38 protein-coding genes and 1 tRNA gene are annotated in these 43,001 nt (G+C 41.3%); 22 read left to right on the top strand and 17 right to left on the bottom strand.

What is annotated here, in order from left to right; all coding sequences use genetic code 11:
• Positions 1 to 494: 494 nt before the first annotated feature.
• The 4 genes from O3603_RS09660 to O3603_RS09645 all read right to left on the bottom strand — a co-directional run bounded on the left by O3603_RS09660 (position 495) and on the right by O3603_RS09645 (position 7,895).
• A complete protein-coding gene (locus O3603_RS09660; RefSeq protein ID WP_371522497.1) occupies positions 495 to 1,676 on the bottom strand; it encodes a MalY/PatB family protein in 1,182 nt (393 codons plus the stop codon).
• Positions 1,673 to 2,848: a PLP-dependent aspartate aminotransferase family protein gene (locus tag O3603_RS09655; RefSeq protein ID WP_371522495.1), complete on the bottom strand. Its 1,176-nt coding sequence runs from the start codon at positions 2,846 to 2,848 to the stop codon at positions 1,673 to 1,675. The genes O3603_RS09660 and O3603_RS09655 overlap by 4 nt, the downstream gene beginning before the upstream one ends.
• Positions 2,849 to 2,923: 75 nt before the next feature.
• Positions 2,924 to 5,767, bottom strand: coding sequence for a putative LPS assembly protein LptD (locus O3603_RS09650; protein ID WP_371522494.1), 2,844 nt, complete (start codon positions 5,765 to 5,767; stop codon positions 2,924 to 2,926).
• Positions 5,768 to 6,080: 313 nt separating this feature from the next.
• Entirely contained in the window at positions 6,081 to 7,895 is a 1,815-nt protein-coding gene (locus tag O3603_RS09645; RefSeq protein ID WP_371522492.1) for a DNA polymerase III subunit gamma/tau, read from the bottom strand.
• 157 nt (positions 7,896 to 8,052) lie between these two features.
• Here O3603_RS09645 and O3603_RS09640 point away from each other — a divergent pair, with 157 nt between their 5' ends.
• The 9 genes from O3603_RS09640 to O3603_RS09600 all read left to right on the top strand — a co-directional run bounded on the left by O3603_RS09640 (position 8,053) and on the right by O3603_RS09600 (position 16,291).
• A complete protein-coding gene (locus tag O3603_RS09640) occupies positions 8,053 to 8,394 on the top strand; it encodes a septum formation initiator family protein (RefSeq protein ID WP_371522490.1) in 342 nt (113 codons plus the stop codon).
• Positions 8,378 to 8,800 (top strand): hypothetical protein, encoded by a 423-nt coding sequence (locus tag O3603_RS09635; RefSeq protein WP_371522488.1) that lies wholly within the window; start codon positions 8,378 to 8,380, stop codon positions 8,798 to 8,800. The genes O3603_RS09640 and O3603_RS09635 overlap by 17 nt, the downstream gene beginning before the upstream one ends.
• 116 nt (positions 8,801 to 8,916) lie before the next feature.
• Positions 8,917 to 9,771: a DUF4369 domain-containing protein gene (locus tag O3603_RS09630; protein WP_314572696.1), complete on the top strand. Its 855-nt coding sequence runs from the start codon at positions 8,917 to 8,919 to the stop codon at positions 9,769 to 9,771.
• A 217-nt stretch (positions 9,772 to 9,988) separates the two neighbouring features.
• A complete protein-coding gene (locus O3603_RS09625) occupies positions 9,989 to 11,338 on the top strand; it encodes a dihydroorotase (RefSeq protein WP_371522486.1) in 1,350 nt (449 codons plus the stop codon).
• 8 nt (positions 11,339 to 11,346) lie between these two features.
• On the top strand, positions 11,347 to 12,186 hold the full coding sequence (locus O3603_RS09620) for a vitamin B12 dependent-methionine synthase activation domain-containing protein (protein ID WP_371522484.1): 840 nt from the start codon (positions 11,347 to 11,349) through the stop codon (positions 12,184 to 12,186).
• Positions 12,183 to 13,352: a metallophosphoesterase gene (locus O3603_RS09615; protein WP_371522482.1), complete on the top strand. Its 1,170-nt coding sequence runs from the start codon at positions 12,183 to 12,185 to the stop codon at positions 13,350 to 13,352. Before O3603_RS09620 ends, O3603_RS09615 begins: the two co-directional genes overlap by 4 nt.
• A 44-nt stretch (positions 13,353 to 13,396) precedes the next feature.
• Positions 13,397 to 14,224 carry a lysophospholipid acyltransferase family protein gene (locus O3603_RS09610; RefSeq protein ID WP_314867158.1) on the top strand — a complete coding sequence of 276 codons (828 nt, stop codon included), beginning with the start codon at positions 13,397 to 13,399 and terminating at the stop codon, positions 14,222 to 14,224.
• A 76-nt stretch (positions 14,225 to 14,300) separates the two neighbouring features.
• Positions 14,301 to 15,041: a polyprenol monophosphomannose synthase gene (locus O3603_RS09605; RefSeq protein WP_009434859.1), complete on the top strand. Its 741-nt coding sequence runs from the start codon at positions 14,301 to 14,303 to the stop codon at positions 15,039 to 15,041.
• A 296-nt stretch (positions 15,042 to 15,337) separates the two neighbouring features.
• The gene (locus O3603_RS09600; RefSeq protein WP_371522480.1) at positions 15,338 to 16,291 is read left to right on the top strand and encodes a hypothetical protein; all 954 of its coding nucleotides are present in this window, start codon (positions 15,338 to 15,340) and stop codon (positions 16,289 to 16,291) included.
• A 518-nt stretch (positions 16,292 to 16,809) separates the two neighbouring features.
• Here the strand turns inward: O3603_RS09600 and O3603_RS09595 are convergent.
• The 3 genes from O3603_RS09595 to O3603_RS09585 all read right to left on the bottom strand — a co-directional run bounded on the left by O3603_RS09595 (position 16,810) and on the right by O3603_RS09585 (position 19,141).
• A tRNA-Arg gene (locus O3603_RS09595) sits at positions 16,810 to 16,883 on the bottom strand.
• Positions 16,884 to 17,058: 175 nt separating this feature from the next.
• Positions 17,059 to 17,943 carry a carbon-nitrogen hydrolase gene (locus tag O3603_RS09590; RefSeq protein WP_009434924.1) on the bottom strand — a complete coding sequence of 295 codons (885 nt, stop codon included), beginning with the start codon at positions 17,941 to 17,943 and terminating at the stop codon, positions 17,059 to 17,061.
• Positions 17,944 to 18,067: 124 nt separating this feature from the next.
• Entirely contained in the window at positions 18,068 to 19,141 is a 1,074-nt protein-coding gene (locus tag O3603_RS09585; protein WP_371522478.1) for an agmatine deiminase family protein, read from the bottom strand.
• Between the two features lie 1,011 nt (positions 19,142 to 20,152).
• Here O3603_RS09585 and O3603_RS09580 point away from each other — a divergent pair.
• The 6 genes from O3603_RS09580 (at position 20,153) to O3603_RS09555 (ending at position 24,261) form a co-directional block, all read left to right on the top strand.
• On the top strand, positions 20,153 to 21,046 hold the full coding sequence (locus O3603_RS09580) for a hypothetical protein (protein WP_371522476.1): 894 nt from the start codon (positions 20,153 to 20,155) through the stop codon (positions 21,044 to 21,046).
• A gap of 124 nt (positions 21,047 to 21,170) precedes the next feature.
• On the top strand, positions 21,171 to 21,986 hold the full coding sequence (locus tag O3603_RS09575) for a Nif3-like dinuclear metal center hexameric protein (RefSeq protein WP_371522474.1): 816 nt from the start codon (positions 21,171 to 21,173) through the stop codon (positions 21,984 to 21,986).
• 87 nt (positions 21,987 to 22,073) lie between these two features.
• On the top strand, positions 22,074 to 22,898 hold the full coding sequence (locus O3603_RS09570; RefSeq protein ID WP_371522472.1) for a zinc ribbon domain-containing protein: 825 nt from the start codon (positions 22,074 to 22,076) through the stop codon (positions 22,896 to 22,898).
• A 296-nt stretch (positions 22,899 to 23,194) separates the two neighbouring features.
• Positions 23,195 to 23,467, top strand: coding sequence for a CD225/dispanin family protein (locus tag O3603_RS09565; protein ID WP_009434837.1), 273 nt, complete (start codon positions 23,195 to 23,197; stop codon positions 23,465 to 23,467).
• Between the two features lie 24 nt (positions 23,468 to 23,491).
• Positions 23,492 to 23,851, top strand: coding sequence for a DUF2752 domain-containing protein (locus tag O3603_RS09560; protein WP_371522500.1), 360 nt, complete (start codon positions 23,492 to 23,494; stop codon positions 23,849 to 23,851).
• A 68-nt stretch (positions 23,852 to 23,919) separates the two neighbouring features.
• Positions 23,920 to 24,261, top strand: coding sequence for a TM2 domain-containing protein (locus O3603_RS09555; RefSeq protein WP_371522470.1), 342 nt, complete (start codon positions 23,920 to 23,922; stop codon positions 24,259 to 24,261).
• Positions 24,262 to 24,376: 115 nt separating this feature from the next.
• On the opposite strand, the gene O3603_RS09550 is transcribed toward O3603_RS09555, so the two are convergent.
• The 3 genes from O3603_RS09550 to O3603_RS09540 all read right to left on the bottom strand — a co-directional run bounded on the left by O3603_RS09550 (position 24,377) and on the right by O3603_RS09540 (position 26,739).
• On the bottom strand, positions 24,377 to 25,123 hold the full coding sequence (locus O3603_RS09550; protein WP_371522468.1) for a peptidylprolyl isomerase: 747 nt from the start codon (positions 25,121 to 25,123) through the stop codon (positions 24,377 to 24,379).
• A gap of 100 nt (positions 25,124 to 25,223) precedes the next feature.
• Complete coding sequence (locus tag O3603_RS09545) at positions 25,224 to 26,090, bottom strand: TerB family tellurite resistance protein (RefSeq protein ID WP_371522466.1); 867 nt, start codon at positions 26,088 to 26,090, stop codon at positions 25,224 to 25,226.
• 199 nt (positions 26,091 to 26,289) lie between these two features.
• The gene (locus tag O3603_RS09540) at positions 26,290 to 26,739 is read right to left on the bottom strand and encodes a type I restriction enzyme HsdR N-terminal domain-containing protein (protein ID WP_371522464.1); all 450 of its coding nucleotides are present in this window, start codon (positions 26,737 to 26,739) and stop codon (positions 26,290 to 26,292) included.
• A 203-nt stretch (positions 26,740 to 26,942) separates the two neighbouring features.
• Between O3603_RS09540 and holA the strand changes: the two genes are divergently transcribed.
• The 5 genes from holA (at position 26,943) to O3603_RS09515 (ending at position 32,180) form a co-directional block, all read left to right on the top strand.
• Positions 26,943 to 27,968, top strand: a complete 1,026-nt coding sequence (gene holA, locus O3603_RS09535) for a DNA polymerase III subunit delta (RefSeq protein WP_371522462.1) — start codon at positions 26,943 to 26,945, stop codon at positions 27,966 to 27,968.
• Between the two features lie 820 nt (positions 27,969 to 28,788).
• Positions 28,789 to 29,259: a helix-turn-helix transcriptional regulator gene (locus O3603_RS09530; RefSeq protein WP_273540169.1), complete on the top strand. Its 471-nt coding sequence runs from the start codon at positions 28,789 to 28,791 to the stop codon at positions 29,257 to 29,259.
• 534 nt (positions 29,260 to 29,793) lie between these two features.
• Positions 29,794 to 30,564: a dihydroorotate dehydrogenase electron transfer subunit gene (locus O3603_RS09525; protein WP_371522460.1), complete on the top strand. Its 771-nt coding sequence runs from the start codon at positions 29,794 to 29,796 to the stop codon at positions 30,562 to 30,564.
• 117 nt (positions 30,565 to 30,681) lie between these two features.
• Positions 30,682 to 31,590, top strand: a complete 909-nt coding sequence (locus O3603_RS09520) for a dihydroorotate dehydrogenase (RefSeq protein WP_371522458.1) — start codon at positions 30,682 to 30,684, stop codon at positions 31,588 to 31,590.
• Positions 31,591 to 31,625: 35 nt separating this feature from the next.
• Positions 31,626 to 32,180: an isochorismatase family protein gene (locus tag O3603_RS09515; RefSeq protein WP_371522456.1), complete on the top strand. Its 555-nt coding sequence runs from the start codon at positions 31,626 to 31,628 to the stop codon at positions 32,178 to 32,180.
• 312 nt (positions 32,181 to 32,492) lie between these two features.
• Here O3603_RS09515 and aroC read toward each other — a convergent pair whose 3' ends face one another.
• Entirely contained in the window at positions 32,493 to 33,581 is a 1,089-nt protein-coding gene (gene aroC / locus O3603_RS09510; RefSeq protein ID WP_371522454.1) for a chorismate synthase, read from the bottom strand.
• A gap of 2 nt (positions 33,582 to 33,583) precedes the next feature.
• Entirely contained in the window at positions 33,584 to 34,168 is a 585-nt protein-coding gene (locus tag O3603_RS09505) for a peptidylprolyl isomerase (protein WP_371522452.1), read from the bottom strand.
• Positions 34,169 to 34,504: 336 nt separating this feature from the next.
• Here O3603_RS09505 and O3603_RS09500 point away from each other — a divergent pair, with 336 nt between their 5' ends.
• On the top strand, positions 34,505 to 34,873 hold the full coding sequence (locus O3603_RS09500; RefSeq protein ID WP_009434823.1) for a hypothetical protein: 369 nt from the start codon (positions 34,505 to 34,507) through the stop codon (positions 34,871 to 34,873).
• Between the two features lie 761 nt (positions 34,874 to 35,634).
• Here the strand turns inward: O3603_RS09500 and O3603_RS09495 are convergent.
• The 5 genes from O3603_RS09495 to O3603_RS09475 form a co-directional block, all read right to left on the bottom strand.
• The gene (locus tag O3603_RS09495; RefSeq protein WP_371522450.1) at positions 35,635 to 36,720 is read right to left on the bottom strand and encodes an ABC transporter permease; all 1,086 of its coding nucleotides are present in this window, start codon (positions 36,718 to 36,720) and stop codon (positions 35,635 to 35,637) included.
• A 7-nt stretch (positions 36,721 to 36,727) separates the two neighbouring features.
• Entirely contained in the window at positions 36,728 to 37,786 is a 1,059-nt protein-coding gene (locus tag O3603_RS09490) for an ABC transporter permease (protein ID WP_371522448.1), read from the bottom strand.
• 199 nt (positions 37,787 to 37,985) lie between these two features.
• The gene (locus O3603_RS09485) at positions 37,986 to 39,461 is read right to left on the bottom strand and encodes an ATP-binding cassette domain-containing protein (RefSeq protein ID WP_371522498.1); all 1,476 of its coding nucleotides are present in this window, start codon (positions 39,459 to 39,461) and stop codon (positions 37,986 to 37,988) included.
• Positions 39,462 to 39,469: 8 nt separating this feature from the next.
• Positions 39,470 to 40,486, bottom strand: a complete 1,017-nt coding sequence (locus tag O3603_RS09480) for an HlyD family secretion protein (RefSeq protein WP_004382557.1) — start codon at positions 40,484 to 40,486, stop codon at positions 39,470 to 39,472.
• 13 nt (positions 40,487 to 40,499) lie between these two features.
• Positions 40,500 to 41,771, bottom strand: a complete 1,272-nt coding sequence (locus O3603_RS09475; RefSeq protein WP_371522446.1) for a TolC family protein — start codon at positions 41,769 to 41,771, stop codon at positions 40,500 to 40,502.
• Between the two features lie 187 nt (positions 41,772 to 41,958).
• Between O3603_RS09475 and O3603_RS09470 the strand changes: the two genes are divergently transcribed.
• Positions 41,959 to 42,822 carry a helix-turn-helix domain-containing protein gene (locus tag O3603_RS09470; RefSeq protein ID WP_371522444.1) on the top strand — a complete coding sequence of 288 codons (864 nt, stop codon included), beginning with the start codon at positions 41,959 to 41,961 and terminating at the stop codon, positions 42,820 to 42,822.
• Positions 42,823 to 43,001 lie beyond the last annotated feature (179 nt).

Here is a 43,001-nt window from a genome sequence, read left to right as displayed (position 1 = left end):
CTTTTAGGAGGCTTTCTTTTTTACCACGGGAGCATTTATTAGGTTGATTCAGGGTATCAATCGTTCTGTAATAAGACAATCGATTATATTAATTGTGAAATTAATGTCTTTCAAAACTAGTGTATTAATTTGGTTCTCTCGCTTCCGTGGTACGGCCTCACCCCCAGCCCCTCTCCTACAGAGAGGGGGGCGCCTAACGGGGTGAGGCTTTTGTGTGAGACAGAAGAACATGGGATTTAGAGACAAAATGACAGAAGAACATATTATTTAATGACATAGGGTTTGAAGACATGGTAACATACGAACACAAGGGGGTAGTAACATAGGGTTTAGATATGATGCCATAGATACATATTTTTTAATGACATATTTTGTTGCTACAACAATTTGTTGTTATATGTTACTATGTCTTTAAAATATGTTTGTTGTGTCTTCAAAATATTATCCGGATAGGACGGAATAAGGGAAACATCCCTCTTTGAGAGGGGGCTTCCCTATAGTCCTCTTACAGCATCAGCCAACTGGCTCAATGCTTGACGCAGTATGGAGCGAGGGGTTCCGATGTTTAAACGCATGAAACCTTTGCCTCCAGGACCGAACATCTCACCATCATTCAATGCCAGATGAGCCTTGTCAATGAAGAGATCGAGGAGTTGTTCATGGTTGAGACCTAGTTCGTTGCAGTCTAACCACATCAAGAAACTTGCTTGAGGGCGTAATGGATGTATGCCTGGAATGTACTCTTTGCAATATTCCTCCACGAATTTCACATTCTCTTCCACGTATGCTAACATCTGCTTACGCCACTCTTCACCCTTACGGAAAGCGGCAATCGTGGCAATAGGAGCAAAAAGCGTAGGTTCGTCAAGTTCGTTTGCTTTTAGCCAACCAAAGAACTTCTCACGTAATTCTGCATTAGGAACAATGGCGTAAGAACTAACAATTCCAGCCATGTTAAACGTCTTGGTTGGTGCGCCGAAAGTAATACTAATGTCTGCGGCATGCTGGGAAACACTAGCGAAGGGGACGTGTTGATTACCGAAAAGTGCCATGTCACTGTGTATCTCATCACTGATTACAAGGATGTGATGTTGATAACAGAAATCAGCCAAACGAACCAATGTGTCCTTCGACCAACATAGTCCAGCTGGGTTATGAGGATTGCATAGAATGAGCACACGACACTTCTCATCACAAACCTGCTCAAGGTTTTCAAAGTCCATATCGTAGTATCCATCTTCACGACGAAGTAGTGGATTAAATACCACCTCCCTATGATTTCCCTCTGGAGTTAGGCGGAAAGGATGATAGACAGGAGGCTGAATAATCACCTTCTCATCAGGCTTTGTGAATACGTTTACGACAAGACCTATCCCCTTAACAATACCAGGAATGAAACTTAACCATTCTGATTTAACTTCCCAATGATGGTGTGTACGAATCCAATCGATGATAGCAGGACGATAATCGGATGGGTCAACGGTATAGCCAAAGATAGGATGATTCAATCGCTCTTTGAGTGCATCTACCACGAAATCGGGCGTGGCGAAATCCATATCAGCCACCCATAAAGGTAAGAGGTCATTACGTCCCCAACGTGGGAGGAGGGCTTCATGCTTTAAATCACCACTCCCCGAACGATCAATCAAAGTATCGAAATCATACGTCTTCATCATACGTCCAATGCTTGTTTAATATCATCAAACAGATCATCAACGCTCTCCAATCCAATACTGAGGCGTATGGTCGTATCAAATATGTCCATAGCAGTGCGTTCCTCGGGTGTAAAGAGTCCGAAAATAGTACTTGAAGGGTGTATTGCAAGTGTGCGGTTATCGAAGAGGTTTGTGGCTCTATGAATGAGTTTTAGGTTGTTGAGGAACCTGAAACAAGCCTCTTGATTTTCTAAATCAATGGTTACCATTGCACCAGCAGTCTCTCCATATTGGCGAACAGACAGCTCGTGATAAGGGTTATCAGCCAGTCCAACATAGTTTACTTTACGAATAGGTGCAAGTGTGCGCAGTCTCTTTGCTAATTCTAAGGCATTACTTGACTGTATGCGGTAACGTGCCTCAAGCGTCTCCAAGCCCAATGTCTGCATGTAAGCAACCTGTGGTGTCATGTATGCACCGAGGTTAAATAGCATCTCATTCATCAATCGGTCAGTGATAGCTGAGTATGCTCCATAGTCGATGATAAGTCCGCCCAATGATGTAGCCCCTCCACTGATATACTTCGTACTAGATACCACCTCAATATCAATTCCCAACTCCTTGCCAGAGAACTGAGTGAAAGGAATAATCGTTGTATCGGCAACAACAGGAATACCATGTCTATGTGCTATATCAGCCAAAGCCTTTACGTCGGCTACCTCCAACTGAGGGTTTGTCATAATCTCAAGGAACAAACAGCATGTATTCTCATCTATTTGAGCCTCTACGGAAGCAACATCTGTAAGGTCACAAAGCTTTTCCTCTATTCCAAGTCGTTTGAGAGTTGATGTCAAAAGAGAGTAGGAGTTGCCAAAGAGATGGCGTGATGTAATTACATTTTTACCTTGTTCAACGATGGCAAACATTGTATTACTGATGGCAGCCATACCCGAGTTAAGAGCCGTTACACGCTCTGCACCTGTCAAAGCTTTGATTCTCAACTCCAGATTTGTTACTGTTGGATTCTCAACACGAGAGTAGTCTGGGGCGTCAATACGTCCACAGAAAGCATCAGCCATTACTTGGGCATTGTCGAACTCGTAGGCAACTGCATTATATACAGGCATACTTAAAGCATCATAAGCATCCCGACGCTTGTAAGACAGGTGGATAGCCTGTGTTTGTTTCTTCATATTTCTTTATTGTTTGAGTTGTGTATTTGAATAAGAAGGAGCTTGTCTCTTCATTTATTTATATTCTGTGAGAACTTAGTACCATTGTATTGTTCTGGTGATACCACTACGTTTATCATACTTCAAGGCATCCGTTAGTGTTGATGCATTACAACGGAAAGTAAAGTTGTAAGAGGTGTAAGGTGCCAATACAACTGACGCACTCATATTAAAGCAGTGAAGGTCGCGAGACAGGCTAGCTGTTGTCATACTCATGGCGTGATTCTCGAAGTCATAGCCACTAGAGAAGTTGATGTTCCATCCGTCACTGATACGAATATTCCCTGAGACATTCAATGTCTGTGTGAACTTATAAGGGTAACGCATGGTCTTTGTATTGAACTTTCCACCTGTATTCTCACGCATTGTGATACCATAACCGATGGTTAATGACCATGGCATATTAAATCTCATGTAACCGTTCTCATCTGTTTCTGCGATGTTACCACGCTTCTTTTTGGCTGCATATTTACCTTTTTCGAGGTCGTCATCCATGTTCGATTCGATGTTGGTATCTGGTCCATCGCTTCCTTCTGAAACCTTGTTGTCGTCCTTATCATCCTTATGTCCGAACCACTTACGCAACTTCTCTGGGTTAAGAGTGAATGAGAAGTTCTGCGACATACCCTGGAATCGAGGTAAGCGACCATATCCCCATTCTGTGTGGTTACCAACGTATGGTTTGCCACTAGCGTCTAACTCGTATGCATAAGTAGCGAATTGGGCATTCATAGAGAATGTGTAATTCTTCCACCACTTTAATCGGAGTCGTACACTTAGGTCACTCCAGCGATGGAAATTGGTTGCTGCATTGTAAGACATCGTCGCTCCCAACTCGTCAATGAGACTAATCTTCTTAAATCCAGTAGAGTCCTTGTCACTCTTGATCTTCATCTCCAGATTGTTGCTAACATCCCATGAAATCATCTCCGTTTTCGTCTTTCCTGGTACGCTATAAAGCTCCTCTTGGTAAGGAGAATACTCAACGAGTTTCACGTTACCGCTTGCGTCCGTGTATTGGTAACTATCGTAGTAACCATAATGACGAGAGCCGAAGTTAGGGGAATAAGAGAATGAGATTTGAGGGGTGATGACGTGTCGGATCGCTTGGATCTTATCGCCAAACAGCTTACGATTAGGCTTCCAGAAACCATATAACTTCGTACTTGCTCCAACGCTCATACTCCAATTATAAATATTGTGGAAACCGTATGTTGTATCTTTCACCTCCGTCTGATGGATTGCATCCCACGAGCGATTCACCTTCTTTGAATACATTCGGTCAACGAAATTGAACGATGGTGTGACGTTGATATAATTAAATAAGGTGAAGTTAGCCTGTACTGGAATCGTGTGTTGGAAGCCGTTCCGCCAGTCCTTAAAGAGGTTCGAGTGCAATAGTTTATCCTCGTTAGTTGTGATCGAGTTAGATAACTGTCCAGTATAGCTCATAGATACTTTCTCATACCAACGCTCCTTACCCACAGCATGCTTCCGCTTGAATGGATAGAAGCGACTTAGGCTGATATTCAAGTCGGGGAGGGTCATTTGTATGGTATTATCACGCATGTTCTGCGATAGGTTTGTGGTAGCACTTAGTGACAAGCCTATGCTTGAGAAATTCGTACTCCAGCTAACAGAAGAAGTACGAGTAGACTGTGTTAAGGTCTGTGGGTTGTATAAGCTATTGAGGTTGTTACGCTCATAACTTGACGTAGCAAAGTTCACGCTGGCAGCAAGAGAGCTGTATGGATTCGCTTTCGGATCCTGTCTATGGTTCCATTGAATCTTAAAGCTCTCCTGTTCGGAGTAGTCTGGTAAGCCCTTATCACCCGTCTTTGAATCTTGATAACTAAACAGGAACGAACCTGAATAACGATAACGTTTGCGGTAGTTGCTGGCTGCTGATAGTCCCCAAGAGCCTTTGGTGTAAATTTCCCCCAACAGTTTTAAGTCCCACTTATCGCTTATTGCGAAGTAATAACCACCATCGCGGAGATAGAAACCACGGTTACTTTCATCACCATAATTAGGCATGATGAATCCACTGGAGTATTTCTTTGAGAAGGGGAAGAAGCCATAAGGGATGGCTAAAGGCAATGGAATGTCAGCTACCACTAGATAGGCAGGACCAAAGACAACGTCTTTTCCTGGTCGAACCTTGGCTCTTGAGAGTGCAATATAGAAGTCGGGATGAGGGTCGTCACACGTTGTATAGCGTCCATGTTGTAAGTATATGACCCCAGTAGAGTCTCTTTTGCCCACCTCACCACTAAGGAAACCATCCTGTTGTGCGGTGTAGACACCCTTAATCAGGCCTTTCTTTGATTTGAAGTTGAATGCCATTGTGTCACTCTTGTACTCATCTTTGCCCATAGTAAAGAGTGGCTTCCCTTTGATTCCACCCTCTTCTGTTGAATCGGGAGTACCCGTTGCACGCACCAAACTGCTGTCGAGGTTCATAAACACCTTATCGCTCGCCAGCTTCATATTCTCATAATCGACCTTAGAACCGCCGTATAAGTAGGCAGTTCCCGTGCTGGCATCATAGACCAAAGAGTCCTGTGCAGAATAAGTAACTGGAGAGTTGATTCCATTTGAGCGTGATTTCATAATGCTATCAGCCCTAATCGAATCATCAATAGCCTTGTTATGGTGATAGATAGCCAACTGAAGAGAGTCCATCTTCGTGGTATCTTGTGCGTTTCCTTCAACCTTTTTCTCATCGTTCCCAGCATTGCCTTTTAGCAAGCTGTCCACTGCAATGACATTACCCTTAACCTTCTTTGCTTTCTTAGGTTGCGGTACTGGCATACGAACACTTGCCATCGCACACACGATGACGAACGATAGTAGGAGTATAATGCTCTTATTTCTCATTGCCTAAAACCATGCAAAAGTACAGAAATAATGGTGAATTCAAATATCATTACGCTATTTTAACGTTTCTATTTAGCAGTCTTGTGAGATGTTACCCATGCTGACTAATTATGCTACTTTTGTCAGTCTCTAAACCTGTTGATTGTTAGTATGAATTGAAGAAGTACTTTCCTTTATTTAAGGAAGGCGTTTCTTTGCTATGAAGAAAGCCTCTCTTTAATGATAAGAAAGGCTCTTCTTCTTTTCAGTCTTTTATTATCTCTTGCACTAGTAAGAGTGTTGCACTATTGAGCGGAATGTCAACTAAACTATTCTAAGCCAAATCCAACGATAGAGCCTCAATGAGTCTCAATACGGGTTGATTCTCTTTTTTGAGTTTCTCGAGTTCTTGATGAGGTGTAAGCATTGGCTTTATCTCCTCTTGTTTGGCAAGTCTAATGTCCACTTCAAGCTGTCCGTTATGCAGATACTTAGCCAATGTAGCTCGGATACGAGCCTTGATAGGTAGCAACTCACTGAGTTGGATATTGTTTTCAGCAAGTATCTGAATATTCGGGAAAGCTGTTATTGTAGGGGTGATATTGCCCATGCGCTGTGCAAGAGCTTGCATCCCGTTAGGCATACGTTTGCACATTGCACGCCATTGTACGATGAGTTCTTGTTGAGAAAACTCCTCTTTCTCCTCTTTGTTGGTTACTTCTGGCTCGTTGGCATTGGTGTTTTTACGTTCTTCTCCTTTGAGTAAGTTGCTGACCGAAAGCCCCATTCCTCCTAAGTTAATCGATGTAGGTAAACCATGGGTGACGACGGCTGCACCACTATGATTGCTTGTTAACGCTTCGGAAGAGCTGTTAGAAGAGGGCGCAATGGTTACAGGTGTCTCGTTGTCAGTTGACTTGTGAGACTCCTCATGATGATGTCTAAGGCTCCCAACCACCTGCTGAGTCGGTTTCTGTTGAGCCTTTACAATAAGATTCTTGAACAGGGATTTTAATCGTTTAGGGCTACGCCCCGAGGCTGGGACATCATCGTCCTTCTGAGTTATTTGTGCTATTTGGATGAGTGTTAGCTCAACGAGTAAACGCTTATTAGAACTTTGTCGATATTCAACATCACATCGGTTCATAATCTTCAATGCGTTATATAGGAAGAGAGTAGGGCACTTCTGCGCCTGCTCTTGGTATCGTTTGCATTGTTGTTCGCTAACCTCTAACAATGGAAGAGTTTGTACATCTTTTGCCATCAATACGTTGCGAACGTGCGAAGCAAGTCCGTTGATGAGGTGACCACCATCAAAACCTTTGTTGATAACATTGTTCAGAAGAACCATAATGTCGCTTACCTTATTCTCAAGGGCAAGATTGATGATGTTGAAATAATTGTCTTCATCAAGTACATTGAGGTCTTCTATTACCTTTTGGTAGGTGATATTGCCTTGTGAGAAACTTGCTACTTGATCGAAGATAGAGAGTGCATCACGCATACCACCATCTGCTTTCTCTGCGATGATATTGAGAGCTTGCTCATCATATTGTATGTTCTCTTTCTCAGCAACAGCCTTTAAGTGGTTGATGATATTAGGAACTGTCATGCGTTCGAAGTCATATATCTGGCAACGAGACAATATGGTTGGCAGGATTTTATGCTTCTCTGTGGTCGCAAGGATGAATATAACGTGTGCAGGAGGTTCCTCTAATGTCTTGAGAAATGCGTTAAAGGCAGCTGTTGATAACATGTGAACCTCATCGATGATAAACACTTTGTATCGTCCAACTTGCGGTGGAATACGGGTCTGCTCCATAAGTGTCTTGATGTTCTCAACCGAGTTGTTACTTGCTGCATCAAGCTCAAATATGTTGTAACTGCGCCCTTCGGCAAAGGCTTTACAGCTCTCGCATTCATTGCAAGCCTCACCCTCTTTGGTGGGATTCTCGCAGTTGATAGCCTTAGCAAAGATACGTGCACAAGTCGTCTTACCCACTCCTCGCGGTCCACAGAAGAGATAGGCATGAGCCAATTTGCCACTTTTTACGGCATTCTTCAGCGTGGTAGTCAATGCCTGTTGACCAACGACAGAGTCGAAGGACATCGGTCGATACTTACGCGCCGAGACGATATATTCATCCATAAATCATACTTTTCTAATTCGTGATGCAAAGGTAATAAAAGTTGAGAAAAGACGCTCTTAGAGCATAGATATTAAATTGTTAATTTGCTAAAAATCTGTTTGCTACATGCCAACATGTGCAATCTTTTCCTTACTTTTGCACAAAATTGAGTAATAAGTGAGCAAGATTACTGGACATATACTTGGCTTTCTAAGTCGGTTCAAGTTTCATATTGTTATCCTCTTGGGCGTTCTTATTGTAGGAGTCTTGGATGAGAATAGCTTTATGAAGCGTATAGAATATGCCTACCAGATTAAAGACTTGAAGGTAGAAATCCAAAAGTATGATAGGCAATATCATCATGATACCCAACAACTAAAGGACTTAAAGCGTGACCCGAAAGCGATTGCTCGCATCGCAAGGGAGCGTTATTTCATGAAGACTGAAGATGAGGATATCTTCGTGCTAAGCGATGATGAACAGCTAGATAATACCCAAAAGTATGAGACAACTGAGTAAATTCGAATCAATAATCTATCTTCTTGGTGGAATAACGATGGTTGCAGGTGCAGGGCTCTACGCCTTTTTCATTGTTCAACACGTTGCATGTTGGATAATGCTTATCGGTGCTCTTGCTTTCGTCTTAATGCAGTCACGCCAACGATATGATGGTTCTTCTCTGACTATCCGTCGCTTACGTAAGATTATGACTATTGCTGGCTTTGGTTTTATCATTGCTGGCTTCTTTATGGTGGAGGACTCTTATATGTTCCTTCGCCCTGTGTTCTCTAATACAGCTGAGGGTTATACCACTTACGTGAACGTCTTTCATCATAATTGGGTGATACTCCTTTTAATCTCAGCAATCCTAGAGATGTACACCTCACATCGCATTAGTTATGAGCTTAAAAAGGAACTCCAATAGGGTTAGTAACTAAAAAAGTCTAAAAGAGGAATAGATAGTTTTAATTTGAATAAAAATGTTTCTTGGCATCAATTATACGTTGTACTTTTGTCAAAACAGAACCAGTTGAATGACCTATGAATAAAGTTCTTTACGCACTTTTAACGCTTATCGCTTGCACTTCTTGTGGAAGTTCTTTCAATATACAAGGCACTTCTAACGTCTCAAGTTTAGATGGTCGGAAGCTCTATCTCAAGGTAGATAAGGCGGACTCATTGGTTAATTTAGATTCATGTGACGTCGTTCATGGACAGTTCTCATTCCATGGTACGATAGATTCTGTTAGGGTGGCGCAAGTCTTTATGGATGATGTTAACCTTCAATTCCCCGTTGTTATTGAAGGTGGAGATATAGTAGTAAAACTGGATAATACCCAACAACGCGTTAGCGGAACACCATTGAATGATAAGTTAAACGACTTCTGGACGAAGTTTACTCAACTACGAAATCAGTATGGAGAGATCGATCATGAGGAGAGTGCCGCAATACTAAATGGACACGACGAGGAGACTATCAATGCCCGACTTATTAAGAAGGCACTAGGCGTGTACGCAAAGAGTGACAAGTTATTCACCAAGTTTGTGACTGAAAACTTTGATAACGTGTTAGGTCCGTGGTGCTTTATGACACGCATATCATACGATACTACGCCTGATGCCTACCCTGTTTGGATGAATGATTATATGTATGCTAATGCTGTTAATCAACTACCTTCTTGGGTCGAGTTCATCATGACAAAGGCAACAGATAACTTTAAGAATAACCCCGAGATAAAGACTTTCTACGCTGATTTCTTGCAGGCTCAAAAGGAGATGAATGGTATGGCTGAACCCGCAAATGCACCGATGAACGATGCGCCAGGTACTACGCCAAATGCTTCAACGGCTCCTCCTACACCAGCAGAGATGGCAGGCGACTCTATTCCAAAGTAATTATCACAATAGTTATAACGGCGTGTCACAATAGTGATAATTAAGTATCACAAGGGTGATACAGATGTATCATACGGGTGATAACGGATTGTTACAAGGGTGATAACGAATGATTGCAGTTGTGGAGAGTGCTTTGAGTATTAGAGATAGATGGTTCGGAAGACTCAATAGAGGCTTACTTTATTCTCAATGAAACCCCTAAAACATTTATAATTATATGCGGAGACTTATTCAAGGCGGTACTATCGTCAACGAAGGTCGAAGTTTTCTCGGCTCAATAATCATAGAGGATGATTGTATCAAAGAGATTATTAAGGGTAATCTAACAGCCCGTGGCACATTTGACGAGGTAGTCGATGCCACGGGATGTTTCGTCTTGCCAGGTGTTATTGATAGTCATGTACACTTCCGTGAACCAGGGCTTACAGAGAAGGCTGACCTCGAGAGCGAGAGTAGGGCGGCTGCTTTCGGTGGTGTGACATCCTATTTTGATATGCCAAATACCAATCCCCAAACCACAACTATAGTGGCTTTGGAAGATAAGTGGGCGCGTGCTGCGAAGTCAAGTCACGTTAACTATAGTTTCTTCTTTGGTGCTACGAATGCGAATAGCAAGTTATTTGAGCAATTAGATGTCCACTCCATTCCAGGAATAAAGCTCTTCATGGGAGCTTCAACGGGGAATATGCTGGTAGACCAACGTGATTCCTTAGAGGCAACCTTCCGTGTTGCAGCCTCTTTGGGGCTTCCTGTTATGACGCATTGTGAGGACTCTGGTATCATAAACCAGAATATGAAGGCAGCTAAAGAACGCTTTGGAGAAGACCCAGACATTACCCATCATTGGGAAATCCGCAGTGAGGAGGCTTGCTGTCAGTCGTCTTCCTTAGCTGTTGAACTTGCTAGGAAATACAAGACACAACTTCACATTGCACACGTTTCTACGGCTAAAGAGCTTTCATTTGCAGGTCATCCAGAAGATGAGGGGCGCATAACTCTTGAGGCAGTGATAGCCCACATCATCTTTTCCAACGAGGATTATCTTACGAAAGGCGCACTAATCAAATGCAATCCATCTGTTAAGACACCAGCTGATCGTGCCGCTATTCAACAAGCACTCATGTCTGGTCGTATTACAACAATCGGTACTGATCATGCCCCTCACCTTCTTTCTCAAAAGCAAGGAGGCTGTGCCAAGGCTGCTTCGGGTATGCCCATGATTCAGTTCTCACTGGTTTCTATGTTGGAACTGGTGGATAATGGCGTTCTAACCATCGAACGACTGGTTGAGTTAATGGCGCATGCTCCTGCGCAGTTATTCAAGATAGACAAGCGTGGATATCTACGAGAAGGCTACAAAGCAGATGTTACGATTGTTCAACCGCATCAATCATGGACAGTAGACGAAGCGTGCATACAGAGTAAATGTAAGTGGAGTCCGATGATGGGACACACGTTTCAATGGAAGGTAATACACACCTTCTGCAATGGGCACCACCTATTGGATAATGGCAAATTAGACACAACAACGAGAGGGGAGAGGCTCTCTTTCCGCAACACAAAATAATCCCGAATATGAAAGAAAGCCCAGCTGATAATAAGAGTAAGATACTCACTTACAACATAAGTGACATTACACCTTATATTAATTGGCCTTACTTCTATTATGCCTGGTCGATGAATGGCAAGGCAAAAGATGCGCAGCAGGAATTGAAGCAAGATGCTGAAGCCATGTTGGCAAGTATGGAAGAGCAATATCACACACGTGCAGTCTTTGCGCTTTGTGAGGCTAATAGCGATGGAGATGACCTCCTTATCAATGGAATCCGAATCCCTATGTTGCGTCAGCAAAGGGTGAAGAAGGGTAAACCTAACTTATGCCTTGCTGACTTTGTGCGCCCACTTTCTTCAGGAATAACTGATACTGTTGGTATCTTTGCTACCTCTGTTGATCAAGCAATAACCACTGATAACGAAGCTGATACTTATCTTCACATGTTGTCTCAAACCCTATCTGATAGATTGGCAGAGGCTACGGCAGAGAGAATGCACGAAGAGGTGAGGCGGAAGTATTGGGGGTATGCACCTGATGAGCAGCTTACGATAGTGGAACTCTATGCCGAGAAGTATCAAGGAATACGCCCTGCAATAGGTTATCCGTCACTTCCTGACACAAGTGTGAACTTCCTTCTTGAACATAATCTAGATATGAAAGGGATTGGGATAAGGCTTACCGAAACAGGAATGATGATACCTCATGCAAGTGTATCAGGCTTTATTTTCGCTCATCCAAAGGCTTGTTACTTTGATTTAGGTAAGATTGATGAGGAACAACTACAAGACTATGCACATCGGCGAGGGCTTCCCATCGAGCAAGTAAGGACTTTTTTAAGTGCCAATCTACTAAAGAGATGATAGCAAGAATTGTGATATACCTCCTTTTAATGATAGTTCTTTCGGATTTGTACATCGATATGCACTATTTCCGAAAGCGTTATCATGTAACCTGGTGGCAGCGTCTTCTATGGTGGATACCCTGCATTGGTATGGTTGTCTATACTTGTTTGTTGGCTTCCATACGTAACTTTGCACCAGTAGACCTCACTTGGTTGAACACTTATCTATTCCTCCTTGGAATGTTCGTCGTGCCAAAGACAATCTTTGCTATTAGTTCTTTCTTGGGTTGGATAATGCGTAAGTATATCACACACACGCCTCGTAACTGGGGGCATTACATAGGAGTTCTATTGGGCGTGGGTGCTTTTGGTGTGTATGTCTATGGGCTTACAGCTGGTGTATCAGCAATTAAAGTGAACCATATCGACCTATCTTTTAAGAATCTACCTGCCTCCTTCAATGGCTATCGTATAGTACATGTATCTGATTTGCATCTCGGAACCTTTGATGGATGGCGTGAGAAGATATTGAAAGCGGAGATGGATAGCATAGAAAAGCAGCACGCTAACCTTATTTGTTTTACTGGTGACATACAGAATATGCGCCCACAAGAGGTGGAGGCAATGCAAGCGGTCATTCGTAAACCGATGTCGCGTACCATCTCTGTGTTGGGTAATCATGACTATACGGAGTATATCGTTGGCAGTAAGAAAGAGAAGCTTGCACAAGAGATGAGGCTTGTCAAGGAGGAAGAGAAGGGCTTGGGATGGACACTCTTGCGTAATCAGAATGTGATAATATGCTCACCAAAGGGTGAGGATATATATATCTGTGGTACGGAGAATGATGGGAAGCCACCATTCCCGAACTATTCTAATTATAAGAAAGCGACCATGGGGATTCCTAAAGGAGCATTTGTCATTATGTTGCAACATGACCCTTCTGCCTGGAAACGTTCTATCTTGCCTCAAACAACAGCCCAATTAACGCTCTCAGGGCACACTCATGGCGGACAGATGCAGCTCTTTGGATGGCGACCAACAAGCCTCAGACAACATGAAGATCATGGACTCTACGAGCAAGACGGGCGTTATCTCTATGTCACAGCAGGGCTTGGTGGGCTCGTCCCTTTCCGTCTTAATATGCCAAATGAAGTAACAGTAATAACGTTACATACGAAGTAATAACGAGTAACAAATAATAAAAGAAAGCAATAAAGAATTATCTTATGAGCAATTCGACATTACAACGACACACAAAACACACTATTCATCACCCATCCTTCTTTGCGTTGATGGGAACACTTCTGTACGACCTCTATACATTATGTATCGTACTTCCTCTTTTCATACTTGCCTCTATTCTCACAGCCTTGATAACGACGATTGGCTGTCGATTAGGCAATGGTCACTTCTGGGGATACTATCCTGGAAAGTGGTGGTCATGGTTTACTATTCGCTTATTGTTCCTCCCTGTAAAGGTAGAAGGGCGTGAACACTTAGACCCCAAACAGAGTTATGTCTTTGTTAGTAACCATCAAGGAGCATTCGACATCTTCCTTATTTATGGTTTCTTAGGGCGTAACTTCAAATGGATGATGAAGAAGGCTATCCGCAAGATACCGCTCATTGGACTTGCATGTGAGCAGGCTCACCACATCTTTGTAGATAAGAGTGGGGCGAGCAAGATAAAGAAGACATACGATGAAGCACGTGAGACGCTACGCGAGGGGATGTCAGTAGTGGTATTCCCAGAGGGTGCGCGCAGCTTTACTGGTCATATGGCTCACTTCCGCCGAGGTGCTTTTATGCTTGCTGATGAGCTGCAATTACCAGTATGCCCAATTACTATTAATGGTTCATTCGACGTTATGCCACGAACAAAAGACTGGAACTTCCCCGTATGGAATAGACTTCGTTTAACGATTCATGAACCTATTCAGCCTAAGGGAAAGGGTTCGGAGTTTGAGAAGCAAACTATGGTTGAGGCGTATAAAGCAGTCATGTCTGGACTAGAAGAGAAGTACCAAGGATTTATAGATAACCCAGATCAGTAATAACTGACTACTGGTTTTTATTCGATTATTTGCTTCATTCAGATAAATATACTACTTTTGCACAAAAACAAAACCTATGACAAGCGATAGTATAGTAATCATACCGACCTATAACGAGAAGGAGAATATAGAGAAGATTATCCATGCTGTATTCAATTTGGATAAGTTCTTTCATGTCTTGGTAATTGATGATGGAAGTCCAGATGGCACTGCGCAGATTGTTCATCGATTGATAAACAATGGTTGTTCTGACCGATTGTTTATTATCGAGCGTACTGGTAAGTTAGGACTAGGAACAGCTTATATTACAGGCTTTAAGTGGGCTTTGGAGCATGGTTATGACTATATCTTTGAGATGGATGCCGACTTTAGTCACGATCCAAACGACCTCCCTCGTCTTTATGCTGCGACGCATGATGAAGGCTATGATGTCGCTGTTGGCTCACGTTATGTTAGTGGGGTGAATGTTGTTAATTGGCCTATTGGACGCGTGCTAATGAGTTATTTTGCTAGTAAATACGTACAGACTGTGACGGGATTCCATGTTCATGACACCACAGCAGGCTTCGTTTGCTATCGTAGGAAAGTGTTGGAAACTATCCCATTAGATGATATTAGGTTTAAAGGATATGCTTTCCAAATAGAGATGAAGTACACTTCTTACAAGATAGGCTTTAAGATTAAAGAGGTTCCAGTCATCTTTGTTAATCGCCGTGAAGGAGTTAGTAAGATGAGTGGTGGTATATTCTCTGAAGCCTTCTTCGGCGTTATGCGCCTCCGTCTTGACGGCTGGTTTAAGAAGTACCCGAAGGCTTAATAGTAATAAGACAAGCCTCACCTATCCTCCCTGAACGGGTAGGACTCTCTCACAAAATAGATATTTGCAGGAAAGAAAGGGGCAGGTTAATGTGTTGCGAGGTATAGTCTTGTTAGCTACAAAAGCAATACTGCACACAAAGAAATGCTCTCTTGCATGGGAAGGGGGCGTTTCCTTGATATGAGAAGAGCCTCTCCTTAATGCAAGGAGAGGCTCTCTTTGATTCAAGAGGGATCATCTACTTATTCTTTACCAACTATTCGTATCAAGCGTTTTACCACTTAATTAATCATCGTATGATAACAGTTATAATCTTTTTGCTCGCTTTTCTTCTCCTTGGTATAGGCTTTCTACTAAGTTATCATAAGGAAGTTACTAATCCGGAAGATGCTTATAGGCGGAATTGGAAAGGCTTCTTCTGGTCATCTCTACGCATGATGTCATTAGCAGTTGTTACGTTGTTTCTATTCTTCGTCATGCTGTGCTTTGTTGGTGAAGACGACCCTGAGGATAATCTGAGTTGGATAGTTTGGTTCATTGTCGTCACATGGTTTGTGGCAATCCCTGTGCTTGTTATTTATGTTATATCCGTTGTTCAGGTTATAGTTCATCGTGAGTTATATATAAATAAGGTGTTTCTTGGATTACACATTATCAATCTCTTGCAAGTAATATGTGTCTTGGTCTTGGCTATTCTACCACAGAAAAGTTGTACACCCGAGGCGATGGAAACTGATTATAAGGCGCATCAAACAGAGATAAGACGTTTGATAGCAGTTACAAAAGGTTGGTTGCCGGATAGTACAGGGTTCTCCGTGGAGTATTCGAATAATGGAGAGATTACGGACTGGGGCGTTAACTCGAAGGTAGATGTGAACTTTGAGCCAGACAACGGGGTCACTGATAACGTAAAGAATAGGGAGTTAAAGAAGATAGGACTTAGTGTTGAGCGCCTGGATTCCATCCGTTTTGCACTGCAGGAGATGGATTATCGAGGTTTAAGCATTGGTAATAATAATGGGTATGGGGACTGCACAGAGATAGAATATGGGCGCAAAGGGCAAGATGTCTTTTATTATCAATTATATGATAAGCCCCTCACTGACTCGTTAATCAGCGAACTTAATAATCTACCTAGCTTCGTTGTCTTCAATCGTCGAGTGGTATTTTACTGTATGGAAAACTCTCTCGATACCCCTCACTTTCCTGGGAAAGAAACCTATCTAGCGCATAGACGTAAGCTGAAATAAGGTCGGTAAGATTCGTAATAGATACCTTGTATTTGGGAGGTTTCAGCTGGTTATCCTGTTGACGCAACGCTTTATTCTATTCGCCGTGAGCGTCGCCGTGAGTTCGCAGGAGAGGGTATGTGTAATGACGATTTGATACGTTGAACATCATTGGATTAGGTGAAGAACTATCAAATTGAGGGTGTGAACTTCTGAACATATCTATATCAAAGTCCTAAGTTTATCGGCACAGACGGGAACAGCCTCATACTTGTTGATGGTAGTGCTAAGGCTAATATCTCAGCGAAGGCACTATCTACTTCGTGCCAGATTCGTATATGTGATGCTTGAAATGACACATACGTGTCGCTCGACTGACACGTATGTGCTAACCCATGTAACACATACGTGTCAATGACGTGATACGTATGTGTCATTTCCATCAATCCTATGTGTTACTTTTTGTGCCTGATAATAGTCGCCTAAACAGCAGAAAGCGGAAGTCTCGATAGATAAGGGGACTTCCGCTTGATATGTTGTGACTCCGTTGGGATTCAAACCCAAGACCTTCAGAACCGGAATCTGACGCTCTATTCAGCTAAGCTACGGAGCCTAATAGCGCTGCAAAGGTACTGTAAAGTTTGGATAACTCCAAATGAAGCCGAAACCGACATGGGTGCATTTAGATTTTTTATAGGTTTCTGAAAGGGCTTTCTCCTGTAAATCCTTTCTCCTAAAACTATTCTAAAACGGCTCTTCATCTTATCCTTTAGCAGCCACTAATCCTATTAATCGATAAATCGCTTCGTAAGATCTTTGTATTCGTCTATCCTGCGATCGCGCAGGAATGGCCACCAACGACGCACTTGTTCGCTATGGTCTAGGTCGATGTTAAGGATGATGCTCTCCTCCTCATTGTCGCTTGCACGATAGAGTAGTTCGCCCTGTGGACCAGCCACGAAGCTACTTCCCCAGAACTGAATTCCCCCTGTTTGTTCGCTTGGATCGCTCTCATGACCTACACGATTAACGGCGATGACAGGCAATCCGTTAGCCACTGCGTGCCCACGCATTACCGTTGTCCATGCCTCACGCTGGCGTTGTTGCTCTGCTTCCGTGTCACTACTTTCATAGCCGATAGCAGTGGGGTAGATGAGCATTTCTGCGCCTTGTAATGCCATTAAGCGGGCTGCCTCAGGGTACCATTGATCCCAACAAACCAATACTCCCAAACGTCCCACGCTCGTGTCGATAGGATGGAAACCGATGTCACCTGGTGTGAAATAGAACTTTTCGTAGTAGGCTGGGTCGTCGGGAATGTGCATCTTACGATACTTACCAGCTATTGTTCCGTCTTTCTCTATGACAACAGCCGTGTTGTGATATAACCCAGCAGCCCGTTTCTCAAAGAGGGAGGTAACAAGCACGATACCTAATTTGCGTGCCAACTCACCATAGAAGTCTGTTGATGGTCCAGGTATGGGTTCTGCTAAGTCGAAGTTGTTTACGTCCTCCGTCTGACAGAAGTATAATGAGTTGTGTAACTCTTGTAATACGACTAGTTCGGCACCCCTTTGTGCGAGGTCAGTGATGTTCTCTGCCAATCGTTCTATATTCTTCTTCGTATCCGCAATGTTATGTTGTTGCAAGATACCAATCTTTAGTTCTCTCATCTATTTAATATGTTTTCCAACTTGTCCGAAGCGTGAAATAGCTTGCTTCGGAGCGGTTGGGGTTGGTTTTAAACTTACTATTATGCAGTGTGACAAATACTTTCTCCATGTCTTTTCTCTTCTGTTAAAGAGCTGGAGAAAGCGGTAGTTGCATAGTTAAACAATGTATGGAACCATGTTGTCGGATGATAGTTCTACTGTCAATACCTATTATCTCTCTGTCAGGGAACGCCAGTTGAATTTGTTCCATCGCCCTTTTGTCCTTTTCGGGTTGGTTATAAGTAGGAACGAGTACAGCGTCGTTGAGAATAAGGAAGTTGGCGTGTGTCGCTGGCAGCCGCTCGCCATCATCGTAGATAGCATTTGGCATGGGGAGCGGCAGTAGTCGATAAGGTTGCCCCTCAGGGGTTCTTAATCCCTGCAACTGCTCCTCCAAATGATGGAAGTCATCATAGTGCTCGTCTTGAGGGTCATCACACCTTATATATAATAACGTATCATTAGGCGCAATGCGAACGATAGTATCAATGTGACCATCGGTATCATCGCCAGCTAATTGACCATAGTCTAACCATACAATATGGTTGATGTTTGGGAAGAACGAACGCAACTTCTGGTCAATATCCTCCTTAGTCAAAGGTTGGTTGCGATGAGGTGCCATCAGGCAGCCAGTTGTTGTGAAGAGAGTGTGCTTGCCATCACACTCTATCGAACCACCCTCTAGAACGAAGTCCTTATGACTTATAAGTGTGCCCTCGAAAAGCCCCACCTTGTAAACCGCTTGGTTAATCTTATTATCCTTGTCAGCGGCAAACTTCTCTCCCCATCCATTGAAACAGAAGTCGAGAAGGACGCTCGCTTGTTCAGTTCCGCTCGCTGTCGTGTCAGGGAGTAGGGTGATGGGTGCAACATCGCGCGCCCATGTATCATTGTTATCGCAGGCAAATATTGTTACCTGTTTCATCTGCCCTTCCGTGAGATGCTTGGTCAATAAGTCCTGCACCCGTTCCGTGTCTCGTGCTGTTATGAGCAATTTCTCGTGTCGAGTGATAGCCTTCGCCATCTGAAGATAAACCTCAGTTATCTCCTCCAAATAGGGACACCAGTCAGTGTCCTCATGTGGCCATATCAGCATGATAGCCCTTTGCTGTTCCCATTCAGCAGGTAATCTTACACCTTGAAGTCTGTTAGTATTCATGTTGCAAAGGTAAGAAAAGAAAATGTGATAGGCGTTCTTGCGTTTGTATTTTTTATGGGGTATATATGTCTTGTTCCGTTTGTCACAGCCTATCCGTTTGTTTCATTTATAGTAGCTTTGGCGTTGATATACGTCAAGCTGGTGTTTGATGTATATCAATTAAAGACTTGATATATGTCAATTAGGTCGTTTGATATGTATCAAGGAGTTTGATGAAAGTCAAATAAATCTGTTTTTTCATGTTTAAATGGGCTTATTCTTCGTATGAAATTGCAAACAGTACTAACTTTGCAAACGCAAACAAGACATAAGAGATGTCAGTTCAGGGTAGATGATTTACCATTAATAAGGCATCAATCTCATTAGGTAGACACAAGGAAAAAAGATTGTTTAACAAGTAAAAAGAAAGGAACAACGTTATGAAACAAAGAATTAAGAAATCATCCATGGCGCGCAAGTTCTTCCATTACATGATTAATGTTATCAGTGAGTATAACATGGGTAGAGCAACTTGCTTAGCGTAATGCTAGCTCTAATTAAAAAGAGTTTTATAGCTACAAAAGAATTGATAAAATTTGAGAGAGAATAATAGAAGAGTCGAATCATGGTCTGTTAAGGACACTGATTCGACTTTATTGTTATCTTATCATTCCTTTTTACCTTAAATAAAAGTGCCTGCCTTTGTTGATATAGCAGGCTTTTTGTATGACACATGATTGTGATGCCTGTGAGCATAAGGCGTTGCATAACAGACTAAACAGACTAAAAACAGGGAGGAAATAGTCTAGGACTCATGTAAAAATAACCTATTTCCTCATGAAGGAGAGGGTTAGAAGCATAGAGGATAAGTGTTGGCTCGAGGATAGAGGCGTATTGTTATGAAAAGAGATAAGCGTGTTGTACAGGCGAGATAACTTAAACAGTTTTCCTTATTTATTAGGATTTTTAATATATTGAGCGGCGGTTTCTTGGTATAAAAAAGGTATCTTTGCAACAAGATTTATTTGCAGAATGAAACGGATTAGAATATCATCTCTGATAGTGTTTGCCGGACTCGTCGCATGTACCTCATGTGAGGATGTGAAGCGTCCTGCACCTAAACGAGAGGCAGTCAATGTCACTCCTCCGTCTAGAGAGAACGAGGCAATAAGTCAGTTGACGGCCTCAATAGACGAAATATCGGATAATTTGGATCTTATCTCATCGCAAGAGGCAATGCTTTGTAAGACTACTGAGCATGCAAACAAGAAGTCTAAAATTATTCAGCAGATAAAGGGGCTTGGAGCGTTGTTGGCTGAGAAACAAAAGCAAATAGATAAGCTATTAAGTGAGAAGAAAAAGCAGTCGGAGGTGTCATCTGATAAGAGTGCCACAATAGATAAGCTCTATAAGACGATAGCCTTCTTAGCTTCTCAGTTGAAAGAAAAGAGTGATCGCATGGCGGAACTAGAGGCTGTTGCTAGTAGGAAAGATGTCAGTGTAGAGCAGTTGAAATACATTGTCTTGAATCAATCTAATAGTGCTGAAGCCCTGCGCTATAAATATGATATGTCTGTATCAGGTAATAATAGCCCTAGAGTAAAGGTGGTGAAGCAAGTGGAACAACCAAAGAGCGTGTTCTATATCATTGCTGATAAACAGACGCTGAAAGATAAGGGACTCTTGAAGACAAGTCTCTTTTCGAAGAAGATAAACAATAATAATATCACAGAAGAGAGCTTTATTAAGGCGAATCAGAAGGACTTAACAACGTTGACGATTAAGTCGACATCTCCCAAGATATTATCTCCTAATCCAGAGTCAAGTTATACCTTGACAACGAACGAAGATGGTACTTCAACGCTCACCATTACAAATTCGGATAAGTTCTGGAACGTGTCTCCTTACTTGATTATACAGGAGTAAGAGGCTTGAAACCTACCTAGAGATTGCTAGTGAGATACGACAACTCTAGTATAAAGTCCTAAAATAACGTATGATAAGAGTTGTGAGAATGGAATAAAATTGCTATCTTTGCAGCCTAAAACTTATGCGTAGCGTGAAAATAAAGGAAGTTATTGATGCCCTTGAACGGTTCGCGCCTTTGCCCTTGCAGGAGAGTTATGATAATGCTGGTCTGCAAGTTGGATTGACAGAGGCGGAAGTATCAGGGGCTTTATTGTGTCTTGACGTGACGGAAAAAGTGGTGGAGGAGGCGATGCGACGTGGTTGTAACCTAATCGTTGCACATCACCCACTTATCTTCCGTAAGTTATCACAAGTGTCAGATACTGATTATGTTCAGCGTACGGTTATGAAGGCTATTAAGAACGATATAGTTATCGTTGCCATGCACACGAATCTTGATTCGGCAGAGAATGGAGTGAACTTCAAGATAGCAGAGAAACTAGGATTGAGGAACGCACATTTCTTTGGTCGGAATAAACAAGTGATTAGTCCGCTCACAGGGGATACGATAATTGGTGGTGATGGTGTTATTGGTGAATTTGAAGCACCATTAGCAGCTGATGATTTGATACTTTTACTGAAAAAGAAGTTTGATGTAGAGTGCATTCAAGCCAATGAATTACTTCGTAGAGAGATTCGTCATGTTGCAATTTGTGGTGGTTCTGGTTCTTTCTTGTTGCGTGATGCCATTGGTGCTGGTGCTGATGCCTTCATAACGGGAGAGATGGGATACCATGAGTTCTTTGGTCATGAGCAAGAGATACAGATATGTGTTATGGGGCATTACCAGAGCGAGCAATATACAACGGAAGTACTTCGAGATGTGATAGAACATGATACCCCAGGTGTTAAATGCTGTATATCAGAGATAAATACTAATCCGATTATCTATTTCTAGTAGGTTGGGTAGGTTTATCCAGCCAATTAATCAAGCATCGGAATGGGGTTTGATAATGAATATTGAATTATAATTAAGATAAGAACTATGGCAAAGAAAGATCCAAAAGAGTTACCAGTAGAGGAGAAGCTAAAGAACCTTTTCCAGTTACAGACAACACTTTCTGCTATCGATGAGAAGCGTGCATTACGTGGTGAGTTACCACTTGAAGTACGTGACTTAGAGGATGATTTGGAAGGTTTGCACACTCGTATAGAGAAGATAGAGCAGGATATAAAGGATTTCCAGAGTGCTATCACTCAGAAGAAAGGTGATATCATTGAAGCTCAAGCAAGTTTGGAACGATACAATAAGCAGTTGGATACTGTTGCAAACAACCGTGAGTATGATACCTTAACAAAGGAGATAGAGTTCCAAACTTTAGAGATTGAGCTTTGTAATAAGAAGATAAAAGAAGCTCAGCATAAGGTTGAAGAGAAGCAAAGAGACTTAGAGGAAAATCGTGCTCTACTGGAGGATCGCCAGCATGCACTCGAAGAGAAGCGTAATGAACTGGACGAGATTATGCAGGAGACACGTGAAGAGGAAGGTCTGTTGAAAGAGAAGTCCGCTGAGCTTGAAACAAGAATTGAACCAGGATTGTTACGTAGTTTCAAACGCATTCGTCGTGGAGCTCGTAATGGATTGGGTATTGTTTACGTGCAGCGTGATGCTTGTGGTGGTTGCTTTAACAAGATTCCTCCTCAGCGTCAGTTAGATGTTAAGATGCACAAGAAAATCATTGTCTGTGAATATTGTGGTCGTATCCTTATTGATCCAGAGTTGGCTGGTGTGAAGGTAGAAAAGCCTACAGAAGATAAGCCAAAGAAGCGTAGAACAACCCGTAAGAAGAAAGAAGAAGCGGAAGACTAAACCATGTCTGATGTTGAAATCCTATAAAATGGAGTAATAAAATAAGGTCCCTTATCTATGCACGATGATGCTTTAGGTAAGGGATTTTTCTGTTCTCTTGGTTACTTTCTGTGAAATTATTTGTGCCTTTAATAATATTTATTTATCTTTGCCAATACTAAGATTGATTAGAATAAACATTAAGTTGCATGTAGGATGAGAGTTGCCTTATAGGTTCTCCCCAATCTCAAGACTATGTGTCAAATAGAACTGATTACCAAACTTAGCCATGGGAGACTGGCTCAAAATTTACTATTATGGAAGAATTAAACAATCCAAAGCCAAACAATTATTTGCCTCTCGCAATTTTCACTACTCTTTGTTGCTGTTTACCATTTGGTATCTATGCGATTATTCGTTCTATGAAGGTGAACGATTATTACATGATGAAGCAATATGATGCAGCAGCGGCAGCAGCAGCAGATGCTAAGAAGTGGAGTATTATTGGTATTGTTACGGGTGTAATCTTTCAGATAATCTACTTTGGCTTCTTGGGTGGTATGAGTTATTTAAGCGCATTATCACACTAAAAATTGAAATCTAAGAAGAGATTTATGGGGGCTCTCTTTTTGGGAGCCTCCTTATTAATCATATACTATTTTTATGATCCTGTTACTACTTCTTGGGCTCCCAAATGCCCATTTAAGGTGTTGACAGGACTGCAATGTCCAGGTTGTGGATTGCAACGGGCATTGCATGCTTTGTTGCAGGGAAGATTCGTAGAGGCAATTCATTATAATTACTTCTTGTTATTTGGTATCCCTTATTTAATTTTATTTGGACTTCGTGCATTGCTACCTATTAGCAATTCTAAGCGCAGATTGACTAGAGTAATAGAGGATAGAAGACTTATTTTGACCTATGTTGTCCTCTTCTTTGTATGGCTTGTTGTGAGGAATATCTTGCATATATGATAATTCTTCTGTTATTACCATATGTTACAGACTGATAAAAGGGTTATTTTACTTTAAAGATAAAGATAATGGAACAAGAGAAAGTTAATCAATTATTAATGATGATGGGATCGAAGATTCCATCTGAAAGTATACCAATGGTACGTGATAGATTGCTTAAGTCAGATATGAGGGAATCAGATTTTCTCATACTAGTGAATGGTATGAAAGATCCAACTCTATCTCTTATTTTATCGATACTTGTTGGTGTCCTAGGTGTTGATAGATTTTACATCGGTGATGTTGGACTTGGACTTGGAAAGTTGTTGACCTTTGGTGGATGTTACATTTGGGCTTTGGTTGATATTTTCCTGATAATGGGAGCTACGAAAGAAAAGAACCTAGAACTCCTTTTAACCCACATTCATTAATTTGCAATTTGACGTAATGTTATTACATTCGTATTAGATTGTAAATCTAAGAGAAAGCCCTTATCTACTTGATATAAGAGTCATCAAGTAGGTAAGAGCATTGATTATTTTATAGTTATAAAACTTCTATTGTTTCAATCCTAACATCTTCTGTTGGGCGGTCGTTGCAATCTGTTTGACAATTTTGGATACGTTCAACGATGTCTAATCCTTCTTCAACTTCTCCAAATACTGTGTATTGGTTGTCAAGGAAGGGTGTACCACCTAATGTTGTATAAGCCTCATTTTGTTCTAGAGTGAATGTCGGTTTACCTTGTGACTTACACTTTTCTTTCGTTTCTTCTATCAGTTTGTCTTGTAGAGTCTGTAATCCTACATGATCGCGATTACGTCTTAGATTCATAATTTCATCATGATGTTGTTTGGCTAATTGATTGAAGACGTCCTGTTCTTGTTGTATTCCCATTTGTCGTTCCAACTGCTTCAGTGCGGCTGATTTATATATTTTTCCCCATACAATATAAAACTGACTACCACTGCTAGCACGCTCAGGGTTTACCTCATCGCCTGTGCGAGCAGCACTTAAAGCACCACGTTTGTGGAAAAGTTGTGGGTATACGAACTCTGCGGGGATAGTATAGTCTGGACCACCAGTTCCAAGAACCTTTCCTTTAGGCGCATTCTTACTATTAGGGTCACCACCTTGTATCATGAAATCTTTGATAACACGATGGAAAAGAGTTCCATTGTAATAGCCTTCCTTTGCAAGCTTTAAGAAGTTATCACGATGTTTGGGGGTCTCATCATAAAGGCGAATAATAATGTCGCCCTCACTTGTTTTTATTTTAAGTCTTGTAGCCATAATCCTTTTAAGATATTGTTTATAATTTATAAATCGAAGTTATATGAGTGATTGGTGATAATATTTTCTATAAGAAGCAGCTAGGTTAGAAAAAGAATACTTACAGTCCTCTGGCTTTAAAGATGCGTTCTTTAGCATCATTAATGTCTTGGAATTTCTTCTCTGCCGCTTTACGAATATCCTCTCCAAGGCTTGCTACTCGGTCTGGATGATGCTTTAAAGCCATCTTTCGATAGGCTACTTTTACTTCGTCGTCAGTAGCAGTAGAAGACAAACTCAATACTTTGTAAGCATCTTCTATATTACTATTTGCCCTTGCGCCATTCTCCATGTTAAGCATTGAATCAACGTCCTTTGCTGTTAATCCTAAGTGGCGTGCAACCTCCTTTAAAGCCTTTATCTCTTCTGGACTTACATATCCATCTACCTTCGCAATGATAACAAGGTAATTGAGTAGTTGTAGTCGTTGACTAACGTCCATATTGTGTTTTATCTCTGCACAACTTTGATGGATGGTATTTCGAAACACCTGTATCCCTTGTTTCTTTTGTATTTCAAAGAGCTTTAAGAGTATTTCTTGTCCTTGATTTACTGCTTGTTCTCCAAAGTTCTGACGTAGGAACTGACGTACAAACTCCATCTCTGAATGCATGATTTTGTTATCTGCTTTGATGATATAAGATGATAAAACAAGCATAGAAAATAGAAAAGAATTGCGCTGTCCTTCATTGGAATGTGCATTAGAAGAACCATTCTGCCCTCCATACTGATATTGTTTATAACCATTACCCTGCGAGTAATAATCTTGGTTATTAGTGTTATAATCATTGGTGTCAGCCCTAGAATCCATCATTTCATCAATGATACTACCAAGACAAAAACCTGCTAATGTTCCAAGAATTCCACTTCCTAACATTGTCCCTAAGGTTCCGCCAATCCAACAACCAACCCATTTCATATTTCCCATGTTGTTCTATTTTGATATTTTCGGTCTTATTAATATTGTTCCTTATATCTTATATTAGTTCACAAAGATAATGCCAAGTTGGGAGAAGCTTGCCTTTTACTTTTGGGTTGACTACCAAATATAATGTATATCATTGAATAGATGCAGAATAATGTAAAGTATTCTGCGTAATAAAAGATACTTTTAAGAGTTATGTATGTTAAATATTTTCGTAATTGGGAATAGCTTCTAAGAACTTATATGTTTGCTTCTCGTAATCCATCTTACAGATGTATGTAGCCATACCATTCGATACAATGAGGTAATCTACATGAAGCAGTAAATTGTAGACTGTGATTTGGTCAAACACTTTCTGTGTTAATGTGATATTGGGTGCTTTGTATTCTATGATCATACGAGGGTGTAGCTGGTTATCATACAACACACTATCAGCTCTCATCCTTTTCTCTCCAATCTGCAAAGGAACCTCATTGGCAAGTAATGAGGATGGGTAATTCTTATGTTCAACGAGATAATGTATGAAGTGTTGGCGCACCCATTCTTCTGGAGTGAGTGCAACATATTTTCTACGTAGGATGTCGAAAATTTGCTTTCGACCATGTGTCTCTTTCACTCTAATTTGATATGGAGGGAGAGTAAGTTGTATCATTTTGGACAATTCCTATATATAATAAGGTGAAAACGATAAGGCGAAAGTCAAATGAAAATTTTGTTTTCTATCTCTTTTCTATTAACTTTGCATGAAAGGATTCAGCCATGGTTATGGTGAAGTTAATTCTTAATTTCTACGGAAATAGGTGACTTCAGACATGGTAACAATCTATTCTAAATGCAAAGTTAATAAAAAAGTAAATGCCAACAAAGCAAGGAGTAACATTTCAGGCTATCATGCAGGATCTTAAAAATAGGAACTTTGCCCCTTTTTATTTGTTAATGGGGGAAGAGTCTTATTACATCGATACTATATCTGACTATATTGCTTCGCACGTTCTTTTACCAGAAGAATGTGATTTTAATCAAACGATTTGTTTTGGTTCAGATGTGACTGCTGTACAAGTTACGGATATGGCTAAGCGATATCCTATGATGGCCGAATTTCAAGTGATTATAGTAAAAGAGGCGCAAAATATAAGATCTTTAGAGGCTTTAGAGAGATATCTTAAAAAACCTGTAAAATCAACCATTCTTGTCTGGTGTCATAAGAATGGGAAAATAGATACACGTAAGAAAGTTATTGGACTGGCGCAGGCAATGGGAGTAGTTTTCGAGAGTAAGAAGTTGAGAGATTACCAATTACCAGAATTCATCCAAAATTATTTGAAGTCAAAGAAGGCTACTATTGACCCTAAGTCATGCCAGATGATAGCTAATCATATTGGTTCTGATCTAAGTCGTATAGTTTCGGAACTTGATAAAATTCTAATTTATCTCCCTAATGATAATCGACGTGTAACGCCAGATATAGTTGAGAAGGAGATTGGGGTAAGTAAAGATTTTAATGCTTTCGAATTGAGGAATGCTATTGTTTCTAAGGATATATTTAAGGCAAATCAGATAATCAAATATTTTGACAATAATCCTAAAGCAGGCTCTCTTTACTCTTTTCTTCCTTTACTTTTCTCGTTCTTTCAAAACCTTATGATACTACATTATACTCCAAATAAGAGTTCTGAACAAGATATTGCTAAGGCATTAGATTTGAATTCAACGTGGGGAATAAAAGACTTAATTACAGGTTTGAAAAATTATTCAGCACGCAAAACTATGGATATTATTTCTAAGATTCGTGAAGTTGATGGTAAGAGTAAAGGTTTGGATAATCCTTATACTGGTGCTGGAGAATTGATGAAAGAGCTAATTTTCTACGTTTTACACTAAAGTAAATGGAGATTTTTGGTAATTTGAATTCTCAAAAATCTTCATTTCTATACTAAAATCCTTCTTTTTCGATCTAGAATGAGTACTCTTAAAAGGGTACTTTTTTTGTGTTACTCCCTGAATAATAGGGTAGTTATGGTATTCTTTCCTTCTCATTTTGGGCGTATTTTCGTTTGCCTTATACTCTGTTTATGAATATTGCAAATACGCTAAAAATAGACAGAAATTCAAAAAGCGCATTTACTATTCACATTTATTATAAGTTAAGAAGATAGAATTGTGTATTTATAAACGCAAATGACTTATATATTATTTACAAATATAATAATATTAGTTTTTATAGCAGAACTACACATTATTATGTAAATGTAAATATCAAAACTTGCACATCTTGATTCAAAAATGTATATGAATAAATATCCATCTATGCGTTACCAAATATAACTATTTGTAAACCACTATTATATGAGTTAATATTCTTGCTATAGAAAGAAAATAGTCTGGATTTATGTCAAAACAAGTGTATAACCCTTTACTTTATCTTCTTAAAAGTATAAATAGATTTTAATAGCCAGTTAATTAAAGATATTGACCAAAGAATAGCTTATATATGGTATGCTATTATCTATTTTGATTTGTATATGTATATATGAATTGCACACATTTAGTTGTTTGTTGTTTTAAATTGTAAATATCAAAAGTTATATATACAAACTTGTATTATTTGTGTGGGATATTTTGGTGTTTAATATTATTTGTTTATCTTTGTAAAATCAATGGAAGCATGGCTCTAGAGCCTAAAAAAGCCTATTATTTGGTTATGAAAGATAGAATTAGACAACTAATGGAGAGTCAACACATGACTCAACAGACCTTTTCAGATTTTATAGGAATATCGTCTGCATCACTCAGTAGCATCTTTACAGGGAGGACGAAACCTACTCTTAATACGGTAGAGGCTATTCGTAGTAAGTTTACAAAGATCAATCTTGATTGGTTAATGTATGGTCAAGGACCAATGTTTAAGGATCAAGTCACAGCGTCAGGAGTTGATGATGATGAGAATGGTGCGGTCAATGGTACAAGTTCTGAAGGTCATTTGAATTTCTCTTCAAGCCCTGCCCCATCTATTGAGGGATATGGTCAAGGTTCTTCACAGCACGTTGCTGATACACTTAAAACACCTGCGAGAACTGAAATAAAATATGTTGACAAACCACAAAGACGTATCACTGAGATTCGAATCTTCTTTGATGACCAGACATGGGAGAGTTTTGTTCCAAAAAAGTAAGTGGGTTAATAAAGTTGGTACTCGTCATTTCTTGTAAGGTTGTTCTATGATATTTTGCACAGAGTATAATCAGCTTTTATATCTCTGAAAGGCTGATTTCTATTTTTGTGTTTTATCCTTTATAATCTTAGATGAGCTCTCCTTTTATGAGTAGGATATGTTTTGCTTTATTTGTGGGGGGATTATTTTGATAGGTGTAATTGAGTCTTTCTATTTATATAAGGTATATCCTATGATAATAGTTGCAATGAGATAGCCCATCCGTAGTCACCATCCGTACATTCCTTTGAAAATGGACTTTTGCTCTGAACTTAGGTCTATGTGATAGTATAAGAATCTCTTTGAAGAAAGCTGTTAGTGGTGTTGTTTTGTCCATTTCTTTGTTTTTTCGTTGATATTTTTTGTGTATCTATCCTTTCAATAGATAATTTGTGTATCTTTGCATAAGCTAAGCTACACTTGACAAAGCGAATGTGAACATTCCTTTGTACTCGTTTGCATTATCTTTGCTAAATACATTCAAAGCATAAAAAGATGAAGAAGTATGTCCTCGACTTGAAGGTCTCTTCTGTGGAGCAGGTCAATGATAAGAATGTTCTCATTCGACTCACTGATGACAAGCCTCTACCTGAGATGCTTCCTGGTCAGTTTGTAGAAGTGAGAGTGGACGGCTCACCTTCTACCTTTCTTCGCCGTCCTATTTCTATTAATTTTATCGATCGCGAACGTAATGAATTATGGTTGTTAGTTGCCACCATAGGCGATGGAACGCGCATGCTTGGGCGTCTGCATATTGGCGATAAGCTTAATTGTGTACTCCCATTGGGTAACATCTTCACTCCATCTAGTCGTCCTGGCGAACGTATCTTGCTTGTTGGCGGTGGTGTTGGAGTTGCTCCTTTGCTTTATTTTGGTAAAACCATAAAGGATGCCGGAGCCTGTCCCGTTTTTCTTTTAGGTGCTCGCACGGCATCAGATCTTGCAGAACTAGAACTTTTCAAAGCCTATGGAGAGGTGTGCATTACCACTGAAGATGGTTCAGCAGGTGAGAAAGGATTTGTTACGAATCACTCCGTTCTGTCCAAAGAACACTTCGATCGCATCTCTACTTGTGGACCTAAACCTATGATGAAGGCTGTTGCTCTGTATGCTCAAAAGGCTTCTATCCCCTGCGAAGCGTCCTTGGAGAATATGATGGCATGCGGTGTCGGAGCCTGTTTGTGTTGCGTTGAGAAGACCATTGAGGGCAATCTTTGCGTATGTAAGGAGGGTCCTGTCTTTGATACGCAGAAGTTGATGTGGTGAGAAAATAGTGATAAAAACACCTGAAAACTTATAAGCCTAAGAATGAGAATAAGCCTAGTAGAAGGTGTGGTTATCTATGAGGAATAAGCTAAATATGTAAAATTAAATGATGAATCTATGGCAGATTTAAATGTAAATATAGGTAACTTACATCTAAAGAACCCTGTAATGACCGCCAGCGGAACATTTGGCTATGGTCTTGAGTTTGCTGATTTCGTCCCATTGGAAGAGCTTGGAGGGATTATCGTAAAGGGTACTACGCTCAAACCACGCGAGGGGAATGACTATCCGCGCATGGTTGAAACACATCAAGGAATGCTTAATTGCGTTGGTCTACAGAATAAAGGAGTGGACTACTTCATCGATCATATCTATCCACAGATACGGGATATTGACACGAATATGATAGTTAATGTGAGTGGAAACTCGCCTGAATCGTATGCTGAGACAGCTGCCAGACTGGATGAATTAGACGCTATTCCTGCAATAGAAGTCAATATTTCCTGTCCCAATGTGAGGGAAGGTGGCATGTCGTTTGGCGTTTCTTGCTCTGGTGCAGCCACTGTTGTGAAAGCCGTCCGACAGCATTATCACAAGACAATGATCGTGAAGTTGTCACCTAATGTGACCGATATAGCCAGTATCGCACGTGCTTGTGAGGATGAAGGAGCCGATTCCGTATCGTTGATTAACACCCTTATGGGAATGGCAATAGACATTGAGCGTCGTCGTTCAAAGCTGAGTATTCGCACAGGAGGATTGAGTGGTCCTGCCATAAAATCCGTTGCTGTGCGCATGGTGAATGATGTTGCAAGAGCCGTAAAGATACCAGTTATTGGACTAGGAGGTATATCAACAGCAGAAGATGCAATAGAGTTTCTTATGGCAGGGGCAACTGCTATTCAAATAGGAACAGCCAACTTCATCGACCCACAAGTGACCATTAAGGTGCGTGACGGAATTAATTCCTGGTTAGATAAACATGGTTGCAAGTCGGTTACAGAGATTATAAATTGCCTTGAATAAAGGGTGAGTTCAATCGCAAAATATAAGATAATATTATGAAGAAAATGCTTTTGATAGTCGATCCACAAGTCGATTTCATCAGTGGATCATTGCCAGTTCCTGGTGCAGCAGTGGCTATGGATGCACTTGCAGAGTATGTTCGTATGTATGGCGAGGAGTATTCTGTGAAGGTTGTAACCTCAGATTGGCATCCTTATCATCATAATTCTTTTGCTGATGAAGGTGGTCAATGGCCTCGTCATTGCGTCCAACATTCAGCTGGCGCAGCCTTATGGGAATCATTGCTAGTTGCTCTTAACGAGAGTACTGATGGTTTTCAAATGCTTTATAAAGGCGATACTATTAATCGAGAGGAATATTCCATTCTGCAGAATAAAAGGTCTGCAAGACTGCTTTTAGAGCTCCTTGTTGATTATCACATCGATCAGATTGAAGTCTGCGGACTAGCTGGTGATGTCTGCGTGTTGAATACTTGTAAGGATTTAAAGGCGATGATAGGAGAGAGGCGACTACACGTTTTGAGTGAGTTTGCCCCATCTTTAGATGGTGGAAAAGCCTTGAACGAGTTTGTGAAGACCTTGGAAGCGTAAAAGGAATTGGTTGCCAATCAATCAAGAGATTGTTATCTATGTTGGAGAAGAAACTCATGTGAGTTTGAAAAGATACCACTCTGACAGGGAAAATAATCTAAAAGTTTCCGCATAATAGGTTATAAGGGAATAAATAATAGTCTATTTTCTCTTTTAACAAAGTCTTTTCTCTTGATATAAGGGCGAATGGGAGTAAGATAGAGGAGCATTTGTTCGCCTTGAAGAGAGCATAAAAGAAGAGGATGCCAACCATCAATAAGAATGGTTACGGTATCCTCTTTTTCGTATTCTTACGTCCACGACGTGTGTAGCTTATATTCGTTTGGCATTGTCAACAAGCAGGGCATCGAGTATTGTCATGGCTGCCATAGCTTCAACAATAGGTACGGCACGTGGTAGAACACATGGATCATGACGCCCATGGACGTCTATCTTCGTTGCTTCTCCCTCTTTATTGACTGTCTCTTGTTCCATCAATAAGGTGGCAACAGGCTTGAAAGCAACACGGAAATAGATGTCTTCTCCATTACTTATACCGCCTTGTATTCCTCCGCTATGATTCGTTTTTGTTTTGATATCATGCGTTTGTTGCTTGTCAGAAGAGGGGATGAATACATCGTTCTGTTGGCTACCCCGATAAGAGGCACTCGCAAAGCCCTCTCCATACTCGAACCCTTTCGCTGCATTGATACTAAGCATTGCAGCTCCCAGTTGGGCGTGTAGTTTATCGAATTCAGGCTCTCCCAATCCGACAGGGCACCCCTTAATTACACAAGTAACTACGCCTCCGATTGTATCGCCTTCACGCTTCATTTCAGCGATGAGAGCTTCCATCTCCTTCGCTTTCTCTGGTTCTGGACAGCGCACAGGATTGGCTTCTATGAGCGAGAAATCATATTTTTGATAGTCTTTGTCAAGCGTTATATCGCCCACCTGACTGGTGTAAGCTGTAATACTAATACCCTTCTGCTTTAGAACTAACTTTGCCAACGCACCAGCAACGACACGTGAAAGGGTGATGCGAGCCGATGCGCGACCTCCTCCTCGATAGTCTCGAATGCCATACTTATTATAATAGGTGTAATCGGCATGAGAGGGTCTAAAGAGATTGGCGATGCTATCATAGTCCTTTGACTGCTGATTCCTATTCCTTACGATGAAGCCAATAGGAGTTCCTGTAGACTTTCCTTCGAATACACCACTCAGTAGTTCCACCTGATCCAGTTCCTTCCTGTCAGTCGTAATCCTACTTTGTCCAGGTTTACGTCGAGCTAATTCTCGTTGTATGAAATCGATGTCGATAGGAATACCAGGCGGCATTCCATCCACCACACCACCGACAGCCACACCATGACTCTCGCCGAAGGTAGTTAGTGTAAAGAGCTTACCAAACGTGTTCATAATCAGTTGCCACAGTTGCAGCCATCACCACATCCACAGCTATCACCATCGCCACAGTTGCTTCCGCAGCCTCCGCCACATCCACAATGATGCTGGTTCATGCGGTCGAAGAAGTCCTTAACTTCAGCCTCGCTTGCCTCGCGATTCTCGATAACCTGTCCGCGAAACATTAAATCCTTACCAGCGAGCGGATGGTTTAGATCAATCGTAACCTTATCCTCTGACACCTCAAGCACCTTACCCAAGAAGCGTTGTCCCTGCTCGTTTTGCAATGGAACAATCGCATCTTTGTAGATATTCTTTGCGTCGAACTCACCATTCACACTGAAAGTTTCCTTGTCAAGAGCCAACACGCTGTTTGCATCATGCTCCCCGTAAGCCTGCTCCTTAGTAAGTGAGAACTCAAAGTTAGCACCTGTTTCGTGCTTAACAATCTCCTCTTCAAAGGCTGGCAAAGCCATGTCGCAACCCGTATAGAACTGCATTGGCTTTTGTTCCTCAGTCTTTTCAATGAAGTGTTCAGCTCCATTCTCTACGCTATTTAACTCATATTTCACTACGATGAGTCGATGTGTATTTTCCTTCATTATCGTTTTTTCTTTATATATAATATGTTGTAAAGGGTATGCAAAGATAGTTATTTTAAACGAGATAGAGCTTTCTTAGTTACTGATTTTTCGATTTGCAGTCCTTTAGAATATGGTTTGTAACGGAAAAGATAGTCAAAAGTATGATTTTGTTGCTGATATATATCAAACCTCTTGATATGTGTCAAAAATATAAGATAAAAGCACGAAAATGTGTTGATTAATCATTGTATATGCCAAAAACCTACTAACTTTGCAATCGTAAACAAGATAAAACTACAGATTTAAAGATAACAAGAGGCATCGTAAATGACGCCTTTGACTAAAGAAAGGAAAATGAATATGAAGAAGATTGTATTGACAGTAGTAGCAGTAATGAGTATGACAATGGCTTTTGCAGCAGGTGAGAACGATAACAACACAGCAACAACCAACGCATACAAGTTCAATCTCAGCACATATGCATTGAGCCGTGCTCTTAATCTAAACCAGGATCAGGTAGATGTAGTAGAGGATATTAACCGCACTTTCTCAGCAGAGATGATGAATGCAGCTGTATCTGATAGCTCTGAGCGTGAGGCTAAAGTAAATGCTGCCATCAAGAAGGATCTTTCTTATATGCACTATGTTTTAAACAATAGTCAGTATCGCGAGTATGTAAAGCTCCTCAATGTTACATTGAACAACCGCGGTCTTAACAAGTAAACGATCCTCTTTCCTCTTCCGATAGGAGAGATTCATACAAGATATATTAAAGGCTACGAATCAGATTTCTGATTCATAGCCTTTTTTATTGCAAAAGGCTAATAGCAATTTATCGCAGCCTTTGATATAGAAAAGAGTAGGGGCGGAATCCCTCGTCACCAGTGCTCTTTGCAAGATTAATTATTGCTGTTTAGAGGAATCCGTATTAAATGGAAAGACTTGTTGAATAGTGATATTTTGTAATAAAATACTGCTAATTTGAGGGTATGTCTTTGCAATATTTTCGATGAGGAGCGTACTTTGACTCAAATACGCAAATTATGAGACATATAAAGTGGTTCTTTGTAAATCGCTGATAAACACTATGTTATGTGGATTGAGGTGTCATTCTAACGAAAATAGTATTCATTATTCCTGAAAAACAAGGTACTTTTTGCCAAAAATCTATATATTTCTCAGCTAAAACCTATATAGGTTTTGCCCAAAAACTATATATCTTTTTGGAAAAAACTATATACTTTTTGCGCAAAAGGTATATAGTTTTCTGGAAACCCCAACTTCTAACTCGATTTTCATCTATAATGTTTCCCTTTTGACTCTAGAATGAGAAATTTGAATGTAAAGTACTTTCAGAAATATAGTAAGCCATTTAAGCTATTTGAAGAAAGGTAATGTTGTCTCAAATATGTACTTTTGCACATTACAATGATATACGAACTTGGAGAGCAGATGAGGGTGTCTGCCTCCTCTTTGGTTGTTGATTAATGATTCTTCTTATAGCTTTGTACAGCCCAACAGCCCATGACAAGACCGATGCCAAGGAGTGCGAGGACCTGATGTAAGATACTCTTTAAGTTTCCACCACGAATGAATACAGTACGCATCGCATCTATGAAGTAGCTTACTGGGTTGGCGTATGTAGTGAGATAAGCTGCAGCTGGCATTGAACGAGTAGGAGTAAAGAGGCCAGAGAGCAAGAGGAGTATCACAACAAAGAACCACATGACAAGTATGGCTTGCTGCATTGTGTCCGAGTAGTTGGATATTATCAAGCCAAAGGACGAGAAGAATAGGGCTAACAACATCGCTAAGAGATAGATAAGGGCCACATTACCCACAGGAGTAATGTCGTATAAAGCCCATGACAACAGTAGACAAACAGTGATAACGAAGGAGGCTATCAACCAATAAGGGATTAACTTTGCAAGTATAAACGTCCATTTATTTACTGGTGTCACATTGATCTGTTCGATTGTACCAGCCTCCTTCTCCCCGACAATATTCAATGTTGGCAGAAAGCCTGTTATCATCATCATTATTATCGCAAATAGTGCGGGAATCATATAGCGCTTATAGTTCAGCTGTCTATTGAAGAGATAGAACGTAGAAACGTTCGTTTGCAACGCCTGCAAAGTAGGGACAGCATTGGTCGTCACCATCTGTGAGAGGTAAACAGACCCTATCGACCCCTTCGTTCCATTAACGGCATTGGCAGCAATGAGCACTTGTGGCTTGTTGCCCAAGGTTAAGTCACGACTATAATGTTGTGGTATCACCACAACAATGTCAGCCTCAGAATGTTCGATGTCATTGAGTGCTGCAGTGTAGGAAGGCTGTTGTCCGTGGAAAGAGAAGTAGTTATTGGCTGCAATCTCATGTACCAACTGTTGCGAAAGAGTAGACCTATCATTGTCTACTACATCCACAACAACATTCTTCACCTCCATATTCATGACCCAAGGCATGATACACATAATCATGACGGGGAACATAACAATGAGTCGCGGGAGGAACGGGTTGCGTCGAATCTGTGTGAACTCTTTTCGAAGAAGATATTTCAGTGTCATAATGAAATTACTCTAATCGTTTGTTAAACATGGCGAGTGATAGTCCGAGCAGGCCGATAAGCATACAAATTAAGACTATCATCTCGTGCATCACTTGTCTTACTCCCACCCCCATAATCATTAGTTTGCGCATAGCACAGGTATAGTAACGTGTCGGAATGATAGCCGAAACGTACTGCAACACCTTTGGCATCGACTCAATAGGGAAGAACATACCAGAGAGCATCACGATAGGCATGAGTAGTACCATTGCTGATAACAGCAAAGCAACTAACTGTGTTTTGGCAATGTTAGAGACGAGTAAGCCCAATGAGAGGGCCAAGAGGATGTAGATAGTAGAGATAACGAATATCCAGAACACCGACCCCTGCAAAGGAACACCGAGTAGGTTGTTTGCCATAAGTAGGATGACAATCAGGATGATGAAGGCAAGCACCAAGTAAGGAATGACCTTTGCGATGATGATAAGTATTGGTCGAATGGGCGATACCAGCAGCACCTCCATTGTTCCCCGCTCTTTTTCGCGAACAATAGAGATAGAAGTCATCATGGCACACACCAACATCAACAGTGTTCCCATGATAGCAGGAACGAAGTTGTAAGCCGACTTCATTTGCGGGTTATACAGTAGTTTCGTGTTTACTAAGCCATTATTCGGATTCGTAATGACGGCATTGGCGTATTGAGTCCATTGTTGCGCCATATTCGGGTCGGCACCATCTACAATAAATTGAAGGCCTGAATGTCCGCTGGCATAGTCCTCTCCAAAGACGATAGCCAAGTCGGCCTTTTGGTCTCGGATAGCTTGTTCAGCCTCTATGGGAGTAGCAACAACCTGCGTTATCGTGAAATACTCCGATGCTGATAAGCGGTCGACAGCCTGTTGGGTGATGTAATCAGTGTTACTCATCACTATCACCGTCCGTACATTCCGCACGTCATTCCTAACGGCATAACCAAAGAGAAGCATCATGATGATAGGCATTCCAAAGAGAATCAGCATTGTTCGTTTGTCTCGAACAATGTGTTTAGCTTCCTTGATAATGAATGATATAAATTGTTTCATTGCTTGTTGGTTTCCTTTTTGCATGTTGTCATGCTGTTCTAAGCGATTTTCTCAAAAGCTCTTAAGCTTTCCACGAAAAGCTCTTAAGCTTTTTCTCAAAAGCTCCTAAGCTTTCTCAAATTAGTTCGCGAACATTTTGCAGATTGTTCGCGAACATTTTCTAAATTCTTCGCGAACATTTCGTAGCGTCTCATGTGACTTAGTCTGAACTCCTCTTCGCCTGTCGAGCTAAGTAGGTAAAGACCTGGTCAATATCGGGTAGATTAAACTTCTGCTTCAGTTCCGTGGGTGTTCCGAGGGCTTTAATCTTCCCATCAACCATGATGGAGATGCGGTCGCAATATTCAGCTTCGTCCATATAGTGAGTCGTAACAAAGACGGTTATACCTCTTTGAGCGGCATCGTAGATTAATTCCCAGAATTGTCTTCGTGTAGCAGGGTCAACTCCTCCCGTCGGTTCATCGAGGAAGACGATACCAGGAGAGTGGAAGATACTTACCGAGAAGGCCAACTTCTGTTTCCAACCTAAGGGCAGACTTGACACTAAGCTGTCACGATGTTCTGAGAAATTCAGGCGTTGAAGAAGAGCGTCGGTCTTGTGTTTAATCTCTTTATCGTCCATTCCGTAGATACCAGCAAACAGACTGATATTCTCTGCCACAGTAAGGTCTTCATAGAGAGAGAATTTCTGACTCATATAGCCAATGTGCTTCTTTATCTGCTCATAGTCTGTCCGGATGTCGTATCCCACAACCCTTCCCGTCCCACTTGTGGGTTGGCTGAGTCCTGTGAGCATGTGCATAGCAGTTGTCTTACCTGCTCCGTTGGCTCCAAGAAAACCGAAGATTTCACCCTTTCTCACCGTGAAGGAGATGTCGTCAACAGCATGGAAAGTGCCGAAAGCCTTTACCAGATGTTCCACTTCAATTACGTTTTCTGTTGTGCTTCCCACCTTGTTTTTATCATGCTTTTCAGCATGTTCAAGGTTTGGAGGACTAAATATGTCGCTAAATTCATGGAGTATCTTCTCTGGCGAACCAATACCTCTTATCTTGCCTTCCGATAGGAAAGCCACCCGTTCACAGCGTCTCACCTCATCAAGATAAGGTGTGGAGGCAACGATGGTTATCTCTCGCTCTTTTAGTAGGGAGAGTATGTCCCATAACTCCTTACGGCTAACAGGGTCGACACCTGTTGTCGGCTCGTCCAAGAAGAGAACACTCGGCTTATGAACGAGAGCACAGCAGAGAGCTAACTTCTGCTTCATACCACCCGATAGTGCCCCAGCCTTGCGGTCTTTGAAGGGCTCTATCTGCGAATAGATAGCCTTGATAGCATCGTAGTTATCCTCAACTGTGGTACCAAAGAGCGTCGCGAAGAAATAAAGGTTCTCCTCTACTGTTAAGTCTTGATAGAGTGAGAACTTCCCAGGCATGTATCCAACCCGCTTTCTTACCTCCTTCATTTGCTGTATGACATCGTACCCCTCAACCCTCACGGAGCCTTCGTTAGGAAGGAGCAAAGAACAGAGAATGCGATAGAGTGACGTCTTTCCCGCACCATCTGGGCCGATAACACCGAAGAGCTCACCTTTCCTTACAGAAAAGCTGACGTCTTGTAATGCCTGTACTTTGCCGTATCGCTTAGATACTTGGTTTACTTCTATTGCGTTCATCAACATTGTTAAAACTTCACTTCACCATACATACCTATCTTCACATAGCCATCGTTCGTGAATTGTATCTTAATGGCATACACCAAGTCGGCCCTTTCGTCGTCTGTAACAATGGTCTTTGGCGTAAACTCTGAACGGCTTGATATCCAGGTGACCACGCCATTATAGGTTTTCTTCTGACCTTTCCCATAGTCGGCCATGACCTTTACCTTCTGTCCTATCTTCACACGTTTCAATTGCTCGGAAGTAACGTATGCACGGAGAAACATCCTCTTGGTGTCGGCAATCTTGAAGAGTGGCTTACCAACAGGGACATACTCTCCAGCCTCAACATACTTCTCCAAGACCGTTCCTGTAATCGGACTCCGCACGAAGGTATGGGCTATTTGGTCGTCAAGTTGGGCTTGTTGCGTACGTACTCCAGCCTGTTGAGCATTGATACCAGCCTGTTGTGCGTCTATACCCTCCATCTGTGCCGTAATCCCTTTGTTCTGTTCGGCCAAAGAAGTGTTCTGACTGCTTATCTGTTCTTCTGTGGCAGCAAGTTGTTTCAGCAATACCTGTATCTGATAGTCTATGTCATCAACTTGCTTCCGAGCGACGGCTCCGTCCTGTAAAAGCTCAGCAAAGCGTTGACGCTCCCGTTGCTGGTTTGCAATCTGCTGTCGGATAGCTGCTACCTGCTTCTTCAAATCAAGTTGTTTACTGCTTGTTGCCTGCTGATTAGCAGCCAACTGGCGTTTGTTAGCGGCTAATTGTCCGTGCGTGGCAGCGAGCTGTTCGTTGCTACTCGTTAGTTGTTCACGCTTTAAGGTGAGCTGTCGGGCATCAATCTGACCCACTGTCAAACCTCCATTCAACACCTCTCCTTCACTTACATTGAAGTTCTCAAGCTGTCCTGTCGACTCTGCCGACACAGTCACTTCAGTAGCCTCAAATGTCCCCGTAGCGTCATAGTCTTTCTTGTCTTTCGCACATGATGCTATCATCAGAGCACCGAGGCTTATTAAAAGAAGCTTTTTCATATCTTTAGTTGTTTTATTCGTTGTTGGTGAACTTTAGGTTATACATCTCTTTGAGCATGTCAATTTCGTGTATAGCTTGCTGCGCCTTGGCTGCATTCTCATTGTTAATCTCTCTCAACAAACTATTTACATCAATAATGCCATGAGCCAGTTTCGATTCAGCTGCCTTACGGATATGGGTGCGCAAGTCGATGATTTCGTCGTCGTTCTGCATCATTTTGCGGTACCTATTGATATTCTCTTTTTGTTGTATCTCGTCTATACTGTTATTAAACAAGAATACTTCTCGTGCATTCTCTATTTGTTCTCGTTGTAGTCTCAGTCTTGCTTTATCATTCTTATGAGTATAGAGTGCACCGATGTTCCACGATAGTTTTACGCCCACTAAGCCGTTCAGACTCCATTTATGTTGCATCATATCCTCAAACATATTGAGTCCCGGATAACCATAATAGCCTTGTGCAAAGAGTCCTAAGTGTGGCTTCAATCGTGCGTCTAAGGCTTTCTCCTGTGTTTCAGAAAGGCGTAATTGATTGTCAAAGAGCCTTATCTCTGGTCGAGTATTCGTTGATACAACTGCGTCAAGGGCTTTGGGTTTCTGCAGGTGAGTGATTTCAATGCCACAGAAGAGGCTTAGCATCCTACTTAACATCTCTTTCTGTGCTTTCAGGCTCTCGTTAGCTTGCTCTGCGCCAAGCCGTTCGGCCCTCACGTTCTCGTAGTCGCTTGTTGCTGCCGTACCACCTTTCACCATGGCAGAGAGTTTCTGCTCGCTCGATTGTAGCAGTGCTTTGACGTCATCATTGAGCTTGATTTGTTCGTTAAGGAGCAAGAGTGAGAAATATAACTCATTGACCCTTCTTCGCACTTGGTACAGGTTTACCTCATTCTCAGCCTCCTGCACCTTTCCTTCCTGGCTGGCTATCTTACGTTGACCACTGATAACGCCGCCGTCATAAATAGGTTGCTGAACATCAATAGACAGTTTATATTGATCTTTCCTTAGGCCTTTCATCTTCAGTCCTACCTGCTGGAACATACTTTGCAGATGGTCAGGCCATGCAGCAACAGCGCTCTGATAAGTAGCTTGGGCAGCTGCAGTCACCTGTGGCAACCACCCTTTCTGAATGTTCTTAACCGTTAAGTCGGTCGTCTTTGCTATCAAGTCATAACGCTTGATAATGGGATAGTGCTTCTCTGCAGCACGTTGGCACTCATCTAATGTCTGTGCTTGTGCAACTAATGCCAAAGCTAATAATGCAAGAATTAATATTTTCTTCTTCATGTCCTATTCTATCGTTTCATAACCAATTAACATCTATGATGCTGACAAAGATAGTCTATTTGATGGAGTGGTTGGTTATTAAATACACAGAAAAGATGGTCAGATTGTACGATTTCTGGGCTTTCCTGCCTTTCATTCAGAGGATTAATACTAATTTTGTAATCGAATCATACAATAAGAACATATTATGGGAGAAGTCAAGACCATCAACCCTTTTTCGATGGATAATATCGATATTAACGAATTGTCAGAACAGATGGAACGAATCATGATGACGGATGATGTCGTGGTAGTTCTCAATGGGCACTTGCAGCACACACGCTTTCTTGAGAAGGAAAAGATCTATCAGATAGTCGAACCACGACTAGTTCTTGGTATGGACGGACAAGCTGATATTTGTTTAAACCTGCAAGACTATCATCTAGAGAAAGGCTGTTTACTACTATTGCCATCTGATACAATCCTTGAAATAAAGAATGTTTCAGATGATGCGCGTGTAGTTGCTCTTGTCTTCCGAGAGGGGATTAACCTTACAGATGAGATTGTTCTCAATATTCCACCAGCAGAGTTTAGTCGTATTCTACGTATGATTTATCTTACATGGGACTTCCTTCAGCTTAAACCTTATCGGCGAAAGACTATCCAAAACCTACTCCAATCGATTATTTCAGACATTCAATATATAAAGGATATAGCAGATGAAAGTGAGAAGCACGACCAAAGTTCTCGTACACAAGATGTCTTTATACAATTCAAACGATTGGTACATAAGTATTGTATCAGCGAACGTTCTATTCCATTCTATGCGTCACAATTACATGTAACTCCGCATCATTTGTCTGCTATCATTCGGAAAGCTAGTGGGCATAGCGTCATGTATTGGATTAATCGTGCTACCATTCAGGAGGCGAAACTACTATTGAAAACAAACAATGCGATGGGATATGAGATTGCTGATCAGTTGCATTTCTCTAGTGCATCAGCCTTCTCTAAATTCTTTAAGAGGGAAACAGGCATGACACCAAAGATGTATCAAGAGGACATGAAATAATGAGGGGAAGGGAGAGGGGTTCTTGAGCAATCAAGCACTTTTTTCTTCTTTTCCTTGCTCCTTTCATTTTATCTTCTTACCTTTGCCGCCGTGAAAGAATTAGCAATAACATATCAAGTGAATGAAGTACTGCAAAGAATTATTCGATTCTTTGCATCTTTTTGCACTTTATCTTTGGT

Origin of the sequence: Prevotella sp. 20925_1_30, assembly GCF_041433025.1 — a bacterium.
Lineage (GTDB): Bacteria > Bacteroidota > Bacteroidia > Bacteroidales > Bacteroidaceae > Prevotella > Prevotella vespertina.
The sequence above is the reverse complement of the archived record's forward strand: the minus strand, read 5'-3'. Positions and strand labels throughout refer to the sequence as shown.

Coding starts and splice junctions, on each gene's coding strand:
- O3603_RS09660 (WP_371522497.1), bottom strand. CDS start 1,676: ATGATGAAGACGTATGATTTCGATACTTTGATTGATCGTTCGGGGAGT.
- O3603_RS09655 (WP_371522495.1), bottom strand. CDS start 2,848: ATGAAGAAACAAACACAGGCTATCCACCTGTCTTACAAGCGTCGGGAT.
- O3603_RS09650 (WP_371522494.1), bottom strand. CDS start 5,767: ATGAGAAATAAGAGCATTATACTCCTACTATCGTTCGTCATCGTGTGT.
- O3603_RS09645 (WP_371522492.1), bottom strand. CDS start 7,895: ATGGATGAATATATCGTCTCGGCGCGTAAGTATCGACCGATGTCCTTC.
- O3603_RS09635 (WP_371522488.1), top strand. CDS start 8,378: ATGAGACAACTGAGTAAATTCGAATCAATAATCTATCTTCTTGGTGGA.
- O3603_RS09630 (WP_314572696.1), top strand. CDS start 8,917: ATGAATAAAGTTCTTTACGCACTTTTAACGCTTATCGCTTGCACTTCT.
- O3603_RS09625 (WP_371522486.1), top strand. CDS start 9,989: ATGCGGAGACTTATTCAAGGCGGTACTATCGTCAACGAAGGTCGAAGT.
- O3603_RS09620 (WP_371522484.1), top strand. CDS start 11,347: ATGAAAGAAAGCCCAGCTGATAATAAGAGTAAGATACTCACTTACAAC.
- O3603_RS09615 (WP_371522482.1), top strand. CDS start 12,183: ATGATAGCAAGAATTGTGATATACCTCCTTTTAATGATAGTTCTTTCG.
- O3603_RS09610 (WP_314867158.1), top strand. CDS start 13,397: ATGAGCAATTCGACATTACAACGACACACAAAACACACTATTCATCAC.
- O3603_RS09605 (WP_009434859.1), top strand. CDS start 14,301: ATGACAAGCGATAGTATAGTAATCATACCGACCTATAACGAGAAGGAG.
- O3603_RS09600 (WP_371522480.1), top strand. CDS start 15,338: ATGATAACAGTTATAATCTTTTTGCTCGCTTTTCTTCTCCTTGGTATA.
- O3603_RS09590 (WP_009434924.1), bottom strand. CDS start 17,943: ATGAGAGAACTAAAGATTGGTATCTTGCAACAACATAACATTGCGGAT.
- O3603_RS09585 (WP_371522478.1), bottom strand. CDS start 19,141: ATGAATACTAACAGACTTCAAGGTGTAAGATTACCTGCTGAATGGGAA.
- O3603_RS09580 (WP_371522476.1), top strand. CDS start 20,153: ATGAAACGGATTAGAATATCATCTCTGATAGTGTTTGCCGGACTCGTC.
- O3603_RS09575 (WP_371522474.1), top strand. CDS start 21,171: ATGCGTAGCGTGAAAATAAAGGAAGTTATTGATGCCCTTGAACGGTTC.
- O3603_RS09570 (WP_371522472.1), top strand. CDS start 22,074: ATGGCAAAGAAAGATCCAAAAGAGTTACCAGTAGAGGAGAAGCTAAAG.
- O3603_RS09565 (WP_009434837.1), top strand. CDS start 23,195: ATGGAAGAATTAAACAATCCAAAGCCAAACAATTATTTGCCTCTCGCA.
- O3603_RS09560 (WP_371522500.1), top strand. CDS start 23,492: ATGGGGGCTCTCTTTTTGGGAGCCTCCTTATTAATCATATACTATTTT.
- O3603_RS09555 (WP_371522470.1), top strand. CDS start 23,920: ATGGAACAAGAGAAAGTTAATCAATTATTAATGATGATGGGATCGAAG.
- O3603_RS09550 (WP_371522468.1), bottom strand. CDS start 25,123: ATGGCTACAAGACTTAAAATAAAAACAAGTGAGGGCGACATTATTATT.
- O3603_RS09545 (WP_371522466.1), bottom strand. CDS start 26,090: ATGGGAAATATGAAATGGGTTGGTTGTTGGATTGGCGGAACCTTAGGG.
- O3603_RS09540 (WP_371522464.1), bottom strand. CDS start 26,739: ATGATACAACTTACTCTCCCTCCATATCAAATTAGAGTGAAAGAGACA.
- holA (WP_371522462.1), top strand. CDS start 26,943: ATGCCAACAAAGCAAGGAGTAACATTTCAGGCTATCATGCAGGATCTT.
- O3603_RS09530 (WP_273540169.1), top strand. CDS start 28,789: ATGAAAGATAGAATTAGACAACTAATGGAGAGTCAACACATGACTCAA.
- O3603_RS09525 (WP_371522460.1), top strand. CDS start 29,794: ATGAAGAAGTATGTCCTCGACTTGAAGGTCTCTTCTGTGGAGCAGGTC.
- O3603_RS09520 (WP_371522458.1), top strand. CDS start 30,682: ATGGCAGATTTAAATGTAAATATAGGTAACTTACATCTAAAGAACCCT.
- O3603_RS09515 (WP_371522456.1), top strand. CDS start 31,626: ATGAAGAAAATGCTTTTGATAGTCGATCCACAAGTCGATTTCATCAGT.
- aroC (WP_371522454.1), bottom strand. CDS start 33,581: ATGAACACGTTTGGTAAGCTCTTTACACTAACTACCTTCGGCGAGAGT.
- O3603_RS09505 (WP_371522452.1), bottom strand. CDS start 34,168: ATGAAGGAAAATACACATCGACTCATCGTAGTGAAATATGAGTTAAAT.
- O3603_RS09500 (WP_009434823.1), top strand. CDS start 34,505: ATGAATATGAAGAAGATTGTATTGACAGTAGTAGCAGTAATGAGTATG.
- O3603_RS09495 (WP_371522450.1), bottom strand. CDS start 36,720: ATGACACTGAAATATCTTCTTCGAAAAGAGTTCACACAGATTCGACGC.
- O3603_RS09490 (WP_371522448.1), bottom strand. CDS start 37,786: ATGAAACAATTTATATCATTCATTATCAAGGAAGCTAAACACATTGTT.
- O3603_RS09485 (WP_371522498.1), bottom strand. CDS start 39,461: ATGAACGCAATAGAAGTAAACCAAGTATCTAAGCGATACGGCAAAGTA.
- O3603_RS09480 (WP_004382557.1), bottom strand. CDS start 40,486: ATGAAAAAGCTTCTTTTAATAAGCCTCGGTGCTCTGATGATAGCATCA.
- O3603_RS09475 (WP_371522446.1), bottom strand. CDS start 41,771: ATGAAGAAGAAAATATTAATTCTTGCATTATTAGCTTTGGCATTAGTT.
- O3603_RS09470 (WP_371522444.1), top strand. CDS start 41,959: ATGGGAGAAGTCAAGACCATCAACCCTTTTTCGATGGATAATATCGAT.